At 71.4% G+C, this 54,444-nt stretch carries 56 protein-coding genes (2 of these 56 only partly in view); 21 read left to right on the top strand and 35 right to left on the bottom strand.

Annotated elements, in window-relative coordinates:
* From CBM981_RS02540 to CBM981_RS02525, 3 genes are all read right to left on the bottom strand, one after another.
* Positions 1 to 211, bottom strand: the beginning of a protein-coding gene (locus CBM981_RS02540; protein ID WP_087067128.1) for a DUF4922 domain-containing protein. Its footprint begins 617 nt before the window's first position; 211 of the gene's 828 nt are visible here — the first part of the coding sequence; it begins with the start codon at positions 209 to 211; its stop codon lies off the left edge, out of view.
* The gene (locus CBM981_RS02535; protein WP_369801664.1) at positions 201 to 1,142 is read right to left on the bottom strand and encodes a SpoIID/LytB domain-containing protein; all 942 of its coding nucleotides are present in this window, start codon (positions 1,140 to 1,142) and stop codon (positions 201 to 203) included. Before CBM981_RS02535 ends, CBM981_RS02540 begins: the two co-directional genes overlap by 11 nt.
* A gap of 632 nt (positions 1,143 to 1,774) precedes the next feature.
* Complete coding sequence (locus CBM981_RS02525) at positions 1,775 to 2,716, bottom strand: NAD(P)H-dependent glycerol-3-phosphate dehydrogenase (RefSeq protein WP_087067126.1); 942 nt, start codon at positions 2,714 to 2,716, stop codon at positions 1,775 to 1,777.
* Between the two features lie 62 nt (positions 2,717 to 2,778).
* On the opposite strand from CBM981_RS02525, the gene CBM981_RS02520 reads away from it, so the two are divergent.
* Positions 2,779 to 3,522 (top strand): SDR family NAD(P)-dependent oxidoreductase, encoded by a 744-nt coding sequence (locus CBM981_RS02520; protein WP_087067125.1) that lies wholly within the window; start codon positions 2,779 to 2,781, stop codon positions 3,520 to 3,522.
* A 24-nt stretch (positions 3,523 to 3,546) separates the two neighbouring features.
* Here the strand turns inward: CBM981_RS02520 and CBM981_RS02515 are convergent, their stop codons facing one another.
* Positions 3,547 to 3,951 carry a DUF2237 family protein gene (locus CBM981_RS02515; RefSeq protein WP_225867491.1) on the bottom strand — a complete coding sequence of 135 codons (405 nt, stop codon included), beginning with the start codon at positions 3,949 to 3,951 and terminating at the stop codon, positions 3,547 to 3,549.
* 132 nt (positions 3,952 to 4,083) lie between these two features.
* Between CBM981_RS02515 and CBM981_RS02510 the strand changes: the two genes are divergently transcribed.
* On the top strand, positions 4,084 to 4,311 hold the full coding sequence (locus CBM981_RS02510) for a hypothetical protein (RefSeq protein WP_087067124.1): 228 nt from the start codon (positions 4,084 to 4,086) through the stop codon (positions 4,309 to 4,311).
* A gap of 23 nt (positions 4,312 to 4,334) precedes the next feature.
* Here CBM981_RS02510 and CBM981_RS02505 read toward each other — a convergent pair whose 3' ends face one another.
* From CBM981_RS02505 to CBM981_RS02495, 3 genes are all read right to left on the bottom strand, one after another.
* Positions 4,335 to 4,607 (bottom strand): DUF4090 family protein, encoded by a 273-nt coding sequence (locus tag CBM981_RS02505; RefSeq protein ID WP_087067123.1) that lies wholly within the window; start codon positions 4,605 to 4,607, stop codon positions 4,335 to 4,337.
* Positions 4,608 to 4,669: 62 nt separating this feature from the next.
* The gene (metH, locus tag CBM981_RS02500; RefSeq protein WP_225867490.1) at positions 4,670 to 8,371 is read right to left on the bottom strand and encodes a methionine synthase; all 3,702 of its coding nucleotides are present in this window, start codon (positions 8,369 to 8,371) and stop codon (positions 4,670 to 4,672) included.
* A gap of 10 nt (positions 8,372 to 8,381) precedes the next feature.
* Positions 8,382 to 9,299 (bottom strand): branched-chain amino acid transaminase, encoded by a 918-nt coding sequence (locus tag CBM981_RS02495; protein WP_087067122.1) that lies wholly within the window; start codon positions 9,297 to 9,299, stop codon positions 8,382 to 8,384.
* Positions 9,300 to 9,366: 67 nt separating this feature from the next.
* On the opposite strand from CBM981_RS02495, the gene cobN reads away from it, so the two are divergent.
* Positions 9,367 to 13,098 carry a cobaltochelatase subunit CobN gene (cobN, locus tag CBM981_RS02490; protein WP_087067121.1) on the top strand — a complete coding sequence of 1,244 codons (3,732 nt, stop codon included), beginning with the start codon at positions 9,367 to 9,369 and terminating at the stop codon, positions 13,096 to 13,098.
* A gap of 9 nt (positions 13,099 to 13,107) precedes the next feature.
* Here the strand turns inward: cobN and CBM981_RS02485 are convergent, their stop codons facing one another.
* From CBM981_RS02485 to hemJ, 3 genes are read right to left on the bottom strand one after another with little or no spacing between them, the layout of a single operon-like run.
* Complete coding sequence (locus CBM981_RS02485) at positions 13,108 to 13,650, bottom strand: hypothetical protein (protein ID WP_087067120.1); 543 nt, start codon at positions 13,648 to 13,650, stop codon at positions 13,108 to 13,110.
* A 30-nt stretch (positions 13,651 to 13,680) separates the two neighbouring features.
* A complete protein-coding gene (locus CBM981_RS02480; RefSeq protein ID WP_087067119.1) occupies positions 13,681 to 14,352 on the bottom strand; it encodes a PHP domain-containing protein in 672 nt (223 codons plus the stop codon).
* A gap of 5 nt (positions 14,353 to 14,357) precedes the next feature.
* A complete protein-coding gene (gene hemJ, locus CBM981_RS02475) occupies positions 14,358 to 14,963 on the bottom strand; it encodes a protoporphyrinogen oxidase HemJ (protein ID WP_225867489.1) in 606 nt (201 codons plus the stop codon).
* A gap of 62 nt (positions 14,964 to 15,025) precedes the next feature.
* On the opposite strand from hemJ, the gene CBM981_RS02470 reads away from it, so the two are divergent.
* Positions 15,026 to 15,433: a DCC1-like thiol-disulfide oxidoreductase family protein gene (locus CBM981_RS02470; protein WP_087067118.1), complete on the top strand. Its 408-nt coding sequence runs from the start codon at positions 15,026 to 15,028 to the stop codon at positions 15,431 to 15,433.
* Here CBM981_RS02470 and CBM981_RS02465 read toward each other — a convergent pair.
* The gene (locus CBM981_RS02465) at positions 15,418 to 15,729 is read right to left on the bottom strand and encodes a hypothetical protein (RefSeq protein WP_087067117.1); all 312 of its coding nucleotides are present in this window, start codon (positions 15,727 to 15,729) and stop codon (positions 15,418 to 15,420) included. The genes CBM981_RS02470 and CBM981_RS02465 overlap by 16 nt on opposite strands.
* 75 nt (positions 15,730 to 15,804) lie before the next feature.
* Here CBM981_RS02465 and CBM981_RS02460 point away from each other — a divergent pair, with 75 nt between their 5' ends.
* On the top strand, positions 15,805 to 16,062 hold the full coding sequence (locus tag CBM981_RS02460) for a chlorophyll a/b-binding protein (RefSeq protein WP_087067116.1): 258 nt from the start codon (positions 15,805 to 15,807) through the stop codon (positions 16,060 to 16,062).
* A gap of 60 nt (positions 16,063 to 16,122) precedes the next feature.
* Here CBM981_RS02460 and CBM981_RS02455 read toward each other — a convergent pair whose 3' ends face one another.
* The 3 genes from CBM981_RS02455 to CBM981_RS02445 all read right to left on the bottom strand — a co-directional run bounded on the left by CBM981_RS02455 (position 16,123) and on the right by CBM981_RS02445 (position 17,220).
* Positions 16,123 to 16,380, bottom strand: a complete 258-nt coding sequence (locus tag CBM981_RS02455; protein WP_225867488.1) for a hypothetical protein — start codon at positions 16,378 to 16,380, stop codon at positions 16,123 to 16,125.
* A 65-nt stretch (positions 16,381 to 16,445) separates the two neighbouring features.
* Complete coding sequence (locus CBM981_RS02450) at positions 16,446 to 16,895, bottom strand: hypothetical protein (RefSeq protein WP_172820796.1); 450 nt, start codon at positions 16,893 to 16,895, stop codon at positions 16,446 to 16,448.
* A gap of 61 nt (positions 16,896 to 16,956) precedes the next feature.
* Positions 16,957 to 17,220, bottom strand: coding sequence for a Glypican (locus CBM981_RS02445; RefSeq protein WP_225867487.1), 264 nt, complete (start codon positions 17,218 to 17,220; stop codon positions 16,957 to 16,959).
* Between the two features lie 226 nt (positions 17,221 to 17,446).
* Between CBM981_RS02445 and CBM981_RS02440 the strand changes: the two genes are divergently transcribed.
* The 4 genes from CBM981_RS02440 (at position 17,447) to CBM981_RS02425 (ending at position 20,881) form a co-directional block, all read left to right on the top strand.
* Positions 17,447 to 17,722 (top strand): hypothetical protein, encoded by a 276-nt coding sequence (locus CBM981_RS02440; RefSeq protein WP_157665309.1) that lies wholly within the window; start codon positions 17,447 to 17,449, stop codon positions 17,720 to 17,722.
* 61 nt (positions 17,723 to 17,783) lie between these two features.
* A complete protein-coding gene (locus CBM981_RS02435) occupies positions 17,784 to 18,740 on the top strand; it encodes a patatin family protein (protein WP_087069127.1) in 957 nt (318 codons plus the stop codon).
* The gene (locus CBM981_RS02430; RefSeq protein WP_087067114.1) at positions 18,740 to 19,936 is read left to right on the top strand and encodes a hypothetical protein; all 1,197 of its coding nucleotides are present in this window, start codon (positions 18,740 to 18,742) and stop codon (positions 19,934 to 19,936) included. The genes CBM981_RS02435 and CBM981_RS02430 overlap by 1 nt, the downstream gene beginning before the upstream one ends.
* Positions 19,937 to 19,939: 3 nt before the next feature.
* On the top strand, positions 19,940 to 20,881 hold the full coding sequence (locus CBM981_RS02425; RefSeq protein ID WP_087067113.1) for a mechanosensitive ion channel family protein: 942 nt from the start codon (positions 19,940 to 19,942) through the stop codon (positions 20,879 to 20,881).
* A 36-nt stretch (positions 20,882 to 20,917) separates the two neighbouring features.
* Here CBM981_RS02425 and CBM981_RS02420 read toward each other — a convergent pair whose 3' ends face one another.
* From CBM981_RS02420 to CBM981_RS02395, 6 genes are all read right to left on the bottom strand, one after another.
* Positions 20,918 to 21,280 (bottom strand): DUF1830 domain-containing protein, encoded by a 363-nt coding sequence (locus CBM981_RS02420; RefSeq protein WP_087067112.1) that lies wholly within the window; start codon positions 21,278 to 21,280, stop codon positions 20,918 to 20,920.
* A 119-nt stretch (positions 21,281 to 21,399) separates the two neighbouring features.
* Positions 21,400 to 22,377: an MBL fold metallo-hydrolase gene (locus CBM981_RS02415; RefSeq protein ID WP_225867486.1), complete on the bottom strand. Its 978-nt coding sequence runs from the start codon at positions 22,375 to 22,377 to the stop codon at positions 21,400 to 21,402.
* 49 nt (positions 22,378 to 22,426) lie between these two features.
* Entirely contained in the window at positions 22,427 to 22,852 is a 426-nt protein-coding gene (locus tag CBM981_RS02410) for a cupin domain-containing protein (protein WP_087067110.1), read from the bottom strand.
* Positions 22,853 to 23,015: 163 nt separating this feature from the next.
* Positions 23,016 to 23,465 carry a tellurite resistance TerB family protein gene (locus tag CBM981_RS02405; RefSeq protein WP_087067109.1) on the bottom strand — a complete coding sequence of 150 codons (450 nt, stop codon included), beginning with the start codon at positions 23,463 to 23,465 and terminating at the stop codon, positions 23,016 to 23,018.
* Between the two features lie 183 nt (positions 23,466 to 23,648).
* Positions 23,649 to 24,728 (bottom strand): transporter substrate-binding domain-containing protein, encoded by a 1,080-nt coding sequence (locus CBM981_RS02400; protein ID WP_225867485.1) that lies wholly within the window; start codon positions 24,726 to 24,728, stop codon positions 23,649 to 23,651.
* Between the two features lie 95 nt (positions 24,729 to 24,823).
* Complete coding sequence (locus tag CBM981_RS02395; protein WP_087067108.1) at positions 24,824 to 26,464, bottom strand: AarF/ABC1/UbiB kinase family protein; 1,641 nt, start codon at positions 26,462 to 26,464, stop codon at positions 24,824 to 24,826.
* Between the two features lie 87 nt (positions 26,465 to 26,551).
* Here CBM981_RS02395 and CBM981_RS02390 point away from each other — a divergent pair, with 87 nt between their 5' ends.
* The 3 genes from CBM981_RS02390 to msrA all read left to right on the top strand — a co-directional run bounded on the left by CBM981_RS02390 (position 26,552) and on the right by msrA (position 28,697).
* Entirely contained in the window at positions 26,552 to 27,457 is a 906-nt protein-coding gene (locus CBM981_RS02390) for a GNAT family N-acetyltransferase (RefSeq protein ID WP_087067107.1), read from the top strand.
* A 144-nt stretch (positions 27,458 to 27,601) separates the two neighbouring features.
* Positions 27,602 to 27,955 carry a hypothetical protein gene (locus CBM981_RS02385; RefSeq protein ID WP_087067106.1) on the top strand — a complete coding sequence of 118 codons (354 nt, stop codon included), beginning with the start codon at positions 27,602 to 27,604 and terminating at the stop codon, positions 27,953 to 27,955.
* Positions 27,956 to 27,980: 25 nt separating this feature from the next.
* Complete coding sequence (gene msrA / locus CBM981_RS02380; RefSeq protein WP_087067105.1) at positions 27,981 to 28,697, top strand: peptide-methionine (S)-S-oxide reductase MsrA; 717 nt, start codon at positions 27,981 to 27,983, stop codon at positions 28,695 to 28,697.
* A 12-nt stretch (positions 28,698 to 28,709) separates the two neighbouring features.
* Here msrA and CBM981_RS02375 read toward each other — a convergent pair whose 3' ends face one another.
* From CBM981_RS02375 to CBM981_RS02360, 4 genes are all read right to left on the bottom strand, one after another.
* Positions 28,710 to 30,251 carry a cryptochrome/photolyase family protein gene (locus CBM981_RS02375; protein WP_087067104.1) on the bottom strand — a complete coding sequence of 514 codons (1,542 nt, stop codon included), beginning with the start codon at positions 30,249 to 30,251 and terminating at the stop codon, positions 28,710 to 28,712.
* Complete coding sequence (locus tag CBM981_RS02370) at positions 30,248 to 30,556, bottom strand: hypothetical protein (protein ID WP_087069125.1); 309 nt, start codon at positions 30,554 to 30,556, stop codon at positions 30,248 to 30,250. Before CBM981_RS02370 ends, CBM981_RS02375 begins: the two co-directional genes overlap by 4 nt.
* Before the next feature lie 62 nt (positions 30,557 to 30,618).
* Entirely contained in the window at positions 30,619 to 32,622 is a 2,004-nt protein-coding gene (gene uvrC, locus CBM981_RS02365) for an excinuclease ABC subunit UvrC (RefSeq protein WP_087067103.1), read from the bottom strand.
* Positions 32,623 to 32,662: 40 nt separating this feature from the next.
* On the bottom strand, positions 32,663 to 33,154 hold the full coding sequence (locus tag CBM981_RS02360; RefSeq protein WP_087067102.1) for a flavin reductase family protein: 492 nt from the start codon (positions 33,152 to 33,154) through the stop codon (positions 32,663 to 32,665).
* A 100-nt stretch (positions 33,155 to 33,254) separates the two neighbouring features.
* On the opposite strand from CBM981_RS02360, the gene coaD reads away from it, so the two are divergent.
* Positions 33,255 to 33,758 carry a pantetheine-phosphate adenylyltransferase gene (coaD, locus tag CBM981_RS02355; RefSeq protein ID WP_087067101.1) on the top strand — a complete coding sequence of 168 codons (504 nt, stop codon included), beginning with the start codon at positions 33,255 to 33,257 and terminating at the stop codon, positions 33,756 to 33,758.
* On the top strand, positions 33,751 to 34,638 hold the full coding sequence (locus tag CBM981_RS02350; protein ID WP_087067100.1) for a hypothetical protein: 888 nt from the start codon (positions 33,751 to 33,753) through the stop codon (positions 34,636 to 34,638). The genes coaD and CBM981_RS02350 overlap by 8 nt, the downstream gene beginning before the upstream one ends.
* 222 nt (positions 34,639 to 34,860) lie before the next feature.
* Here CBM981_RS02350 and CBM981_RS02345 read toward each other — a convergent pair whose 3' ends face one another.
* The 6 genes from CBM981_RS02345 to dapF form a co-directional block, all read right to left on the bottom strand.
* On the bottom strand, positions 34,861 to 35,547 hold the full coding sequence (locus tag CBM981_RS02345; protein ID WP_087067099.1) for a hypothetical protein: 687 nt from the start codon (positions 35,545 to 35,547) through the stop codon (positions 34,861 to 34,863).
* 73 nt (positions 35,548 to 35,620) lie between these two features.
* On the bottom strand, positions 35,621 to 36,943 hold the full coding sequence (gene dacB, locus CBM981_RS02340) for a D-alanyl-D-alanine carboxypeptidase/D-alanyl-D-alanine-endopeptidase (RefSeq protein WP_087067098.1): 1,323 nt from the start codon (positions 36,941 to 36,943) through the stop codon (positions 35,621 to 35,623).
* Between the two features lie 2 nt (positions 36,944 to 36,945).
* The gene (locus tag CBM981_RS02335) at positions 36,946 to 37,476 is read right to left on the bottom strand and encodes a DUF4330 domain-containing protein (RefSeq protein ID WP_087067097.1); all 531 of its coding nucleotides are present in this window, start codon (positions 37,474 to 37,476) and stop codon (positions 36,946 to 36,948) included.
* A 71-nt stretch (positions 37,477 to 37,547) separates the two neighbouring features.
* On the bottom strand, positions 37,548 to 38,240 hold the full coding sequence (locus tag CBM981_RS02330; RefSeq protein WP_087067096.1) for a DUF1995 family protein: 693 nt from the start codon (positions 38,238 to 38,240) through the stop codon (positions 37,548 to 37,550).
* Between the two features lie 25 nt (positions 38,241 to 38,265).
* Complete coding sequence (locus CBM981_RS02325; RefSeq protein ID WP_225867484.1) at positions 38,266 to 39,522, bottom strand: cysteine desulfurase family protein; 1,257 nt, start codon at positions 39,520 to 39,522, stop codon at positions 38,266 to 38,268.
* Entirely contained in the window at positions 39,515 to 40,657 is a 1,143-nt protein-coding gene (dapF, locus tag CBM981_RS02320) for a diaminopimelate epimerase (RefSeq protein WP_087067095.1), read from the bottom strand. Before dapF ends, CBM981_RS02325 begins: the two co-directional genes overlap by 8 nt.
* Before the next feature lie 32 nt (positions 40,658 to 40,689).
* Here dapF and CBM981_RS02315 point away from each other — a divergent pair, with 32 nt between their 5' ends.
* The 3 genes from CBM981_RS02315 to CBM981_RS02305 are packed head-to-tail and all read left to right on the top strand — an operon-like array spanning position 40,690 to position 44,078.
* Positions 40,690 to 40,941, top strand: coding sequence for a hypothetical protein (locus tag CBM981_RS02315; RefSeq protein WP_087067094.1), 252 nt, complete (start codon positions 40,690 to 40,692; stop codon positions 40,939 to 40,941).
* Between the two features lie 24 nt (positions 40,942 to 40,965).
* Entirely contained in the window at positions 40,966 to 43,629 is a 2,664-nt protein-coding gene (leuS, locus tag CBM981_RS02310; RefSeq protein ID WP_369801663.1) for a leucine--tRNA ligase, read from the top strand.
* A complete protein-coding gene (locus CBM981_RS02305; RefSeq protein ID WP_087067092.1) occupies positions 43,626 to 44,078 on the top strand; it encodes an EamA family transporter in 453 nt (150 codons plus the stop codon). The genes leuS and CBM981_RS02305 overlap by 4 nt, the downstream gene beginning before the upstream one ends.
* On the opposite strand, the gene CBM981_RS02300 is transcribed toward CBM981_RS02305, so the two are convergent.
* Positions 44,061 to 44,963 carry a PfkB family carbohydrate kinase gene (locus CBM981_RS02300; protein ID WP_087067091.1) on the bottom strand — a complete coding sequence of 301 codons (903 nt, stop codon included), beginning with the start codon at positions 44,961 to 44,963 and terminating at the stop codon, positions 44,061 to 44,063. The genes CBM981_RS02305 and CBM981_RS02300 overlap by 18 nt on opposite strands.
* A gap of 65 nt (positions 44,964 to 45,028) precedes the next feature.
* On the opposite strand from CBM981_RS02300, the gene CBM981_RS02295 reads away from it, so the two are divergent.
* Genes CBM981_RS02295 through CBM981_RS02285 form a run of 3 tightly spaced genes read left to right on the top strand, consistent with a single transcriptional unit; the run spans position 45,029 to position 51,703 of the window.
* A complete protein-coding gene (locus CBM981_RS02295; RefSeq protein WP_087067090.1) occupies positions 45,029 to 46,231 on the top strand; it encodes an exonuclease SbcCD subunit D in 1,203 nt (400 codons plus the stop codon).
* Positions 46,232 to 46,244: 13 nt separating this feature from the next.
* Positions 46,245 to 49,286 carry an AAA family ATPase gene (locus CBM981_RS02290; protein WP_087067089.1) on the top strand — a complete coding sequence of 1,014 codons (3,042 nt, stop codon included), beginning with the start codon at positions 46,245 to 46,247 and terminating at the stop codon, positions 49,284 to 49,286.
* On the top strand, positions 49,283 to 51,703 hold the full coding sequence (locus CBM981_RS02285) for a type II CAAX prenyl endopeptidase Rce1 family protein (RefSeq protein ID WP_087067088.1): 2,421 nt from the start codon (positions 49,283 to 49,285) through the stop codon (positions 51,701 to 51,703). Before CBM981_RS02290 ends, CBM981_RS02285 begins: the two co-directional genes overlap by 4 nt.
* Positions 51,704 to 51,719: 16 nt before the next feature.
* Here CBM981_RS02285 and CBM981_RS02280 read toward each other — a convergent pair whose 3' ends face one another.
* The 4 genes from CBM981_RS02280 to CBM981_RS02265 all read right to left on the bottom strand — a co-directional run bounded on the left by CBM981_RS02280 (position 51,720) and on the right by CBM981_RS02265 (position 54,150).
* Positions 51,720 to 52,319, bottom strand: a complete 600-nt coding sequence (locus CBM981_RS02280; protein WP_172820795.1) for a hypothetical protein — start codon at positions 52,317 to 52,319, stop codon at positions 51,720 to 51,722.
* A gap of 76 nt (positions 52,320 to 52,395) precedes the next feature.
* On the bottom strand, positions 52,396 to 53,439 hold the full coding sequence (locus tag CBM981_RS02275) for an SDR family oxidoreductase (protein ID WP_087067086.1): 1,044 nt from the start codon (positions 53,437 to 53,439) through the stop codon (positions 52,396 to 52,398).
* Positions 53,391 to 53,909, bottom strand: a complete 519-nt coding sequence (locus tag CBM981_RS02270; RefSeq protein ID WP_087067085.1) for a hypothetical protein — start codon at positions 53,907 to 53,909, stop codon at positions 53,391 to 53,393. Before CBM981_RS02270 ends, CBM981_RS02275 begins: the two co-directional genes overlap by 49 nt.
* Before the next feature lie 43 nt (positions 53,910 to 53,952).
* A complete protein-coding gene (locus tag CBM981_RS02265) occupies positions 53,953 to 54,150 on the bottom strand; it encodes a hypothetical protein (RefSeq protein WP_157665308.1) in 198 nt (65 codons plus the stop codon).
* A gap of 146 nt (positions 54,151 to 54,296) precedes the next feature.
* Between CBM981_RS02265 and CBM981_RS02260 the strand changes: the two genes are divergently transcribed.
* On the top strand, positions 54,297 to 54,444 hold the 5' portion of the coding sequence (locus tag CBM981_RS02260; protein ID WP_087067083.1) for a DUF427 domain-containing protein. The gene runs 131 nt beyond the window's last position; 148 of the gene's 279 nt are visible here — the first part of the coding sequence; its start codon is at positions 54,297 to 54,299; its stop codon lies beyond the right edge, outside the window.

Here is a 54,444-nt window from a genome sequence, read left to right as displayed (position 1 = left end):
GTTCGAGGGCCGGCTCCCAGGGAAGGAAGGGGTTGGGCCGGGGGCCTCCGCCCCGCAGATGCTTGGGGGTACGGCTCAGGAGCCGTCGCAGCACGAACGGATGCAGCCTGGGGTCGTCCACCAGCTCCGTGCGCAGGGGCACCAGATCACCACTGGCCCGGGCGGCTTCCGACAGCTCCAGGGCTCCCTGCCAGAGACGTTCAGCCCGCACCGGCCTTGAGCCGCGCCAGGGAGGCGCCCTGGTAGTACTGGCCCAGGATCTGGTTGTAGCGGTACCCCTGCTGGGCCAGGTCCTGGGCTCCGTGCTGGCTCATGCTGGCGCCGAGGTGTCCGTGGGCCTCCAGGCTGATCTGCCGGTTGGCGGCATAGAGACTCTCCACGATCGCCCCCTGGTAGCTGAGGATCAGCCCGGCCGTGGAGACGGTGGCCTGGCGCGTGCGCTCCGAAACGCTGGTGAGGCCGCGGTAGGCCTGCCAGCGGGTGGTGTCGCCCAGGTGCCAGTGGCGGTTGGCCGGCCGGGCCATGTGGGCCAGGGCGTAGGAGCGGGCTGCCACCGCCTGGGCACGCAGGGCCTCCATCGACCAGCTGCTGGGCATCTCCGCGCCGACCACCGAGCTGATGTAGGTCTCGAGGCCCACGTGATTGACCAGGCGCAGTGCTCCCCCCTCCTGAATCAGCCGGATCCGGCCGGCATAGGGCTGGCCATCCACCAGCAGCGCCGGGCCCGTGGTCTGCAACCAGGCTTCCGGCACCTGCGCCAGTCCCCCGGCCAGTGCAACCGGGTCTCCGGCCCCCCCCTGCTGCAGCAGCTGGCCGTCACGGGTGAGCAGCTGCCAGGGGCCCTGGGCGGACAGCCGCGGGCTCGAGCCCGCCCGCAGCAGGGCCACCCTGATCTCCAGGTCGATCGGTGCAGCGGCCTCTGGCACGGCCAGTCCCAGGGACGGTGCCTGGGGGGCGGAGGCCGGATCGACCCGCCGGGCTTCCAGATGGCGCAACTGGTCGGCCGCCGCCACCGTGTCCCTGGGGGGAGGGGGCACGGCCATCAGGGTGTCGAGCAGTGCCCCCTGCACGGCGTCCTGGTTGCGGGGGGCCAGGGTCTGGGCAGCGAAGCCGGTGGCCACGGCCACCAGCGCCATCGGCATGGCCAGCAGGAACTGACGGGTGAAGGGGCTGCGCAGCCTCAGGCCCAGAGGCGATCCCAGCCAGGCCCAGTCGGGGCGTCGGAGTCGAGATGCAGATGTCCGTCCCACAGCAGATGGCCCGTTCCGGTCAGGCGGATCATGCCTGAAACCGCGTGTTCGCACACCATCCCACCGGGACGCGGCGACCACTGCCAGCCCGCCAGGCAGGTGCTTCTGAAGCGCTGGAGCCACCTGGGGGCCACCAGGGCATGGGCCGACCCGGTCACCGGATCCTCGTCGATGCCCGGTCCCGGAGCCAGAACACGCAGCTGATGGCGGCAGCGGCGCTGCGGCCAAGGGAGCGTCCGCCGGCAGAAGCACCACGCAGCCTCCGAGCGGGGATGTCCAGTGGCCCGCCGCCCTGGTGGAGAGGAGCGGGGTGAGCCCCGCGCTGGGCAGCACAATCGCGCCGGCCTTCCCGCCGCCGCTCCCCAGCAATGTGGCAGCGATCACGCCGCAGGGACTCCCGAAGTCCAGCAGGGCCGCCAGGGTGCCGTGGCCGCAGAGGGGCACCTCACCGGTGGGGGTGAATCAGCGCTGGCCCCACCGGCCGCGCCGGGCCGTGAACGCTTCGATGCGCACCGCCGGCACGTTCATGGCTGCGGCAGTGGCGGGGTGTGCTGCTCCGGTCTGAGCTCCCTCTCCATCAGGCCCCAGGCGGCATCCACGGGGCTGAGACGTCCGTCGAGCAGGGCCACCACCTGGGCACAGATCGGCAGCCTCCAGCCATGGCGCTGCGCCAGCACCAGGGCGGCCCTGGAGGTGCGCAGCCCCTCCACCGTGGCACCGATGCTGCGTTCCGCCTCGGCAGGGGAATGGCCCTGGGCCAGCAGGCGCCCGCAGCGGTAGTTGCGACTCAGTTCGCTGGTGGCGGTGGCCAGCAGATCTCCAAGCCCGGCCAGCCCATAGAGGGTGGCGGACAGTCCACCCAGCCCCTCCACCACCACACCGATCTCCGCCAGGCCGCGGGTGAGGAGGGAGGCCCGGGCGTTGGCCCCCAGGGCGAGGCCATCGGCGATCCCAGCCGCCAGGGCCATCACGTTCTTCAGGGCCCCCGCTGCCTCGGTGCCCAGGGGGTCGCTGTTGGTGTAGAGGCGCAGATTGCTGCCACTGAGGGCCCGCTGCAGACGCAGCGCAGCGGCGGCGTCCTCGCTGGCCAGCACGCTGGCTGCCGGCAGCCCCTGGCGAAGTTCGGCGGCCAGATTCGGCCCGCTGAGCACCACCAGGGGGATTCCCTCAGGCAGATGGCGTCGCCAGAGCTGGCAGGGGGTGGCCAGCAGGTCGAGGTCGATGCCCTTGGTGCAGCTGAGCAGGGGAGTTCCGCGGCACCAGGCCGGACCCAGACGCTGGGCCAGGCTTTCCACCCCGGCCATGGCGACGGCGACGGCCACCACGTCGACCCCGTGGATCAGGGCATCGGGGGAGGCTCCGTCCCGCCGCGACCAGCTGCGAACGGTATGGCCCTGGCGCTGCCACAGCTCCGCCAGCGTCTGCCCCCAGGCCCCGCGGCCGAGCACGGCAATGCGAAGGGGCATGGTCGGAACCGGACGGACCAGGGATCGGCCTTGCCATCATGCCCCCGCCTGAACCTCCCCCCATGACCGCGACGCACCCTCCCCTGTCCAGCTGGCAGGGAAGGGCCCTAGTGGTGGGCAGCGGTGGCATCGGTGCTGGGCTGCTGCGGGCCCTGAGCACACGGGCTCCCGCGCTGGAGCTGGTGGCCACGACGCGGCGGCAGCCACCCCCCGGCGAGGAGGTGCGCTGGCTCAGGCTGGATGTGACCTGCGACACCAGTCTTGACAGGCTGGGCCGTGAGCTGGCCCAGGGGCCCCCTCTGCGGCTGGTGATCAACACCGTGGGGCTGCTGCACGGGCCGGAGCTTCAACCCGAAAAGCGGCTGGCCCAGCTGCGCCGCAGCGCCCTGGAGCGCAGTTTCGCCGTGAATGCCTTTGCCCCTGTGCTGCTGGCGCAGGCGCTGGAGGCCGCCCTCTCCCGCCAGAGCCCCTTCCACTTCGCCAGCCTCTCGGCCCGGGTGGGCAGCATCGGCGACAACGGCCTGGGGGGCTGGTACAGCTACCGGGCGGCCAAGGCGGCCCAGAACCAGTTGCTTCGCACCCTGGCCCTGGAGTGGCGCCGCCGTTATCCCCTGGCCTGCGTCAGCCTGCTGCATCCCGGCACCACGGCCACGGCCCTCTCGGCACCGTTCCAGGCCAACGTGCCTGCCGGCAGTCTGTTCAGCCCCGGGCGGGCCGCCCATCACCTTCTGGATGTGCTCGAGGGCCTGGGACCCGAGCAGAGCGGCGGCTTCTGGGCCTGGAATGGCGAGAGGATCCCCTGGTAGGCCCGGCAAGGGCTGGCATCCGGCTCAGGCCTGGTGCTGGCGGAGCAGGTCCAGGGGGATCACCTCCAGGGTGCTGGCTTCGGTGGCCTGCAGCCGCACCGGTGGGGCCATGCCGTCTTCGTAGGCCTCCAGCCAGCGCGGCGCGCACACGCACCAGTGGTCGCCGGGCCTGAGCCCGGGGAACCCGAACTGGGGTGCCGGGGTGCTGAGGTCGTTGCCCTGGGCACGGCTGTAGGTGAGGAAGGCCTCGTTCACCACGCAACACACGGTGTGACGACCGAGGTCGGCGCCGTTGGTGCGGCAGGTACCGTCCCGGAACCAGCCGGTCAGCGGCTCGCAGCTGCACGATTCCAGGGGCTCACCCAGCACGTTGAGGGCCTGGGTCGGAGCCTGACTGGTCTGGGTCACGTCGTCCACATGCGCGGCCACCACAGTCTGGCGAATGTGACGGACTGCGCGTCATCCCCCTGAAGTTGGCCCAGGTGGTTGACGGAATCCGGGGGGGAGGCGTTAAAGGTCGTTGACCGCGTTCCACCCGTCGTTCGACGCGCCAACCCCTCCATGAGCTGGGAATTCACCGAAGACGCGGCCTTCCTGGCCCTCTGTGATGCTTACAAGGAAAGCGGTGAACCGTCTGCCGTGGAGTTCCTGGCCCACGGGGAAGGAGCCTTTCACTACCAGGAGCTCACCCAGAACGCCGCCGGCGAGGGCCTTGATCTGAGCGACTCCTCCGATCTGGAGGAGTTCCAGCAGGACGTGATCGATGCGCTCGAGGAGATGTGCAGCTGACACGCAGCTGAGATGAACCGGGCTCAGCCGTAGAAGAAGGCGATCTCCCTGGGCTTGAGGCCCTCCCAGCCCGCGGCCTTCAGGCGTGCATCCAGGGTCTGCTGGTCCAGGTGCTTCGATCCGGTCTTCACCACCCTGTTGCGCATGGATTTGGTCACGCCGGAACGGGCCCGGTGGCTCTCCAGCTCCATCACCTCGTTGTAGAGGGCCAGCATGGGCTCCGGGATCGGTGAGCCGTCCAGGTCCACACCGGCTCTGATCGCGGCATCCACACCATCAGGTCCAGCGATCACCATGGGGCTCCGGGCGGCAGCGATCACCACGCTAGGCCCCGCAGAACCTGATTCCGTCCCCCGATTCAGGCGCTGAAGTAGCGCGCCTTGCTGTGCAGGGCCACCAGGGCTGTGGTGCTCTGCTCCGGCTCCAGCTGGTCGCTGGCATCCATCCGCAGGCCGATGCGCTCGGCACCGAGCCAGGTGAGCTGCTGGCGCGAGTCGGCCACGTTGGGGCAGGCGGGGTAGCCGAAGGAGTAGCGGCTGCCGCGGTAGCGCTGGGCCAGCACATCGCGCAGGGCCGCGGGCTCCTGGTCGCCGAAACCCAGTTCCCGCCGGATGCGGGCATGGGTCCATTCGGCCAGGGCCTCGGCCATCTGCACCGCCAGACCGTGGAAGTAGAGGTAGTCGGTGTACTGGTCGGCGGCGAAGAGCTGTTGGGCGAAGCGGGTGGCCTGCTCGCCCATGGTCACCGCCTGCATCGGCATCACATCGGTGGGCAGCGGCTCGCCCTCAGCGCCGGTGGCCAGGTCGCGGTAGAAGTCGGCGATGCAGTAGCGGTTGCCGGCCCGCTGCCGGGGCAGAACGAAGCGGCCCAGCGGCTTCTGCCGCCGCTCCGGGTCGAACACCACCACGGCGTTGCCCTCGCGGCCGCAGGGGAAGTAGCCGTAGGCCACCCGCGGCGTGAGCAGCCCCTCGGCCAGGCAGCGGCGCATCCACCCCTGCAGCACGGGCTCGGCCTTCTCGGCCAGCATCGCCTCATAGGCCTCCCGGCTCTGCTGCTGGCTCTTGCGCAGCTGCCACTGGCCGGCGAAGAGGGCGTTGCGATCGAGGTAGGTGAACACCTCCTCCAGTGGGATCTCGGCCTCGGTGAGCACCCGGCTGCCCCAGAAGGGCGGCTCCAGCGCCGGTTCCTCGGGCACGGCCTCGGAGCGGTGGTCGCTGGCCGGAAGCGGTTCGGCCGACTGCGGCGGCCCGTCCGCCGGGACCGATGGGTCGGAGGCGTCATCGTCGCCGGCGGCCGTGGGGCGGCTCTGGCCCAGCTCCAGGCCCTCGGGGACGCCGTGGACGAAGCCCTGCAGGTCGTCCCAGCCCTCGGCGGCCTTGGCCTCCATCAGGGCGTCCATGAAGCGCAGGTCGGCGAAGGCGTCACGGCCGTACACCACCTGGCCCCGGTAGGCGGCGCGGCAGTCGCCGTGCACGAAGCGGGGGGTGAGGGCCGCACCGCCGAGGATCACCGGCACCGTGATGCCGGCCTCGTTGAAGGCCTCCAGGTTGTCCTTCATGAAGGCGGTGGACTTCACCAGCAGCCCGCTCATGGCGATGCAGTCGGCCTGGTGCTGCTGCTGGGCCTCGATGATCGCCTCGCAGCTCTGTTTGATGCCGAGGTTGATCACCTCATAGCCGTTGTTGGTGAGGATGATGTCCACGAGATTCTTGCCGATGTCGTGCACATCGCCCTTCACGGTGGCGATCAGGAACTTGCCCTTGCTGCTGCTCTCCCCTTCCACGCGCTCCATGTGGGGTTCGAGCCTGGCCACCGCCGCCTTCATCGTTTCGGCGCTCTGCAGCACGAAGGGCAGCTGCATCTGCCCGGAGCCGAACAGCTCTCCCACCACCTTCATGCCATCCAGCAGGAAGGTGTTGATGATGTGCAGGGCCGGATAGCGCTGCAGGGCCTCCTCCAGGGCCGTTTCCAGGCCAATGCGTTCGCCGTCGATGATGTGCTGCCTGAGCCGCTCCTCCACCGGCAGATCGGCCAGGGAGGGGCCCGAGGCGCGCGCCTCCTTGGCACTCACGCCCTCGAACAGGGTGGTGAGGGCCGTGAGCGGGTCATAGGTGCAGATGGCCCCGGGCTGCTCACTCTCGAAGCGGCGCCGGTCGTAGATCAGATCCCGGCAGATCTGCTGGTGGTCCTCGCTGATCTTGGCCAGCGGCAGGATCTTGGCGGGGCTCACGATCGCCGCGTCCATGCCCGCCTGGCAGCAGTCGTGCAGGAACACCGAATTGAGCACGATGCGGGCCGCCGGTGAGAGGCCGAAGCTCACATTGCTCACCCCGAGCACCACGTGGACCCCCGGCAGATTCTCCCGGATCAGCCGGATCGCCTCCACCGTGGCGAGGCCGTTTTCCCGGTCTTCCTCGATGCCGGTGGAGATGGGCAGGGCCAGGGGGTCGTAGAAGATCTCGTGGGCCGGGATGCCGAACTCCACGGCATCGCGGTAGGCGCGCTGGGCGATGGCGAACTTGCGCTCCGCCGTGCGGGCCATGCCCTCCTCATCGATGGTGCCCACCACCACACCAGCCCCGTAGGCCCGGGCCAGCTCCAGCACCTTGAAGAAGCGCTCGTCGCCGTCTTCGTAGTTGGTGGAGTTGAGGATGCACTTGCCGCCGGCCACCTTGAGGCCGGCCTCCATCTTCTGCCACTCGGTGGAATCGAGCATCAGCGGCAGGTTCACGTTGGTCACGAGCCGGCTCACCAGCTCGTGCATGTCGCGCTCACCGTCGCGCCCGACGTAGTCGACATTCACATCGAGCACGTGGGCGTTCTCCTTCACCTGGCCGCGTGCAATCGCCACCAGGCCGTCCCAGTCGTCTTCGGCGAGCAGTTCCCGCACCTTCTTCGAACCGCTGGCATTGAGCCGCTCGCCGATGATCAGGAAGGAATTGTCCTGGTGGTAAGGCGTGGTGCCGTAGATCGAGGCTGCCGCAGGTTCCACCTGCAGCAGGGGGCGCGCCTGCCGGGTTTCGGGGGTGCGCACCGGACGGGGGGCCGGCTCCAGCTCCGCCGCCAACTCCGCCAGGGCACCGATGTGGGCCGACGTGGTGCCGCAGCAGCCGCCGATCACCTGCACGCCGAGATCTTCGACGAAGTGCATCAGCTGCATCTTCATCTCCAGCGGCGTGAGCCGGTAGTGGGCCACGCCGCCGATGTTCTCGGGCAGGCCGGCATTGGGGATGCAGCTCACCACAAACGGACTGTGCTCGCTCAGATACCGGATGTGCTCCTTCATCTGCTCCGGCCCGGTGGCGCAGTTGAGGCCGAGCACATCGATCGGGAACGGCTCCAGGATCGCCACCACGGCGGCGATGTCCGAGCCCACCAGCATCGTGCCGGTGGTCTCCATGGTCACGCTCACCATCAGCGGCCGGCGCTGGCCGGTGGCGCTGAAGGCCGCTTCGATCCCCTGCAGCGCCGCCTTGATCTGCAGCACGTCCTGGCAGGTCTCCACGATGAAGAGGTCCACATCGCCGGCCAGCAGCCCCTCGGCCTGCTCCTGGAAGGAGGCCTTCATCGCGTCGAAGTCCACATGGCCCAGGGTGGGCAGCTTGGTGGTGGGCCCCATGGAGCCGGCCACGAACCGCGGCTTCTCCGGTGTGCTGTAGGCGTCGGCCATCTGCCGGGCCAGCTCGGCGGCCCGCCTGTTGAGCGCGAAGGCCTGGTCGGCGATGTCATATTCGGCCAGCACCAGGGAGGTGGCGCCGAAGGTGTCGGTCTCGATCACATCGGCGCCCACCTCCAGGAACTGGCGGTGCACCGCCTGCACGGCGTCGGGACGGGTGACCACCAGGTATTCGTTGCAGCCCTCCAGGGCGGCACCACCGAAGTCCTCGGCGGTGAGGTTCATCTGCTGCAGGGATGTGCCCGTGGCCCCGTCGAACACCAGCACCGGGCGCTCGGGCGCGTGCAGGCGCTCGAGGAATCCCACCCGTTGGAGACAGGTTCCGGAATGGCCGGGGGCGGGCCTGGACGGCGTGGGCGTGCTGAGGGGCTGGGTGGTGGTCATCGGGGCGGGTTCAGCTGTCGATGCGGATCCGCGTCACCCAGTGGTCATAGGCGTGATCGCGGCCTTCCGTGATCAGGGTGAGGCGTTCGCGCAGCCGTTCCATCACGGGACGCTCCGCCGGCAGGTCGGTGGTCTCCACCCGGCGCACCGGCGTCACCTTGGCGGCGGTGCCGCTGAGGAACACCTCGTCGGCGATGAACAGCTCGCTCTTGTCCACGGCCCGCTCGATCACCTCCAGGCCCATGGTCCGGGCCAGCTCGATCACGCTGGCCCGGGTGATGCCCTCGAGGATGTCCTGATCCACGCCGGGGGTGATCAGCTGGCCGTCGCGCACGATGAAGAGATTCATGCCGCTGGCCTCGCTCACCTTGCCGCGGCTGTTCATCAGGATCGCCTCCTCGAAGCCGCTCTTCACCGCCTCGGTCTTGGCCAGGGAGCTGGTGATGTAGGCGCCGCTGATCTTGCCGCGCAGGGGCAGGGAGCGGTCTTCCTGGCGGGTCCAGGAGCTGATGCGGCAGCTCACCCCGTCCGGCGAGAGGTAGTCGCCGAGTTCGAGGCCGTAGATGAGGAAGTTGGTCTCGATGTTGTGCAGGCGCGGGGCGATGCCCAGGTCGCTGGTGTACACGAAGGGCCGCAGATACACCGGACAGGTGGGCTGGTTCGCCACCAGGAAGGCCTGGATCGCCGCGTGGATGGTGTCCTCCGGCAGGTCGGTGAGCAGCAGGCGGGCGCTCTGGCTGAGCCTTCGGGCGTGGCGGTCGGCCCGGAACAGCAGGATCTCCTTGGGGTCAGCAGGATTGGGCAGGGCCCGCATGCCCCCGAAAGCGCCGGTGCCGTAGTGCAGGGCATGGGTCGCCACCGAGAGGGTGGCGTCCTCGAAGCGCACGACCTTGCCATCGAACCAGGCGTAGGGCAGGAACTGGTGCATGGGGGCGTGGGAATCGGCGAAGCCTGGCGTGCCCCGATCTTCTCACTGCAGCCAGCAGGATGGGGGGATGCACAGGCTGGCGGCACTACCGGGGGGATCGGACCAGGCAGACAGGGGGGCCTACGTGGAGCAGCCACCGGCACCGGTGCTGCTGCTCACCAGCGCCGACACCGACCTGGTGAGCGTGGACCGGGTGCTGAGCGAGGACCCCGGCCTGCTGGAGGTGGAGTTGCGGGGCCTCAACCTGGCCGCCCTGGCCCATCCGGCCGTGATCGACCACTACATCGTCACCACGGTGCGGCAGGCCCGGCTGGTGGTGGTGCGGCTGCTCGGGGGCCGCGGGCACTGGAGCTACGGACTGGATCAGCTGGCCTTGTGGGCGCAGCAGGAGGGCCGGGCTCTGGTGGTGCTGGCCGGTACCCCGGAGGATGAGGAGGTGCTGGCCCGCTGCGGCACGGCGGATCCGGCCCTGGCCCTGGCCCTGGGCCGCTGCCTGCGGGAGGGCGGCAGCGCCAATGTGCGGGCGGCGCTGGCTGCCCTGGGGCAGCTTCTGCGGGGAGAGGACGCGCCGCCGCCTGCCGTGCAGCCGCTCCCGGATCCGGCCCCCCATGACTGGCGCCAGGAGCCCGGCCCCCGGGTGGGGGTGATCGCCTACCGCGCCCTGCTGCAGGCCGGCGATCTGGCCCTGATGGAGGCCGCCCTGGGGGCATTGCGGGGCCGGGGGCTGTGCCCGCGGGCGCTCTGGGTGAGCGGCCTGCGGGATCCGGCCGTGCAGCGGGGTGTGGCCGACCTGCTGCGGCGGGAGGGGGTGGCGGCGGTGCTCTGCAGCACTTCGTTCGCCTCGGTGCAGTTCGAGGAGGCCGGGCTGGGGGCGCCCCTGTGGGAGGCCCTGGATGTGCCGGTGCTGCAGCTGCTCTGCAGCAGCCAACCCCGAACGGCGTGGGAAGCCAGCAGCATCGGCCTGGCCCCCACCGATCTCACCCTGCAGGTGGCCCTGCCGGAACTGGATGGGCGCATCACCACCCGGGTGGGGGCCTTCAAGCAGACGCGCCAGGCCAGTGATCGCCTCGCCTCGGCGCTGCAGGGCTATGACCCCGATGCCGAGCGGCTCGACTGGATCGCGGAGCTCACGGCCCGCTGGGTGGCGCTGGGGCGCACGCCGGCCCCGCGGCGGCGCGTGGCCCTGGTGCTGGCCAACTACCCCGTGCGCAACAGCCGTCTGGCCAATGGGGTCGGACTGGACACGCCGGCCTCCACGGCCCTGATGCTGCACTGGCTGCAGCAGGCCGGCTACGACCTGGGGCCGGGAGAGCTCCCGGCCGATGGCGATGCCCTGATCGCCCTGCTGCTGGCGGGCCAGACCAACGACCCGGAGAGCGGCCACCGGCCCGCCGTGGATCACCTGGACCTCGGCACCTACCGCGCCTGGTACGCCAGCCTGCCCCTGGAGGGCCAGCAGCGCCTGGAGGCGGTGTGGGGGCCGCCCGAGCGGGATGGGGGGCTGGTGCCGGGCCGTGGCGGAACGCCGGCCTTCCCGGTCCGGGGCCTGCGGTTCAACCATCTGGTGGTGCTGATCCAGCCCGAGCGGGGCTACGACCGCGACCCGAGCCTCAGCTACCACAGCCCCGATCTGCCGCCCACCCACGCCTACCTGGCCCAGTACCTGTGGCTGCGCCGGAGCTTCGGCGCCCAGGTGGTGGTGCACGTGGGCAAGCACGGCAACCTCGAATGGCTGCCGGGCAAGGGTCTGGGCCTCTCGGATCAGTGCTACCCGGAGTGGGCCCTGGGGCCCATGCCCCACCTCTACCCCTTCATCGTGAACGACCCCGGCGAGGGCTCCCAGGCCAAGCGCCGCAGCCAGGCGGTGATCCTCGATCACCTCACCCCGCCGCTGGGACGGGCCGGTCTGCACGGAGATCTGCAGCGCCTGGAGGGGCTGCTCGATGAGTACTGGGAGGCCTGCCAGCTCGGCAGCGCCCGGGCCGAGGGCCTGCGCAGCACCCTGCGGGAGCGGCTCCAGGCCCTGGAGCTTCCCCTGGCGGCGGTTGACGCCGACCTCGATGCCCGCCTGGATGCCGCCGACGGCTATCTGTGCGAGCTCAAGGAGGCCCAGATCCGCCTGGGGCTCCACACCTACGGCCGCCTGCCGCAGGCCGAGCGGCTGGCGGAACTGCTGCTCTGCCTGGCCCGGCCACCCCAGGCCGGGGTGGCGGGTCTGACGCAGGCCCTCGCCCGCGACCGGGGGCTGGGCTTCGATCCCTGGAGTGATGCCGAGGAACAGCCGCTGGACGCCCATGACCGGGAGCGCCTCAAGGCCGGCGCTGACCTGGCCGCCGGTGTGCTGCGCACGGCGGGCGATGGCGCCGCCCTGCTGGAGCAGCAGGCCCTGCAACTCTGCCGCCAGGCCCTGAGCCCGGGGGGCATGCAGCCGGGCGCGCACGGCCCAGCCACGCGGGCCAGCCTGCAACACCTGCAGCAGCAGCTGGTGCCCCGCCTGCTGGGCTGCGGTACGGCGGAACAGCAGGCCTTCCTGCGGGGGCTGGAGGGCCGCCGCATCGCCGCCGGCCCCGCCGGTGCCCCCACCCGGGGCCGGCCCGATCTGCTGCCCACCGGCCGCAATTTCTATGCGGTGGACCTGCGGGGGCTGCCCACCGAGGCCGCCTGGGACCTGGGCCGCCGCAGCGCCGAGCTGCTGCTGGAGCTCCATCTGCAGGAGGAGGGGGAACACCTGCGCCAGCTCGCCCTTTCGGTATGGGGCACCAGCACGATGCGCAACGGCGGCGAGGACATCGCCCAGGCCCTGGCCCTGCTGGGGGTGCGGCCGGTGTGGGATGGGCCAACGCGCCGGATGGTGGATCTGGAACTGATCCCGCTCAGCCTGCTGGGCCGGCCCCGGGTGGATGTGACCCTGCGCATCTCCGGCCTGTTCCGCGATGCCTTCCCCCAGCTGGTGGGCTGGATGCACCGGGCCACCGCCCTGGTGGCCGGCCTGGAGGAGGACGACGCCGACAACCCCCTGGCGGCGGCCGCACGGCGGGAAGGGCACTGCGCCCGCGTCTACGGATCGGCACCCGGCGCCTACGGGGCCGGCCTGCAGGGCCTGATCGACAGCGGCCAGTGGGAGGAGCGGCGGGATCTGGGCGAGGCCTTCCTGACCTGGAGCAGCTGGCGCTACGCCCCCGACGGCGACGGCCAAGGAAGCGCAGCCGCCATCGAGGCGCGCGCGGATCGGGCAGGACTGGAGCAGCGGCTGCGCAGCGTGCAGGTGGTGCTGCACAACCAGGACAACCGCGAGCACGACCTGCTCGACTCCGACGATTACTACCAGTTCCAGGGGGGCCTGAGCGCGGCGGCCGAACGGCTGCAGGGCCGGCGGCCCGCCCTTTGGTTCGGCGACCACTCCCGCAGCAGCCGGCCGCGGCTGCACCGGATCGAGAAGGAGTTCGACAAGGTGCTCCGCAGCCGGGTGCTCAACCCCCGCTGGATCCGGGCGATGCAGGAGCACGGCTACAAGGGCGGCTTCGAGATGGCCGCCACCCTCGACTACCTGTTCGCCTACGACGCCAGCACCGGCCGCATGCCGGCCTGGAGCTACGGCGCCGTGTGGGAACACTGGCTGGCTGATCCCGAGGTGCGGGGGTTCCTGGAGCGTCGCAACCCATGGGCACTGCGCGACATGGGCGAACGGCTGCTGGAGGCCCACCACCGCGGCCTCTGGAGCAGGGCCGGCGCCGAGCAGATCAGCCACCTGGAGAAGCTGGTGCTCGACACCGAAAGTCTGATCGAACAGCAGCCCTGAGCCGCCGGCTCAGCTGTTGAGCTCCTTCACCATCTGGCGGAAGGGATCGATGGCCCCGGGCTTGGCGGTGCTCTGCTGGGTGATCTGGGGCTGGGAGGTCTGGCCCGCAGCGGCCTGCTCCTGTTCCTTCTTGAGGGCGGCGGGGCCACCGGGCACATTCACGCCCAGGGCGGAACCGCGCTTGCGCTGCTCCAGCTGCGCTGGGGACATCTGCTGGGCAAAGGTCTTCTTCACCGGCTTGGGGATGCCGCCGGTGAGGTTCACATCCGCCTCGCCACGGCTGGCGCCGGGCAGGCCATCCGACATCTTCTCGAGCTTGGCCTCCATGGACGACACCTCGGCCACCATCTCCTTGTTGCCGGGGTTGTCGGCCGTGCCGGGGAAGGTGTGGCGGATCGTGTTCGACCGCTTCATCAGGTTCACATCGCCGAGGCTGCTGGCGGCATCGGCATCCAGGAAGACGGCCTCCGTCTTCTTGCGGGGCTGGGGCTTGGCGGCGGGGGCGCTGCTGGCGCCGGAGCCGGAGGAGAACAGGCGATCAAACAGACCCATCGACGGCCAAGGGGAAAGCGTCAGCAAACCCTAGCGGCCGCGGAGGTTCACCCCATGGGTATCCGTACCACAACTCATCAAAAGGCGACGTTGCTCCAGATCCCTGGCGATCGCCTCGCACACCAGCGGCGTGGGCGACCAGACCGCCTGGAGGTCGTAGTCGTACCAGGCCTCGGCTCCGTCGAAGCCGAGGTCGGCGGCCGCCGCCAGCAGCTGGGGGAAGGGGCGGCGGTAACGGGCCGGATGGGCCAGCAGAGCCAGACCTCCGGCGGCATGGATGGCCTGCACCACCGCCCCGGCCCGCAGGGCCGGCCCCACCACGGCCCTGCCCTGCAGGTAGGGGTCCAGGGACGGGTGCTCCGCTGCGAAACCGAGGGCCAGCACATGCACCAGACACCCCTCCAGCAGACAGCTGATCTCCACACCCCGCCACAGGGTCGGAACCGCCTGCCCCCACGCCGAGGCGGCCTCGAACACCGCGGCGATCGGCGCATGGGCCTGCAGGGCGTGGTGATCGGTCACGGCGAGGTGATCGAGACCGATCGCCAGAGCCTGATGGGCCAGGGCCTCCGGGGTGAGGCTGCCATCGCTGCAGACCGTGTGGCAGTGGAAGTTGAACCGGGTGGGACAACTGGCCGGTTCCACCTCCGCCAGCACGGCGGCCAGGGGATGGGAAGCCCGGGGGGAGACGGAGACGGCCATCGGCCTCAGGCTTCGGCGGCCAGCCGCTCGGCCCGCAGCCGGCGCCAGCGCGCGTAGAACTGGATCGAGGCGGCCATGAACACCACCAGGGCCACCACGAACCAGGTGGCCGCGCCCGTGGGGAACTGGTTCTTGAACACCACCAGCATCACCACGATCACCAGCAGCAGGGTGGGAAGTTCATTGAGGGCCCGCAGCTGGCGGCCGCTCCAGCCGCAGCGGCCTTGCTGCAGCTGCCCCATCAGGCGGTAGCAGAAGGCGTGATAGGCCAGCAGCGCCGCCACGAAGGCGAGCTTGGCGTGCATCCAGCCCTGGTGCAGCCAGGCGGGGTTCACGCTCAGCAGGCCCACGGCGCACACCACGGCCACCACCATCCCGGGGGTGGTGATGATGTTGGCCAGGCGGCGCTCCATCAGGCTGTACTGGTGCTGAAAGGCCACCTTCAGCGCCGGTTCCAGCTCCTCGGCCTCGCGGTGGTAGATGAACAGGCGCACCAGGTAGAACAGGCCCGCGAACCACACCACCACGCCCACGATGTGCAGCGTCTTGAACCACAGATAGGCCTCGGCAGGCCAGCTGAAGGCGAACACCGTGTTCAGGCGGGGGGCCACAGGCTAGAAGCCCAACGGGGATGGGCTGCCCCGGCCAGGATGGACGACCACGATGGACCGGGATGACAGCAGGCGACGCCCCACAACCCGCCCCGCTGCTGGTCTTCGACGGAGGCTGCGTGTTCTGCCGTCAGTTCGCCCTTCTCAGTGAACTGAAGGGCGGCATCCCCGATCTGGAGATCCGCGATGGCCGGGCCGACACGGAGCTGAGACGGGCGCTGGCGGCGCGGGGCTACCACCTGCGCGATGGCGCCATGGTGGTGCAGGGGAACCGGGTGTGGCACGGCGCAGACGCCATCGCCTGGATCAGCGCCCGCATGCAGCCCAGTGCAGCCCTGCTGCGGGTGCTGAAGGCGCTGATGGCGGAGCGCAGGCGGGCGGAGCAGCTCTACCCCCTCCTGCTGCTGGCGCGGCGGGCGGCCCTGGCCTGGCGGCGGCTCCCGGTCGACCCGGATCAGGCCTCCTGCTGAGCACGGAGACTGGCCCGGGCCGCCTCCACCGCAGTGACCACGGCCAGCAGCAGGAACCCCGCCAGGCCGATCAGCTGCTGGCGCTGCAGCTGATCGGGCAGGAGGGTGGGATCCCCGTCCTGACCCTGGAGGATGCCCAGGGCGAACCAGAGCGTGGCCAGCGCCGAGGTGATCCAGTAGGCCCTCCAGCGGCGCTGGTAGATGTAGCCGGTGCCCAGGCCCGGCACCACGTTCAGAAGGGCCGCCAGCCAGGCGCTGCCGCTGGCCACGACCTGCCGCTTGCTGAGGGGATCCATGGCACGGGAAGGCAGTGGACCCATGCCTAGCGCAGGCGGGGCTTCTCTAGGGTTCGCCGTGCAGCGCAGCCAGCCATGAAGCCGACATCCGCCCCCAGCCCCAGCCAAGGCGCCGGCAGCTCCGGCGACGGCTATCTGTACGAGCCCGTGGAGCGCTTCGGTGAAGGCCTCTCCAGCGAGCGGCCCTGGAACACGGCCGCCCTCGCGGCGGTGGAGCGCCTCAACGGCCGGGCGGCCATGCTCGGTTTCCTGGCCGCGGTGGTGGGTGAGGAACTCACCGGGAAGGGGATCCTGGGGCAGCTCGCCGCCATGGTGGGCTGGCTCCTGGGCTGAAAGCCGCCGGGGGGCTGTGCACGGGGCAGGAGTGCAAGGGGCAGCGCCCAGGGGCAGCGTTCAGGGCAGGAAGCCGAGATCCTCGAGCTGGGGCACCAGCCAGCCCGGGATGCCGTCCTGATCCCAGCGCCAGAAATCTCCGCGGCCCAGATACACCGCCTCACCGGCACGGTAGGCCTGGGCAATCAGGGCAAGATCCAGGGCCTGAAGCGCATCTTCCCGGCTGACGCGCCGCAGCCGATCGGCCGCGGCGCCCTCGGTCTGGCGTCGGCGACCCAACCGGAAACGAACCAGGCCAGCTGCCACGATTCCCGTCATCGCGTCACCCGCACCGGAACAAGCCCCGAAGACGCACGAGCGTAGGGGGTAAAGTCGTGGGAGGGTCAGCGGAACGGGCCGTTGTACACCACCCGCTCCACATCCCGGCCGTCGGGAGAGATGCGCAGTTCGGTTTCCTGGCTGGGCTGCTCATCCCGCTCCTCCCAGCCGGGGGGGCCTCCGGCGAAACGGAACAGGAAGCCATCGTCGTCCTGGCGGAGCAGACAGGGGTTGGTGGGCGCCGCCGTGGCGAACATGCACTGGGCTGGGCGGTAGCGCTGCAGGCCACCGTTGAGCCTGACGGCGTAGGTGCGGGCCACGTTGATGGCGCGCACGGCTTCGATCGGCACCCGGTCCTGGGCCTGCACCGGCGCCAGGCCCGCTCCGGAGTACAGGACGGTGAGGCCCAGAGAGCCGATGACAACCCCGGGCAGAAGGCGGCGGCGGAGCAGCGGAGCTCTGCGGGGGAAGGCCCTGGAGACCAGGGCCTGGAGGGATGGGGCGATGGAGGCCATGGCGTTCGGAGAATCACGTGCTGCTCTCCTGCCCTAGCGCCGGAGTGCGGCCTCGGCCGCCCTAGCGCTGGAAGCGGCGGTCGGTTTCCAGCCAGCGCTCGAAGGCCGCCAGGGCTTCGACGGTGGCCCAGAGCGAAAGACCGACCACAACGACACCGCCCACCGCCAGCACGGAGGCCAGCACCAGGGGGATGGCGGCCATCAGCACCAGCGGGATCACCACCAGGGCTCCGACGGCAGCCAGCCCCAGAACGGGAGCCACCAGGGCCGAGGGCGGGCCCTGGCGCTGCAGGCCGGCGCGGTGGAGGGGGTCGGAGCTTGCCATGGCGCGGCCGGACGGGCGGAGGCCACCATTCTGGGCCCGGAGACCTGGGGTTCCGTAGCCGGGGAACCGAACCCTGGCAGGGGCGGCCCAACGGGGCCACCACTGGAACGGGTGCGTGGCCCTCCCGGGTGTTCTGTGGTCCCACCGCAGCTTCTGGGCCGTCCTGCGGATGCCCATGGGGCAGCGGACCACCGGTTCAGGGCCGAGCGGGCCGGGTCGCGTTCTGGTGGCTGGCTTCCTGACGGCTTGGCTGGTGGGCTGGGGCGCCGGAGAGAGCTCCGCCCTGTGGGTGTTGTGGAGGGCCCTGCACGGCGGGGAGGGGCCGCAGGCCCTGGTGATGGCCGTGGTGGTGTGGACGAGCCTGTGGACCCTGGGCGGTGTCCTGGCGGCGGCGATGCTGCTGCGCTGCCTGGGGGCCGAGGATCGGCTGGAACGGCAGGGGGAGCACCAGCTGGTGGTGCGGCGCTGGATCCCACCGGATCCCCCGGGCCATCGGGACTAGGCTTTCCTGAGCGCAACGGCCCGTGGCGGAAGGAGCCCGTGGCGTGAACGGAGGCTGCAGCGTGAAGCAGGTTGGACTGGCCCTCGGCAGCGGTGGTGCCCGGGGTTGGGCTCACATCGGCGTGATCCGAGCCCTGCAGGAGGAGGGCATCGGGATCAGCGGCATCGCCGGCGCCAGCATCGGCGCCCTTGTGGGGGCGATCCACTGCGCGGGGGAACTGGACGATCTTGAGGATTTCGTGCGGGATCTGTGCTGGCGCGACCTGCTCACCTACTTCGACATGGTGTTCCCCAGCAGCGGCCTGCTCGACGGCAACCGCGTGTACGAGCTGCTGTCGGAGCACATGCAGGCGATGCGGATCGAGGACGCGGCGATCCCGTTCTGCTGCGTGGCCACCGACCTCATCCGCGGCGAGGAGGTGCAGCTGCGCTCCGGCTGCATGGTGGATGCGGTGCGGGCCAGCATCGCGGTGCCGGGCATCTTCACCCCGTTCTGCGATGGGGACCGCTTCCTGGGGGATGGCGGCATCGTCAATCCGGTGCCGGTGGACGTGGCCCGCGATCTCGGGGCCGAGCTGGTGCTTGCGGTGAACCTGAACCGCAGGCGCGTAAGCGGCGGGCGGGCGGAATCGGCCCAGCCCTCCGCGGTGGGCCAGGCCAACAGCCAGGAGGCGATGGAACCGGTGCGGAGTGCAGAGGCCAGCCACCGGCGCGAGACCTTTCTGCGCCGGCTGCAGCAGCGTTTCGAGAGCCTCCAGGACACCCTCAACGACAAGGTGGACCAGTGGCTTGACGCGGAGGACCCCGCTCCGAACATCTTCGAGGTGATCGGCACGTCGCTCAACGTGATGGAGCAGCAGGTGACCCGTGGTCGACTGCAGGTGCACGTGCCCGATCTGCTGGTGGAGCCGCCCCTGCAGGACGTCGCCATCTTTGATTTCCATCAGGCCGGCCGGATCATCGAGCTGGGGCACCGGGCGATGCGGGACCAGCTGCCGGCGCTGCGGGAGCTGCTCTGATGGATCTGCCAGCCCTGGACAGGGTGCCGCTGCTGCGGGATCTGCAGCAGTGTCTGCAGGTGTGGTCAGGGCGCCGCAGCCAGGCGGGGTTCAGCGAAGACCCGCTGGAGCCGCTGCCCCCAGGACAGATCGAGGCGCTGCGGCGGCGGGTGGGCGAGCTGGAGGTGCCCGCGCCGCTGGAGAGTGGTGTGGGGGCGGCCCTGCGGGAGGCGGTGCAGGCCTGGCGCGCCGACCCCCAGGCCCCGAACGTGCTGATCGTTCTCAGCCGCCCGGTGGAGCCCATGGACCCGGTGATCGAGGCGGTGCTGGCCGACTGGCAGGACGGCGAGATCCCCTGCCGCACCCTCCTGCCCTGCCGCCGCCGGCCGGCCGACCCGGCGGCGGTGCCACGCATGCTCACCGGTGCGCTCGAGATGCCGCCGCTGGGATCGGCGGCGTCGACGGAACCGCGGCTGCTGAGCCTGCCCAACCTCGACCAGTGCTTCCTGCGCTGCATCGACGGCTGGAGCGGCATCGAGCGGCTGCGGCAGGTGATCCTGGAGCAGCGCGAGCGCTTCTGGCTGCTGGGCTGCAACCGCTGGGCCTGGAAATTCCTCGACCATGTGAGCCAGTTCAGCTCCTACTTCCCCGACGCCACCCCCCTGCCGCCCCTGGATGGCGAGGCCCTGCGGCAGTGGCTGGCGCCGCTGGTGAAGGACCTGGGGCTGGACTCCCCTGAAGCGGAAGGCCAGCCAGACCCCCCCAGCGACGCCGACGGCCCGGGGGGTGACGGGGGCGGCAACGGCGAAGCCGAAAGGGCGGATCACTGGGACCTGCTGGCGGATCTGGCAGGGGGCAGCCACCGGATCGGTGCCGAGCTCTGGCTGGCCAGCCTGCGCCGCAGGCCGACCAAGGAAGGGACCGGGGAGGGGCCGGGGGAGCTGGTGGCCACCCGGCCGTTTCTGCCGGAGCTGCCGGCCCTCACCGATGAAGACCGCTACCTCCTGCACAGCCTGCTGATCCACGGCTCCCAGCGCCGCAGCCACCTGGCCTATGGCCTGGGGATGCCCAGTCACCGGCTCCAACCCCGCATCCAGTGGCTCCTGGCCGAGGGCGTGCTTCAGGACACGGCGGGGGAGCTGGGGGTGCGGGCCTGCCATTACCCGAGCGTGCTGCGGCAGCTGGCAGACAACAACTTCTTCACCGGCGAGATCTGAGCGATGCGGCCCCCAACCCCTTGTCACAGGCTGGGCCCCGGGGCGGTGCCGCCCGCGGGCGTGCTGGCCGCTCTGGCGGCGCTGGCTGCGCTGATCCCCCTGCTGCTGGCCCCGGCGGCCCGGGCCGAATCGGCGCAGCAGCGCATCCTGGCCGAGGTCACCCTCTCCAAGGCGATCAGCGCGGCCTTCGCGGTGCTGCTGGCCTACGGCGCCGTGTTCCTGATCGAGCGGCTCACCGTGTGGCTGTCGGAGCAGGTGGCCCGCCGCTACCGGCTGCTGATCAAGCAGTCGGTGCCCTTCCTGAAGGGGCTGGTGCTGATCGCCACGGTGTCCTACCTGCTCGACCAGTTCCTCAACCTCACCCAGAACAATCTGCTGGCCGTCACCGGCACCCTGGCGGTGGCCCTGGGCTTCGCGTTCAAGGACTACGTGAGCTCGATCATCGCCGGGGTGGTCTCCCTGTTCGAGGCCTCCTACCGGGTGGGTGACCGGGTGAGCATCGGCCAGCACTACGGCGAGGTGGTGGGCTACGGCCTGCGCAGCCTGCAGCTGGTGACCCCGGACGACAACACGATCACCATTCCCCACAACCTGGTGTGGACGGATCCGATCGCCAATGCGAACAGCGGCAAGCTCGAGGCCCAGGTGTCCACGGATGTGTACTTCGACCACCGGGTGGATGTGGACCTGGTGGTGGACATCCTCTACCAAGCGGCCTACAGCAGCCAGTACACCCAGCTGCGGCTGCCGGTGCAGGTGGTGATGGAGGAACACCCGTGGGGCACGCAGTTCAAGCTGCGCTCCTATCCGATGGATGCCCGCGACGAATTCACCTACCGCACCGATCTGCTGATGCGGGCCAAGCGGGCCTTCGCCCAGCATGGCCTCTCCTACCCCAACACGGCCCTGTCGCTGCTCGATCAGCAGGGGGAAGGCAAGGGCTGAAGCGGCAGCTTATGCAGCGGCAACGCCTCACCCCGGCTAGGCCGAGAGGCCATGGCGGAGGCGCCGCTCCAGCTGGGTGAGGCGATGGCGGTTCTCCTCCGTGGGCTCCCGGCTGTAGCGATGGCGGAAGTCCTGCAGCATGGCCGCCATGCTGGCGGGCAGCAGCGGATGGTCATCCTCCGGCTCCAAGCCAAGCCGCAGGCTCGCGGCTGTGAGGGTTTCCAGCAGGAGCGGCTCCTGGTCGGAGGGGCCGTAGATCAGCACCTCTGCGCCGGGCGGGGCCAGGAAGGTGAGCAGTTCGAACGGAAAGATCACCCGTTCCAGCACCACCCCCTCCTCCACGCTGCAGCACAGAATCACCAGGTGGGAGCGCTCGTTCCGGTAGCCGCAGTCGAGCATGACCAGAATCCTCCGCTGGGGTTCCACTCTTGGGGAGGGAACCCCGGCAGAACAGTCGCGCCCGCCACCGAACCGGTGGGATTAGGTAGGTACACCCAGCCGGGCCCCACAGCCCTGGTTCAGATCCCTTCCCAGATCACCGCGATCCAGCGGTCGGCCTTGAACAGGCCCTGGCCCCAGCGCTCCTCCAGATCGGCCAGGGGGGCCGCCGCCACCACGGCCTCCACGCTCAAACCCTGCTGCTTCAGGGCCGAGAGCCGCTGCTGAGCCGTGGCCAGCATGGTGCGGAAGGCCTGCAGCTCGGCCTTGCTGCCCACAGGGCCATGGCCCGGGATGATGCGGGTGTCGTCGGCCGCCAGCTCGAGCACCTGGTCCACCCCGGCGATCGCGCCGGCCAGGGTGCCGCCGTTGGGGATGTCGATGAAGGGATACATGCCGTTGAACCACACATCACCGGTGTGGATCACGTTCGCCTGGCGGAACTGCACCACCACGTCGCCATCGGTGTGGGCGGAGGGGAGGTGGCGCAAGGCGATCGTCTCGCCGTTGAACTGGAGCTGGAGGGAGCTGTCGAAGCCGATCACCGGCAGCGCCTCGGGCGGTGCCGGCGGCGTCACCAGGGTGAAGGCCGGGATGGTGGAACCCTCGGCCAGCCGGCGCCGCACGCTGGTGTGGGCCACGATCCGGGCGCCGCTGCGGGCAAAGCCGGCATTGCCGTCGGTGTGGTCGAAGTGGAAGTGGGTGTTGATCAGCCAGGCCGGATCGCCGCCCCCCAGGGCCTTCACCGCCCCGCGGACCGGCGTGGCCAGGCGGGCAAATTTGCTGTCCACCAGCAGGGTGCCCTCCGGGCCGGTGAACACGGCGATGTTGCCCCCCTCACCGCCGATCACGGACACCCCCCCCTGCACGGGGGAGGCCAGGAGCGGGGTGGGGGCCTCAGGCGGCGGGGCCGTGCTGCCGGGCAGCTGGCCCAGCAGGCCCACGGCCACGGCCACCACCAGGGCCAGCAGCAGACGGGGAATGACGGCCGAGATCTGGAGATGGGGGAGCGGGGACGGCAGACGGCCGGTGGAGCCACCGGTGAAGCGGTGGGGCAAGGATCTCGGCGCGGGTGCGCCCATTCTCACCACCGGCCGGTGCCGGAACTCAGGCGGCAGCGCGCCCGGTGAGCGCGTGCCACTGCTGCTGCAGCGCGGCCGGCAGCCGCCGGGGCCGGTAATCCCGCCCATCACTGGGGCCATGGCGAACCACCGCATTCACCAGCAGGGCCGGGGTGCGGCCACGGTTGATGGCGCCGTGGGGCACCCCCGGCGGAATGCGCACCCAGGCGGCCTCGTCCTCCCGCAGGGGGATGGAGCGGAGGCGGCCGTCCTGCACCACCACCAGGTCGATGCTGCCGCGCAGCACCATCAGCTGATCGGTCTGGCGGCGGTGACAGAAGAGTTCGCCGCCGGAGCAGGGGCTGATCTCGGCGATCAGGGTTTCGTCACAGGGCTGGGGGTCGGAGAAGTAGGCGTGGCCGGAGTGACTGCCGGCGAACGGCAGGATCTCCACCTGGCGGGAAAGGCCCATGGGAGTGGAATGCGCTGGAAACTCAGTGCGTGAAGTTTCACAACCATCCGACAGGTTCAGGCGTAGCCCCTGGTACCGGATCCACTCGCCAGTGGGCCACGGTCACGGTTCCCGCACGCGCGCGCCAGCCCCGGGTGAACGGGGGCTGGCGCGGTGGGGCATTTCAGTTCAGGTCGGCGTGCAGCAGGTCCATCACGGAATGCACCGGGATCGTCACCGCATCCCCGAGGTCCAGCGTGGCGGCCAGGTTGCTGAGGATGTTGCGCTCATCGTCCTCGAGCGGACCGTCCGAACGCATGATCTCGGCCGCCACCGCATAGGCCGTGGCCCGTTGGTTGGGGCTCAGGGCCTCGGCGGCCATCACCATCAGGTGCTGGGGCCCCTGGCGCCGCAGGATCGCCATCAGCCCGTCCAGCAGGGCCACGGTCTGCTCGGGGGCGTAATCGCGGTAGGGATGCCGGTAGTCGAGCGAGTGGCGCAGGGCCCTTGAGCCCGCCATGGTCAGCACGCCGTCCCAGGACACGGCGGAGAGGGCCACCGCCACGAAGGCGCGGGCCGGATCGAGGGGCTCATCGTTACCCAGCCGGGCTGGCGAGGAGAGGGTGGAGGTCATGAACGCAGGTCCGTAGGGCAGGCCACAGGGGGGCCGTGGTTGGTTCCACCCAACGTCCGTGGCTTCCGCCCTGGCGGTAGCGAGCACGACCGTTGGCGCGAAATAGCGAGGAATACTCACCTGGAGCCGCACCAGCCCACCCGACGTTGCCGCTGCCTCCGCCGCCGAGCTGGTGCGCGAGGGTCAGTCCAGCCAGGCCTGCTGAATCGCCTCGATCCGGCCCGAGCGGCTCAGCCGCAGCAGGCTCACGTCCAGGGGCCGCTCCAGGGCACTGCCGGTGGGGAACACAAAGCCGTAGGTCTCCTGGGCCAGGCTGAAGCGGGCCACCCGCATCGGCAGATCCGGATGGGTGCGCAGGTGGTAGCGCAGGGCCGGTGCGTCGTAGATCACCGCCTCCACCTCCCCCACGGCCAGCTGGTCCACCGCCGCCTCCAGGCTGGGCTGGGCACTGAGGCGGGCGCCGCTGCGCCGGCCCCACTTCTCGCTGGTGGTGCCGGCCACCACGGCCACCGGGCGCCGGCGCAGATCCTCCACGTCGCGGATGCCGCCGGCCGGCACCTGGGCCAGGGACACGGTGAAGGCCGAGGCCAGGCCGGCCGTGATCGACGAGACGGCCAGCAGGGTGATGATCATCCACACCCCGGTGATCACGCGGCCGCTGCGGGTGACCGGCGAGCGGTCGCCGTAGCCCACCGTGGTGAGGGTCACGATGGCGAACCACATGCCGTTGCCCACCCCGTGCAGGTAGGCGGGTGGAAACTGCTCCGGGTTGCGCCGCCGCTCCGCCAGCCAGATCAGGTTGCCCACCACGAACAGGGCCAGCAGCAGCACCCCCACCGAGGAGAGGGCCGCCATGCCGAAGAAGGGGCGGATGCGGGTCCAGAGACCGGCATCGCGCAGCGGCAGGAGCACGCCCACCTTGCCGAAGAAGTAGGGCTGGGTGAACTCGATGTCCCCCTGGGCCAGCCGCTCGGGCGTGATGCTGATCGGGCCGATCGCCAGGTCGAGCTCACCGCGGGCCACGCCGTCCAGGTTGGCCTGGGTGCTGGCCTGAGGGATCAGGTCGAAGGCGAACCCGTGCTCGCTGGCCACCTCCCGCCACACATCGGCGCTGATGCCGCCGATGCCGCCCGGCTGTTTCACCAGGAAGGGCTCGCTGCCGCTGATCCCCACCCGCAGCCGGGCCGCGGCGGCCATGGGAAGAAGCAGCGCCGCCAGGGCCACAGGGACCGTGCAGCGCACCAGACAGCGAAGGCTCTGCATCAGGGCTTCGGCGGCTTGCAGGGGCGACCCTAGGGGTCGCGCCGGCCCATCGAGTCCATGGCCTCGGGGTGTCCTAGGGGCGGCCTTGGAGCGGCCTAGCGGCGGCCGGAGCGCATCAGGGACACCACCAGCCACACCCCCAGCACGTTGGCGGCCACGAACAGGGCCTGGCTCACCTGGCGCAGCAGTTGCAGCTCCGACTGGGTGGCCATCACCGTGGCGCTCAGCAGCAGGGAGGCCACCAGGATCGCCAGGGCGATGCGGCGCGAGAGCACATCCAGGTTGCCCAGCAGCTGCTCCAGCCCCTGCAGCTGGAAGGTGAACACCAGCTCGTCGCCACTGAAGCGCTGCAGCAGCCCGCTCAGCTGGCGGGGGGAGTCGAGCAGCAGGGTGCGCAGATCGAGGCCGAACTGCATCACCCGCTGCTGGGGCAGCAGCAGGGCCCGCGCCATCAACCGGCTCACCAGGGGCTTCATCGCCTCGGTGAAGCTGAAGCCGGGATTGAGATCCCGGCCCACGCCCTCGAGGTTGGTGATCGCCTTCACGAACAGGCCCAGGTTGCCGGGCACCTGCAGGCCGGCGCGGTTGGCGATCTGCAGCAGATCGGCCAGGAAGCGGGCGAAGTTGAGCTCGTGCAGCGGCTTGGCGAAGTTGGAGCGGATCAGCTGATCGAGCTGGCGCCGCAGCCGGCGGCGGTCGGCCGTGGCCTTCAGGGGCGGGGCCAGCTGCACCAGCAGATCGGTGGCCCTGGCCGGATCCTCATTGATCAGGGCCAGCACCAGATCCAGCACCAGGGTGCGGGTGCGGGGATCGAAGCTGCCCACCATGCCCAGATCGAGCAGGGTGATGGTGCCGTCGGCCGCCACCATCAGGTTGCCGGGATGGGGATCCGCGTCGAAGAACCCCTCCACGAAGAACTGCTCCACGAAGGCGCCGAGCAGGTTGTTGGTGGCTCCCTCCAGACCGTCGGGACAGGCCTGGAGGGCCGCGCGGCCGGCCTCGCTGAGGATCGGGTCGCCGTCGAGCCACTCCAGCACCAGCACCGCCGGGCCCGAGAGCTCGGCGTACACCGCCGGCACCCGCAGGCTGCCGTTGCCCACGAAGCTGGAGCGGCGCAGCACCTCCGCCAGCCGCTCGGTGTGGCTGGCCTCGCTGCGGAAGTCGATCTCACCCTCGAGGGCGCCGATCAGCTGATCCGCCAGGCCGGGCAGGTCGTAGCTGGCCCCGAGGGGCGTCTGGGCGGCCAGAGCTGCGATCTGGCGCAGCAGCTGACCGTCCTCCTCCACCTGCCGGTCGATGCCGGGCCGCAGCACCTTCACCGCCACGGCCGTGGCGTCGGGCAGGGTGGCGCGGTGCACCTGGCCGATGCTGCCCGCCGCCACCGGCGTGGTGTCGAAGCGGGCGAAGACCTGGTCCAGCGGGGCGTCCAGCTGGTGCAGCAGGATCGACTCCACCGCGGGCCAGGGGGCGGGCGGCACGTCGCTCTGCAGCCGGGCCAGGGCCCGGATGTAGGCCTGGGGGAGCAGGTCGGGCCGGGTGCTGAGCAGCTGGCCCACCTTCACGAACACCGGGCCCAGCTCGGTGAGCACCCGGCAGAGCACCTCCGGCGCCGGCAGGCTGGGCTGGGCGGCGCGGGCCGTGCCGAGCTGGGCACTGAGCAGGCTCAACAGGTAATCCCACTGGTGCTGGGACACCACCCGCACGATCTCGAGGGCGCGGGAGGAGCCGCTGAGCATGCGGGGGTGGGCCGTGGGGGCCCATGCTGACGCGCCGCGGCGGGGCCGGGGCCACCAGGCCAAGCTGGGGATCACCGGGAGGCCGCCATGGGCAGCAGGGCCGAGACATCGGGAGCCGTGGCGGGCCAGGGTCTGATCCGAACGCTCAGCCGCAGGGACATCCCCCAGGTGGTGGCCTGGGCGCGGGCGGAGGGCTTCTGCCCGGGGGAGGGGGATGTGGCCATCTACCGCCACACCGACCGCCAGGGCGTGTGGGTGAAGGAGCTCAACCACCAGCTGATCGGCTGCATCGCCGGTGTGCGCTACAACGCCGAATACGGCTTCGTGGGGATGTTCCTGGTGGATCCCGCCCAGCGGGGCCGGGGCCATGGCCTGAGTCTGTGGCGGACCGCCATGGACCACCTCGCCGACCTGCCCTGCGTGGGGCTGGAGGCGGCCCTCGGGCGGGTGGAGGACTACCGCCGCTGGGGATTCGAGCCGGCCTCCCCCACCCAGCGCTGGCAGCTGGTGGCCAGCGGCGAGGAGCTGGCGGGGCCAGGGCGGGACGGACTGGAGCTGGTGCAGGGGGAGCAGCTGCCGCAGCGGGCGGTGCAGGCCTACGACGCCCAGCGGGAGCCGAGCCCGCGCCCCCACTTCCTGGCCGACTGGCTGGGCCATCCGGCCGGCACGGTGCTGGCCCTGATCGATGCTGGCGGCCAGTGCCATGGCTTCGGCCGCATCCGCCCCTGCCTGCTGCGCCGCGGCAGCGGCTGGCGGATCGGTCCGCTGCTGGCCGACGACCCCGCGCTGGCCGAACGGCTGCTGCGGGGGATGCTGGCCCGCCATCCCGGCGTGGTGCTGATCGATGTGCCCGGCGCCAACCGCGGGGGCGACGGGCTGATGGAGCGCCTGGGGTTCCACCGCACCGACACGATGCTGCGGATGTACCGCGGCCGCCCTCCCGCGGTGGGACTGGACGAGGTGTTCGGCCTGGCCTGCCTGGAGCTGGGCTGAGGGCCGCCTGGCGGGGGGCAGTGATGGGAATGGGGGATGGGGTAACGATCCCCCTGCGGGGGAGTGCACCCGAACACAACCGCCTTAAAATGAGTCTCACAGAGACGCAAGGGGCCCGGTTGCGGCCCCGCAGGAGTTCCCGCCATGACCCACCCCACTGCCACCCCGCTTCGGGCCCCGCCACGGGCGCGGGACCACGATGCCCGCGAGCTGCTCTACCGCTGCACGCTCGCCACGGCCTCCCATCCGGAAAGCTGTGAGCAGCACGCCCATCACTGGGATGCCGTGGATGCCTACTTCACCTGCCTGATGGCCTGCGACCTTCTCGACCACGCCTGCTCCAGCACCTGCGTGGACGATCTGCGCGGGGCTGATCCGGGTGCAGCCGAGCCGGATGAGGCCGAACTGGATGACGCCGAGCCATGCCTGCCAGTCCCCGGGCTGGCTGGAGGCACTGCCCGTGCCAGCGGCCCATCCGCCACGGCGGCTCGCCGGTAGAACGTTCAGACAACCTGGTCGCTCCATGGCACGCCCACCCCAGGCCCCGCCCCCCAGGCGGTGGCATCTGCTGATCCCCCTGGCGGGGGCGCTGGGGGGACTGCTGGCGCTGCCGTTGCTGCTCGGCCGGCGGCTGCCGCTGCCGATCGGGGCCGCCCAGGCCACCGAACTGCCCGATCCGGCCCAGGCCCCCGGCCGCAGGGCCGGGCCCGCCCAGGTGGCGGTGCTGGCCGGCGGCTGCTTCTGGGGGATGGAGGCGATCTTCGAGGAGATCCGGGGCGTGCAGCGGGTGGACACGGGCTATGCCGGGGGCTCGGCCAGCTCCGCCACCTACGACCAGGTGAGCCGCGGCAGCACCGGCCATGCCGAGGGCATCCGCATCACCTACGACCCCGGCCAGGTGAGCTACGGCGAACTGCTGAAGGTGTTCTTCGCGGTGGCCCACGACCCCACCGAGGTGAACCGGCAGGGACCCGATGTGGGAGCGCAGTACCGCTCGGCGATCTTCACGGCGGATCCGGCGCTCCAGCGCCTGGCCCGCGCCTACATCCGCCAGCTCGATGGGGCCGGGGTGTTCCCCCGACCGATCGCCACCCAGGTGGAGGCGAGCGACCGCTTCTTCCCGGCCGAGGCCTACCACCAGGATTTCGTGCAGCGCAACCCGGCCCATCCCTATGTGGTGGTGCACGACCTGCCCAAGCTGGCCACCTTCCGGGCCACCTTTCCGGAACTGCTGCGCTAGCTCAGGGCTGCGCTAGCTCGCACCGCCGGCAGCCTCCAGGTGCTGCGCCGCGGTGGAGCGGATGGCCTCCAGCTCCGGGGCGGCCAGCTTCTCCAGCTGCTTCATCACGAGCGCCATGCGGGGATTGCGGCGCAGCAGCGGCTCGTGGCGGGCCAGGAAATCCCAGTAAAGGGCATTGAAAGGGCAGGCATCGGGCCCGGTGCGCTGCTTCGCGTCGTAGCGGCAGCCCTTGCAGTAGGTGCTCATCCGGTTGATGTAATTGCCGCTGGCGGCATACGGCTTGCTGGCCAGCAGGCCGCCGTCGGCGAACAGGCCCATGCCGAGCACGTTGGTCTGCATCACCCAGTCGTGGCCGTCGATGAACATCCGGTGGAACCAGGCGGTGAGGGCCTGGGGATCGAGGCCGGCGATCAGGCCGTAGTTGGCCAGCAGCATCAGGCGCTGGATGTGGTGCGCGTAGCCGCTGGCCGCCAGTTCGGCGAAGACGGTGTCCAGACAGTGGAGGCCGCTGCCACCGAGCGCCTCGAACCAGGGGGGCAGCGGGCGGTGGTGCTGGAAGTGGTTGCGGGCCGGGTAGGTGGGGCCGAACCAGTGGTAGAGGCCGTGGGTGTACTCCCGCCAGCCGAGGATCTGACGGATCACCCCCTCCAGGCTGGCCAGGGGGGTGCCCCGCTCCAGACCGGCCTGCTCCAGCCGGCGGATCACCTCCAGCGGATGCAGCAGGCCCAGGTTCAGATAGGGCGACAGCAGCGCATGCCAGAGGGTGGGCTGGCCGCCCACCATGGCGTCCTGGTATGGACCGAAGCCATCCAGGCGGGTGCAGATGAAGTGCTCCAGCACCTCCAGGGCCTGGCTCCGGGTGACCGCCCAGGCGAAGGGGCGGGCCTCGCCGGGAAGGGCGGGGATGGCCTCCACCGCGGCGATCACCTCCTCGGTGATGCCATCCGGAATGAAGCACAGGGGCTCGGGACCCTGGAGTCCCTTCGGGGGAGCCTTGCGGTTGGCCTGGTCGTAGTTCCACTGGCCCCCGAGGGGCTCGCCATCGGCGTCGAGGAGCACCCCGAAGCGGCGGCGGCCTTCCCGGTAGAAGAGCTCCATCCGCAACTGCTTGTAGCGGCCGGCCCAGGCGGCGAAGTCGTCCGGGCTCCACAGGAACGCGTTGGAGGGGTGCCACACCAGCCGCGGCGTGGAGGGCGAGACGCGCTGCAGCCGCTCGTGCAGGGCCACCACGGCGGTGCGGAACGGCCGGTCGGCCGGCTCCATCAGATGGAGTTCGGTGATGCCGTGCTCGGCGATCCAGGAGCCCAGGGCCTGCTCGAACGTGTCGCAGCAGACGTAATCGACCAACCAGCCGGCAGCGCGAAGTTCGGCGGCGAAATGGCGCATCGCGCTCCACACCAGCACCAGCTTCTGGCGATGAAAACGGCGCTGGGCCAGCACCGAGCGGCTTTCCACCAGCAGCACCCGCACCTCGGCCCTGCTGCCGGCGTGGGCGGCAAGGGCGCTCTGCCGGTCACGGAGCTGATCCCCAAGAATCCAGAGTCCGGTCGTCATGGGCGGAGGTTCATGGCCACCGCGGGGGCTTCCCCCGCCAGGCGGCAGGCACGGCGCGCCACGGCGGCCGCATAGCCCCGCTCCACGGGGCCTGCCGCCGGGCTGAGATGGCCGTCGCGGCAGTCCACCACCAGGCGCTCATGGCGGCCCTGCTGGTCGTTCACCCGCAGACGCAGCTGCCAGTGGTGCTTGGCACTTCGGGTGATCTCCTCGGCGCACACGGGGCCCACGCAGAGGCCTGGAGCGGCGGCGGCAGGCACGGCCGCCCCCAGCACCGCGGTCAGCGACGCCAGCAGCAGGGGCAGTCCCCACAGCAGCAGGGAGCGGCGGGCGCGCCACCAGGTGCTGACCAGCCGTGGGGTGAACGTCAACCGGCCAGCTCCAGGGGCTGTTCATTCTCCCGTTCGGAGTGGCGGCCGGGCGGAGCCTCAAGCTCCTGGTCCGGATGGAAGTAGTCCCACACCTGGCGCGCCAGGGCTGGCCCCATGCCGGGCGCCTCCGCGATCTGGGCGGGGCTGGCCAGCTGGATCGCATCGATCGAGCGGAAGTGGGCCAGCAGATCCTTGACGCGCTTGGGCCCGAGGCCGGGGATGTCGGAGAGGCGGGAACGCTTCATCCGCTCACCCCGCTGCTGGCGGTGGAAGCTCACGGCGAAGCGGTGCGCCTCATCCCGCAGCCGCCGGAGCAGCTGCACCCCCAGCTGCTCCGGCTCACTCTCCAGCGGCTGGCCTGCCCCGGGCACGAACACCTCCTCCCGCTGCTTGGCCAGGGAGCACACCACGAGGTCCTCGTGCAGATCGAGCTCGCGCAGGGCCTCCATCACGGCCGAGAGCTGGCCCTTGCCCCCATCGATCATCACCAGGTCGGGCCAGTCGTTGAGCCCTTCGGTGTGGAGGGCGGTGCCGGCCTGGCGGCGCAGCTCCCGCAGGTCGGCGCCGGCGGCCTTGGCCTGGGCCCAGCGGCGGAAGCGGCGGCGCATGATCTCCGCCATGGCCATGAAGTCGTCGGAATGGCCGGCGCGGATCGAGCTGCTCTGGATCCGGTATTTGCGGTAGTGCTGCTTGGCGGGCAGGCCGTCGACGAACACCACCTGGGAGGCCACCGCGTCGCTGCCCTGGATGTGGCTGATGTCGTACCCCTCGATGCGACGGGGTGGGGCGGTGAGCTCCAGCAGCTGGGCCAGGTCTTCGGTGGCGAGCAGGTTCTGCTCACTGGCCCGCTGGGCCCGCTGCAGCTCGTAGCTGGCGTTGCGCACCACCAGCTCGATCATCTCGGCCTTCTGCTGCCGCTGCGGCACCGCCAGCCGCACCTTGCGGCCCCGCTGCTCGCCCAGCCAGGCCTCGATCAGGTCCTGCTGGGGCAGGGGATGCTGCAGCAGCAGCTCCGGGGGAATCTCCACAGGCTCCACCTGGCTGTAGTGCTCCTCCACCACCCGCTGCAGGATCTGGCCCAGGTCCTGCTGATCCGCCGGCAGCTCCGGCACCTCCGCCATGTAGCCGAGGCGCCCCACCAGCTTGCCAGCCCGCATCTGGAACAGCTGCACCGCCGCCAGCCGCTCATCGGCCGCCAGGGCAATCACATCGCGGCTCACCGAGCTGTCGCCCGTGCTCATCTTCTGGTCGGCCGTGAGGGTGCCGATGCCCTGCAGCTGGTCGCGCACCCGGGCGGCGCTCTCGAAGTCGAGCCGCTCGGCATAGCGCTCCATCTGGGCACCCAGCAGCTCCAGCAGCTCCTCGTTGCGGCCCTGGAACACCATCGCCACCTGGCGCAGGGTGCGGTGGTAGTCCTCCGAGCTGATCTTCTGCTGACACACCCCGGGGCAGCGGCCGATGTCGTAGTTGAGACAGGTGCGGTCGCGGTAGAGGGGCTGGGGCCGCTGGCGCAGCGGGAACACCCGCTTCACCACCGCCAGGGTGCGGCGCAGCAGGCCCACATCAACATAGGGGCCGTAGAAGCGGTCGAGGGGCGAGCGGAAGCGGCGCCGGCGGGTGATGAAGATGCGCGGATAGGCCTCGCTCCAGGTGATGCAGAGGTAGGGGTACTTCTTGTCGTCCTTCAGCAGCACGTTGAAGTGCGGCTGATGGTGCTTGATCAGGTTGGATTCCAGCGCCAGCGCCTCGGCTTCGCTGTCGGTGACGATGAACTCGAGCTCACACACCTGCCGCACCATCAGGGCGATGCGGGGGCTGTGGCCGTGGCCCCGGCCGCTCTGGAAGTAACTGCGCACCCGGTTGCGCAGCACCTTCGCCTTGCCGATGTAGAGGATGCGGTCGGCGGCGTCGCGCATCAGGTAGCAGCCGGGCTCCGCGGGCAGCTCGCGGAGCCGTTCGCGCAGCCGGTCGGGTTGCTGCAGCAGGGGAAGGGCCGTCAACGCAACAGGGAGGCGGGCGGGGCGGAACCGGACGCTGGGGTCAACCGCCGTACTGCCAGCCGGTGCTGCCGAGCTCGAGGGCGGCGCCGTCCCTGTGCAGGGTGGCGGCCTTCACTTCGCCCACGAACACGGTGTGATCGCCATGGGCCACCTGGCCCACCAGCTCGCACTCCACAGCGCCGAGGGCGTTCTCCAGCACCGGCAGGCCGAGCTGGCCCAGCTGGAAGGGGGCGGCGTCGAAGCGGCCGCCCACCCCCTTCTGGGGCTTGAAGAACACGGCGGCCAGGTCCTTCTGGTCGGCGCCGAGCACGTTGAGCGAGAACCTGCCGGTGCGCTGGATCATGCCGTTGCTGGTGCTGTCGGCCCGCACGGCCATCACCACCAGGGGCGGCTCGAAGGAGCCCTGGGTCACCCAGCTGGCGGTGAAGCCGTTCACCTCGTCGCCCTCGGCGACGCCGCAGATGAACACGCCATGGGGGATCTTGCGCAGCAGGGTCTTCTTGGCTTCGGCGTTGAGCGTGGAGGCGGCCATGGCGGGCAGGGGCCCCGAGGGGGCACCGGGAACTGAACCGACTCTAGGAACGCGCCCCTGCCCGTCCGGTCCGGCCCCGGGGCTCCATAGGCTGGGGCCCATGCGCGCCCTCTATCCCGGCAGCTTCGATCCGCTCACCCTGGGCCACCTCGACCTCATCGAGCGGGCGAGCCGCCTGTTCGACGGCGTGGTGGTGGCGGTGCTGCAGAACCCGAGCAAGCAGCCGGCCTTCCCGCTCGAGCAGCGGCTGGAGCAGATCCGTTGTGCCACCAGCCATCTGCAGGGGGTGGAGGTGGGCAGCTTCGACGGCCTCACGGTGGACTGTGCCCGCCGCTGCGGCGCCCAGGTGATCCTGCGGGGCCTGCGGGCCCTGAGCGACTTCGAGTTCGAACTGCAGATCGCCCACACCAACCAGAGCCTGGAGGCCCGGGTGGAGACCCTGTTCCTCGCCACCGCTGTCCACCACAGCTTTCTGAGCAGTTCGGTGGTGAAGGAGGTGGCCCGATTCGGCGGGGATGTGCAGCACATGGTGCCGCCTGGAGTGGCACAAGACCTGGCGAAGCTTTTTAATCGGGCGGAATCCAGGACGTCCGGCCATGGCTGAAGCCCATATCACCGTGCTTGATCAGATCGACCAGATCGAGGATCTCCTGCTGGATGGCACCCGGGTGCCGTTCAGCGGCGGCAGGCTGGTGAATGAGCAGGACGCCATCGAGGTCATCGACGCCGTGCGCGAGGCCCTGCCTGCCCAGCTGGGCCAGGCCGTGGAACTGCTCCGCCAGCGTGAGGAGTTCATCGCCCAGGCCCGCAAGCAGGCCGAGGAGATCCTGGCCACCGGCAAGCGGGAGCGGGAGCAGCTGATCAGCTCCGCCTCGATCCGGCAGGAAGCCGAAAAGCAGGCGGCCGAGATGCGGGAGCAGACGCGTCAGCAGTGCGAGCAGCTGCTGATGCAGGGCCGCCAGCAGGCGGCGGCCGCAGAGCAGGAGCAACAGGCCCGCCTGGCCCAGCTCGAGCACCAGTTCGCCAGCCGGCGCCAGCAGCTGGAGCAGGAGGCGGCCGAGCGCAACCGGCTGCTGCTGGAGCAGCACGAGCGCAACCGCCAGCAGGCGATGGCCGAGCTGGAGCAGATCCGCCAGGAGGGGCTGCGGGTGCAGCGCGAGAGCCAGGCCGAAGCCGAGCGGCTCCACAACGACGCCCTGCAGTTCCGCCAGCAGACCCAGCAGCAGTGCGATGCCCTGGTGGCCCGCAGCCGCAAGGAGGCGGCGGCCGTGAGTGAAGGGGCCAACCGCTACGCCGAGCAGGTGCTGGGCGAGCTGGAGGGCCGGCTCAAGGAGCTGGGGCAGGTGGTGGTGGCAGGCCGGCGCGAGCTGGTGCGGCTGCAGGTGCCCGAGCAGGGTGAGGTGGTGCCCGTGGCCGTGGAGCAGCCCACGCCCACCACCCGCCGCCGCCGCACTCCGGCGGCCCTGCGCCAGCTGGCGGGCTGACGCCCCAGCTCCGATCCTGGGCAGGGGCAGGCAGGAGCCGGGCCTGGAGGCCGATTCAGACGAGCCGCATGGACCAGGCGGCGGCGCTGGTCTGGCGGGAGGGAACGATCGGCGTGGACCTGATCGTCGTCCTGAAGCTCAGGGCGAGGGAGAGGCCCGCAGGGGAAGGGCAGAGCGGTGGACGCAGCCGCAGCCGCTGACGTCGCCGGAGGCGGCCAGGCTTCACAGCACGGCTGAAAAGCTGGCCTTCCCTTTGTCGTCAACCATGAGGATGCCGGTTTCAAAGTCGAAAAGCTTGCCCTTCCTGGTGCCGCCGATCTTCTCGAAGCCCGCAACCGCCATCACGACCCCGGCCGAGGAGATCGTGCCGCCAGCAGCATCAATCCAATACGTCCCCTCGCCGAGCAGCACCCTGTCTCTCCTGCCGGCCCCGCCATCGAAGCGACCCGTGCCAAAGCCCTTGAGGGTGTCGTTGGACGTCCCGAGGTCGACCAGTCCTTGGCCACTGAATCCGCCCTTGAGCGCATTCACCACGTCGCGGCCCCGGCCGGTGCTGATCACGCCATCGTTGAAGATTCCATGGAGACCACCCTCGCCGGTGATCACATCCTTGGCGCGACCGGTGACGAGGGTTCCGAGGTTCCTGATGCCGCAGTCAGCAGCGATGCCGGTGACTGTGTCTTTGCCGTTGCCGGTATCCAGGCGGCTTCCGGGCATGAGCTGGATGCCGATCGCCTCCAGGCTGAGGCTCTGGGGGACCTGGGAGCCTTCACCCACACTTTCACCCACAACGGTGTCTTTGCCCGCTTGCGTGTTGACATCACCCAGCACGTCCCAGCCTGTGGGCGCCCCGGAGTTTCGGGCGACATCGCGGCCGCTGGAGAAGAGATCACTCCGCAGTTCAGCCATGGGGATCAGAGTCGCTCGTTGAACCCCGGGGCTTGAAGCCAAGGCGTCCAGATGGCGAGGAAAAGCCGCGCCCTCACCCGGGGCACAGCTGGGTCTGCTGAGCCTGGCGCAGCACCTGGCCGATCGTGGTGTTGGGCTGATAGGCCCCGTTGCTGATGGCACTCACGTAGCGGGGGCCAGCGGAGGTGAGCAGCACGCCGCTGATCGAGCGCACCCCGGTGAGGGTGCCGGTCTTGCCATAGAACTGGCCCTGCAGGGGGGTGCCCACGTAGAGCCGCCGCAGGGTGCCCCGCTGGCCCGCCACCGCCATCGAGGCCAGGTAGTTGCGGCCGTAGGGGTGCTGGTCCATGCGCAGCAACAGGGCGGCCAGCAGACGGCTGGTGAGCCGGTTGGCGCGGTCGAGCCCGCTGCCGTCCGCCACCCGCACCCCCTGCATCGGCAGACCCTGCTGGCCCAGCCACTGGGTGGTGCGTTGCTGGGCCTGTGCCAGGTTCCAGCTGTCGGCAGCCTGGCGCATAAGCACTTCCGCGGTGAAGTTGTGGCTCTCGGTGTTCGCCAGGCTGAGCAGGTTGTGCATCGGAGCCGAGGGCTCCTGGTGCAGCAGCACCGCGTCGGGCGGCAGGGGGGTGGTGGCCGGCACCAGGCTCACCTGCACCGCGCCGCCCTGCTGGCTCACCGACTTCTGCAGCAGGGCCTGCAGCCGCGAGGGCGGATTCATCACCGCGTCGTTGATCGCATTGCTCGTCACCGCCAGGCGGGTGATCGGCGCGCCGTAGGCGTAATAGCGGTCGCCGGGATGCCAGCCCTGGGGCCACCAGGCCTGCTTCGGCTCCTCGGCGATCTGCAGCCGCACCACTCCGCTGGGCTCCCCGGTGGAGCCACCGGAGCCGAGCGCCAGCTTGGTGAGCCGCTGCAGCTGCGGCAGGGCCAGATCCGGATCCCCTTCCCCGGTGAGGCGGTAGCTGCCATCGGGCAGGCGCCAGAGGCGGGTGGCCAGGCGGTAGTCGGGGCCGAGCCGGTCCAGGGCGAAGGCCGTGCTGAGCAGCTTCTGGTTCGAGGCCGGCACCCGCGGACGCATGCCGTTCACATCCGCCAGCAGCCGGCCGCGGGAATCCGCGATGGTGATGCTCCAGACGCCGGCTTCTGCCCCCAGCACCGCCTGCACCCGCTGCTGCAGGGCCGGGCAGCTCAGCTGACTCTGCAGCTGGGGCAGGCCGATGGCCGGCGGAGCCGGTGGGAGGCTGGCGAGCGGGGCCGGCTCCAGTTGCAGCGTGGTGATCGCCGGGCGCTGCTGCGCCAGTGCCGCTCCGTCCAGCAGGGGCAGGCTGAGCGGCACAAGCGCCAGGAGGCCGATGCGGCGCGCGCCGGGACGGCGCTGGCAGGCTGGGATGGGCATGGTCAACTCCCCTGAACGGTGATGCCGGTGACGGTGCCGTTGACGCGGTAGCCCTCCCCCTCGATCTCGATCGGGGCCCCCACCTTCACGGTCTGGTTGCCGAACACCACACCGCCGCTGGCGCGCCGGCCCTGGGCCTTGAGAACGAAGCGGGCATCGAGATTGCTGAAGTCGCGGCCGCTGGGGTCGGCGGCGGTGACCACCGAGCCATCGGGCTGCACGGCCACCAGCCGGCGCTGCAACTGCTGGATCCGCTCGATGCCCACGCTGCCGTGGGGCTGGTTGCGGATCACGATCGCCACCTTGCCCTCCGCTCGGGCCGCCTCGATCAGGCCGGTGGGATCGGCCACCGGAATGCCGCGCACATCCACCATCACCGTGACGGGAACCACGCCACCGGTGGCCTGGGCCACGGCACTGGAGAGCTTCGGACTCCAGACCACCCCCCCGGCAGCCAGCAGCACAGCGGCCAGGGCACCGGCATCCACCAGGCTCCAGCGGCGGGTCTTGGCGGCAGGGGGCTGGCTGGTCATCGGCGCTGGCAACGTCGGCCGCACTGTACGGGCGTTGTCACGGCCGCACCATGGACCCCTGAACAGAAGCCTCAGTTGCGCAGGCCCTCGAGGAAGGCATCGATCGCCTGCAGATTGCCGGCCAGGCCCGGCCCTGCCTCACCGGCCAGGGCGGCCGCCCGCTGTTCCCCATCCGGCTTCTGCTCGAAATCGGCCACGAAGCGGTGGCCGTCAGGATCGCGGCGGTAGAACTGCCAGGGTTCCGGATAGGCGCGGCGCAGGGCTCCCTCCGCCAGAGGGATCAGGGCATAGGCGCTCTGCCAGTCGGCCAGGAAGCCACGGCGGCGCTCCCGGGCGACACTGCCGATGCCCACGGCGGCGTCTTCCAGGCTGCCGTTCAGCATCAGCACCAGGCCGCGGTGGAGGGCACACACCTGTTCCACCGCGTCGTAGTCGGCAGGGGTGGGACCCACCAGCACCAGCAGGCCCTGGCTGCCGCCATCGGCCTGCTGCAACCGCATCTGGTCCCGCAGGCTGCCCAGCAGCGGCGCCGAATCCGGGGCATCGCGCTTGGCCAGGGCCGTGGCACCGGCGTCCGGCAGGAGCATCCGCACCTCGGGGCGGGATGGACGCAACGCCTCCAGCAGCCGCAGCGCCAGCGGCAGGATCCGCAGCCCCTCGAAGCGGAATTCCGCCGTCCACAGGCCCCTGTCGCCGGAGCCCAGGGCAGCCTGGATCGCCGTGAGTGCTTCGGCCTCGGCACGGCGCAGATCGGCGGGGAGCATGGCGTTCCCTTGGGAAGGCCCGACCCTACCCAGCGGCCTGGTCCGGCTGAGCCGTTGCCACCGCCCCGGCCTCGAGATCGTCCATGGCACGCTCGAGGAGGCCGGCCACGCCCCCCAGCGCCGCTGGCTCGAGCCAGGGCCCGAGGCTCAGCCGTATCCCGCTGGCGGCCTCCTCCCGTGGGTATCCCATGGCGGTGAGCACCGCGCTGGGCGCGGCGCCGCCGGTGGCGGCACCCACGCCGCTGCTGCAGGCGGATCCGCTGCTGATGGCTACGCCCTGGCGCCAGAGGGCCTGCACCAGTCGGCGGCCGGACAGGGGCCGGCCATGCCGGTCGCTGACCAGGAGGCTGATGTGGTGGGGCAGGCGCTGGCCCGGTGAGCCGAGAGGATCCACGCCGCTCAGCCGCAGGCCGGGACGCTGCAGCAGCTGGCGCAGCAGGCTGTCCCGCAGCGGCCCCAGGGGATCCTCGCCGCCCCGGTCCCGCAGACGCTCCACCGCCAGCTCCAGAGCCGCAGCGAAGCCGGCGACCAGGGCCACGGGCTCGGTGCCGCCACGGCGGCCGCCCTCCTGGCCACCGCCGGGCAGAAGCGGCGCGAACGGCAACCCCGGCCGCACCAGCAGGGCCCCCACGCCGCGGGGGCCCTGGAGCTTGTGGGCCGCACAGCTGAGCAGATCCACCGGCAGCTCATCGAAGGCCACGGGCCGATGCCCGACCACCTGCACCGCATCCACATGCAGGATCACCCCGGCCCGGCGGCAGAGGGAGCCGATCGCCTGGAGGGGCTGAACCGTGCCCACCTCACTCTGGCCCCAGATCACCGAGACGAGACGGGTGGGAGGCGCCAGCAGGGCCTCGAAGCTCTCCAGATCCAGCAGTCCCGCTGTGTCCACCGGCGCCTCGACGATCCGCCAGCCGCGCTGGGCCAGCACCGCCGCCGCCGCCAGGGTGGCGGGGTGCTCCACCGCCGTGATCAGCAGCCGGCCCACCGGCAGCAGCGCCGCCGCACCCAGGAGCGCGGTGTGAATCGCTTCGGTGCCACCCGAGGTGAACACCAGAGCGGCGGGATCACAGCCGAGGCAGCGTGCCGCAAGCCGTCGTGCCCGTTCGAGGGCTTCGGCGGCCTGGAGGCCGAAGCCATGCAGGCTGGAGGGATTGGCCCAGGCCTCCCGCTGCACCGCCGCCATGACGTCGAGCACCTCGGGAGCCGGGGGCGCCGTGGCACAGGCATCGAGGTAGAGAGGAAGGGCGCTGGGCACGGCCGCCCGGCGCTGTTCAGCCACCGAGGCTGGAAGGCCGCTCGGCACGGGAACGGATGCGGTTCTCCAGCGAGTTGGTGGCGAGGTTGACCAGATCGTCGAGGGAGCTGGAGCTGAGCAGCGCCTCCACGCGGGCACGGGCAGCGGCGGAAGGGCAGTCGTCGGGGCGGATGCAGCCCCGCACGCAGGCCGTGGCGCAGTCCACACCGGCCACCCCCTCGGAGACGCGCTGCTCGGCGTTCGCCGGTGCGTCCACCGCTTGGAGGACCTCCGCGTCCGGCGCTTCGGGGCCCTCGGGATCCCACAGGGAAGGGGCGATGACGGCATCGAACACGGCCTCAGCAGGCCCGGTCATCCACACGTGGCCGTCGGCGGGCTCCCAGGCGATCTGCAGGGGACCGCCGGGGAGGTCCACCCGAGCGGATCGCTCCGCCAGGCCCAGGGCATGGCACACCACCAGGGTGGCGCAGGCGCCGGTGCCGCAGGCCAGGGTCGGGCCGGCCCCCCGTTCCCACACCCGCATCACCAGGTGGTCGGGAGACAGCACCTGCACGAAATGCACATTGGTGCGGGCCGGAAAGGCGGGATGCACTTCCAGGGCGGCCCCGAAGCGCTCCAGGTCCACCGCCTCCAGATCCGACACGGGGATCACCACATGGGGATTGCCCATGCCCGCGGCTCCCACCCTGAAGCTCTCCCCGTCGGCCTCGAGGGTGCCCTGGGGGATGCCCGCCTCGCCCGGCTCCAGGGTGGTGGGCACAGCGGCAGGGTCCAGGAAGGGCGGCCCCATGTCCACGCGCACCGTGCCGTCGCTCTGGAGTTCCGGCACGATGCGGCCGGCCAGGGTCTCGATCTGCCAGCGCCGGCCGGGCAGATCCCCATCGCTGTCCGCCAGGAAGCGGGCCAGACAGCGGATGCCGTTGCCGCACATCTCCGGCTCGCTGCCGTCGGCGTTGAAGATGCGCATGCGCAGCTCGCCGCCTTCCCGGGGCGGGGCAGCCACGATCACCCCGTCGGCGCCGATGCCGAACCGGCGGTCACACAGCCGCTGGATGCGTCCGGGGGTGAGATCGAAGCAGTCGTCGCTGCTGGAGGCTTCCCGGCCATCAAGCATCAGGAAATCATTCCCCAGACCTTGATATTTGCTGTACTGCAGCACGATGGAACATCTCTCAGCCTGCTGCCGATCCTATGCAGAGCTTTCTCGAGCGCCGGCCCATCTCGCTGGACACGTCGCAGCCGAGCGTGCGCCATGTTCAGGACCTGATCCGCCGCAAGCAACCGGTGGCGATCCTGATCGGGGGCGGCACCGAGCTCGAAGGGGTGATCCGCTGGCAGGATGTGTACTGCATCGGCCTGCACCCCGGAGAGGATCCGGCGGCCGACCTTCCCCTGATGCTGATCAACCGGGAGCAGGTGGCGGTGATCCGCAGCCTCACCTGAACGGGCCTGTGGCACCATCAGCTGTTGGGTTCCAGGCCTGACGTGAGCGAGAGCAGCCGCTACCAACCGCAGGCGATCGAGGAACGCTGGCAGGAGCACTGGGAACGGGGGCAGCTGCACCGCACACCCGATCCCGGCGACGCCCCCGGCGAGCCGTTCGTGGCCCTCTCGATGTTCCCCTACCCATCGGGGAACCTGCACATGGGCCACGTGCGCAATTACGTGATCACCGACGTGATCGCCCGGGTGCAGCGCATGCGGGGCCGGGCCGTGCTGCATCCGATGGGCTGGGACGCCTTCGGGCTGCCGGCCGAGAACGCGGCGATCGAGCGGGGGGTGGACCCGGGCGCCTGGACCGACCGCAACATCGCCAGCATGCGGCAGCAGCTGCAGCGCCTGGGGCTGTCGATCGACTGGGACCGGGAGCTGGCCACCTGCCACGCCGACTACTACCGCTGGACCCAGTGGCTGTTCCTGCAGTTTCTCGAGGCCGGCCTGGCGTACCAGAAGGACGCCACCGTGAACTGGGATCCGGTGGACCAGACCGTGCTGGCCAACGAACAGGTGGACAGCGAAGGCCGCTCCTGGCGTTCCGGGGCCCTGGTGGAAAAGCGCCAGCTGCGTCAGTGGTTCCTGAGGATCACCGCCTACGCCGACCAGCTGCTGGACGACCTGCCGGCGTTGGAGGGCTGGCCGGAGCGGGTGCACACGATGCAGGCCAACTGGATCGGCCGCAGCAGCGGCGCCGAACTCCACTTCGCCGTGGTGAACGACGAGGGGCACGACACCGGCGAGCACATCCCCGTGTTCACCACCAGGCCCGACACCCTGTTCGGCGCCAGCTACCTCGTTCTGGCGCCGGACCATCCTCTGGTGGCGACGCTCACCAGCGCCGAGCAGCAGCTGGCGGTGGAGGCGTTCTGCGATCTGGTGAGCCGCCAGAGCGAGCAGGAGCGCACCGCCGACGACAAACCCAAGCGGGGCGTGCCGATCGGAGCCCGGGTGCGCAACCCGGCCAATGGCGAGCTCATCCCCCTGTGGATCGCCGACTACGTACTGGCCGACTACGGCACCGGTGCCGTGATGGGGGTTCCGGCCCACGACCAGCGGGACTTCGTCTTCGCCCGCCAGTACGAACTGCCGGTGCGGCAGGTGATCATTCCCGCCGGCAGCGATGAGCACGCCTACGAGGGCGGAGCCTGGACCGATCCCGGCATTCTCATCCACTCCGGCCCGTTCGACGGACTCACCAGCGCCGAGGCCAAACAGGCCATCACCCGGGCCGCCGAGGAGCAGGGCTGGGGCGAAGCCAAGGTGCAGTTCCGCCTGCGCGACTGGCTCATCTCCCGCCAGCGCTACTGGGGCTGCCCCATTCCGGTGATCCACTGCGACAGCTGCGGCGTGGTGCCGGTGCCGGCCGATCAGCTGCCGGTGGAACTGCCGCGGAACGTGGCCTTCAGCGGCAGGGGGGGCTCCCCCCTGGCCCAGCTGGAGAGCTGGTGGCAGGTGCCGTGTCCAAGCTGCGGCCAGTCGGCCCGGCGGGAGACCGACACCATGGACACCTTCATGTGTTCCAGCTGGTATTTCCTGCGCTACAGCGACCCCCACAACACCAGCCTGCCGTTCAACCGCGCGGCGGTGGATTCCTGGTTGCCGGTGGATCAGTACGTGGGCGGGATCGAGCACGCGATCCTGCATCTGCTCTACGCCCGCTTCTTCACCAAGGTGCTGCGCGACCGGGGCCTGCTCGGTTTCGGCGAACCCTTCAGCCGCCTGCTCACCCAGGGGATGGTGCAGGGCATCACCTACCGGAATCCCGTGAGCGGCAGGTATGTGGCTCCGGCCGACGTGGCCGATCCCACCGATCCCCGGGATCCGATCAGCGGCGAGGTGCTCGACACCTTCTACGAAAAGATGTCGAAGTCGAAGTACAACGGGGTGGATCCGGCCGTGGTGATCGATCGCTACGGCGCCGACACGGCCCGGATGTTCATCCTGTTCAAGGCCCCACCGGAAAAGGATCTGGAGTGGGACGACGCCGATGTGGAAGGGCAGTTCCGCTTCCTGCAGCGGATCTGGAGGCTGGTGGATGGGGCCCTGGCCCGTGGTCTGACGCTGGCCCCTGCTGAACAGGGCGGCGGGGGGTCCGGAACTCTCCCCACGGCCGATCTGAGCCCAGCTGAGCGGGAGCTGCGCCGTGCCGTGCACACCGCCATCGCCGCCGTGAGCGAAGACCTGGACGGTGACTTTCAGTTCAACACCGCCGTGTCGGAACTGATGAAGCTCAGCAACGCCATGGCCGAGCACCTGGAGGCCAGCTCCGAGCCGGTGGCCCGTGAAGCCCTGCGCACCCTGGTGCTGCTGCTGGCTCCCTTTGCCCCGCACCTGGCCGAGGAGCTCTGGAGCCAGCTGCATGGCCGGGAGGCCGGCGAGGCAACCATCCCCGGCAGTGTGCATCGGCAGGGCTGGCCAGAGCTCGATCCGGAGGCGCTGGTGCGCGACACCATCCCCCTGGTGATCCAGGTGAAGGGCAAGGTGCGGGGCTCCCTCGAGGTGCCGGCCGATGCCGACAAGGCCGCGCTCGAGGCGATCGCCCTGGCCAGCGACATCGCCGCCAAGTGGCTGGAGGGCAAGCCTCCCAGCCGGGTGATCGTGGTGCCGGGCAAGCTCGTGAACCTGGTGCCATGAGCCCGGGCGCCTCCGGGCTGCTGCAGAGCTGGCAGGTCTGGGCCGGCCTCGCCGCCGTGAGTGCCGCCCTCACCTCCCTGTTCGCCAAGCTGGGGCTGCAGGGGCTGCAGCCCGATGTGGCCACCTTTCTGCGCACCCTCGTGGTGGTGCTCTGCCTGGCGGTGGTGCTGGCGGCCAGCGGCCAGCTCCAGGGGCTGGCGCTGGGCAGCCTGCCGCGGGCCAGCCTGCTGGCCTTGGCCCTCTCGGGGCTGGCCACGGCCGCCTCCTGGCTCTGTTACTTCCGTGCCCTGCAGCTGGGGCCGGTGGCCCGGGTGGCGCCGATCGACAAGTTGAGCGTGGTGCTGGTGGCCCTGCTGGGGGTGCTCGTGCTGGGCGAGCAGCTGGGCTGGCGCAGCTGGCTGGGGGTGGCCCTGATCGCCCTCGGGGGCGTCCTAGTCGCCCTGCCCTGAGAGTGCCCCGGCAGCCGTGCGGCGCAGCTGGGTGGCGTACGGACCGTGCCCATCCAGACAGGCATTGCCGCAATGGCAGCCGAGGCTGATGGCCATCGCGTCGGTCCAACCGGCAGCCAGGCCGGCCGTGACCCCAGCGGCGAAGGAATCGCCGGCCCCGTAGGCATCGCGCACGGGGCGCTGCCGTGCCGGAGCCTCGAAGCGGCCGAGGGGCCAGGCCTCGCCCCCGTCGCCGCCGGCGGTGGCGATGCGCAGCCGCGGTGGAGGCTGCAGCGCCTCCGGCGGCAGCTGCTCGGCCGGATCGAGTCCACTGCCGACCAGGGCATCGAGCCGCACTCCGGCCTGCTGCAGCACCGGCAACCGCAGCCTTGGCGTGGCCGCCAGCACCCGCGCCGAACGGCAGCGCCGCAGGGCAGGTGCATCGGCGGCGGTCACGAACACGCCATCCCAGCTGCCGAGCCGGTGCCAGGGCAGGGGATCGGCGGCCGCGGGGTTGAGGCGCTCGCCGATCACCGTGATGGTGCGTTCGCCGCTGCGGTCGCTGTAGGTGATGCCCCGGCGGGTGGGCTGCTCGCGCCAGGCCACGTGCAGCTCCAGGCCGAGCGCCTCCAGCTCCGCGGCGGCCCGCTCGCCGGTGGCGTCCCGGCCCAGGGCAGTGAAGAACGGCACCGGGCGGCCGGTGAGACGGGCCAGCTGCACCGCCACCACGGCGCCGCCACCGGCGGGGAGATCGAGGGCGGCAGCGCAGGAGAGGATCTCGCCGGCCGTGGGCAGATGGTCGACCTCCAGGAAGGTGACCACCTCCACATGGCCCACCACCCCCAGCTGCAGAGGGGGCAGGGGCGGCAGCGCCGCCAGGGGGCAGGGGGAGAGGCTGGAGGCCATGGGCGCTGGGAGCCGGGCTGGGAGCCGGGCTGGGAGCCGACCTGAACAGCGGCTGCCCTCCCACAATGACGGGCAGCGATGGGCCCCTGGTGCGACTGCTGCACACCTCCGACTGGCACCTGGGCCGCAGCTTCCACGGCCATGACCTCCTGAGCCATCAGGCGGAGGCCATGGATCGCCTGGTGGAGCTCAGCCGCGAGGCGGCCGTGGACCTGGTGGTGATCGCCGGTGACCTCTACGACCGGGCCATCCCGCCGGCCGAGGCGGTGCGGCTGTTCACCGACACCGTGGCCCGGCTGCGGCAGGGCGGAGCGGCCGTGGTGGCGATCGCCGGCAACCACGACTCCCATGTGCGCGTGTCGGTGTACGACGAGCTCCTGTCGGCCCTGGACGTGACGATCCGGGGCCGCTGGCAGCGGTCCGATCAACCGGTGCTGGTGACACCCCGGCAGGGGGGGCAGCCCGTGGCGGTGTACCCCCTCCCCTACCTGGAACCCCTCCTGGACGGCCCCGAACTGCTGAGGCTGGGGAAGCCGGAGGCCGAGGGTCAGCGCCTGCGCCATCCGGAGGTCACCGCCCTGGCGGTGGAGCGGATCCGGGCCGATCTGGCGCGGCGGGCCGGCACCCGCTCGGTGCTGGTGGCCCATGCCTTCGTGGCCGGCGGCAGCAGCTCGGAATCGGAACGGGACCTCTCGGTGGGCAACGCCGAGGCCGTGCCCGTGGGCGCCTTCGCCGGCTTCGACTACGTGGCCCTCGGCCATCTGCACGGCTCCCAGCAGCTGGACGGCCCCCGCCTCGCCTACAGCGGCACCCCCCTGGCCTACTCCTTCTCCGAGCAGCATCACGTGAAGTCGGTGCGGCTGGTGGAGCTGGCGGAGGAGGGAACGCCCCGGGTGGAGGTGGTGCCCCTGGGGGTCGGCCGCGCGCTGCGCAGCCTCAGCGGGGAGCTGGAAGCCCTGCTGGCCGATCCCCGGCTCGAGGACGCCAGGGGCGCCTGGGTGCGGGCCGAGCTCACCGACCCGCTGCTGCCACCCCAGGCGATGGCCCGCCTGCGGCAGCGCTTTCCCCATGTGGTGGAACTGCGGCACCGCCGGCCCGAAGGCGACGCCGTCGGACCGAGCGAACGCAGCCAGCGGATCCGCAGCGCCCAGGGGCCCGAGCAGCGGTTGCTCGCCTTCTTCGCCGATCAGCAGGGCCGGCCGCCCCGGCCGGAGGAAGCGCGGTTGCTGCAGCAGGCCCTGGCCGCCGCCGGCCGGCGGGCGGACTGAAGCAAAGCGAACCATGCGCCCCCACCTGCTGGAGATGGAAGCCTTCGGTCCCTACGCGGACCCGGTGACGATCTGCTTCGACACCCTCTGCCGCGACGGCCTGTTCCTGATCCACGGCAGCACCGGTGCCGGCAAGACCTACCTGCTCGATGCCCTCTGCTTCGCGCTCTACGGCGAGGTGAGTGGCGAACGCAGCCTCAAGGGGCTGCGCTCCGATCACGCCCCGCCCCAGTCCCTGCCGCAGGTGAGCCTGGAGTTCTCGGCGGCGGGCGGCCGCTGGCGGGTGGAACGCCAAGCCGCCTGCGAGGTGGCGAAGAGTCGGGGCCAGGGCACCACCAGCAAGGGGGCCAAGGCCGCTCTGTGGCGGCTGCAGGGCGGGGAGCCGCAGCCGCTGGCCTCCGGCGTGCAGGAGGTGGGGCGGGAGGTGGCGCGGCTGGTGGGCCTCGATGCCGCCCAGTTCCGCCAGGTGATCCTCCTGCCCCAGGGGCGCTTCGCCGAGGTGCTGCGCGCCCGGGACGAAGACCGGGAGGCCCTGCTCAAGACCCTGTTCGACACTTCGCTCTATGAACGGGCCATGGGCTGGCTGGCGGGACAGGCCAAGACGGCCGAGGAGGGGCTGCGGGAGCGGCAGCGGCAGCAGCGCCACCTGCTGGAGCAGATCGCCGCAGCCTGGGAACCCTGGCAGCGGGAGCGGCAGGCCGCCGAGGAGCCGTCAACGGAGCTGCCTTTCGAGCTCCTCCCCGAGCATCTCCCCACGGTGCAGGGTGCGATGGGGGCCTTGGAGCGCGAGGCCGCCCTGAGCCTGGATCGGGCCGAGGCACGGTTTCTGCAGGCCCAGGCGGGCCTGGCCGAGCTCCGGGGCTGGGCCGAGCTCTGGGACCGCCGCCACCGCGCCCAGGCACGGCTGCAGGAGCTGACCCAGCAGCATGGGGCCATGGCCGCGCTCCAGGCGCGGCTGGCGCTGGCGGAACGGGCCGAGACGCTGCGCTCCAGCGTGCTGTCCGAAGCCGAGGCCCGCCAGCGACGGGAGGAGGCGGAGGCCCGGTGCGGCCAGCAGCTGGAGCGGCTGCGGCGCCTGCGGGATGCCGCCTCGCAGGCCCCCGATGCGGTGATGGCGCTCAGCCCGCTGGAGCTGCCCGAACCCCCGCAGCTCACCGCAGCGCTGAACGCTCTGGCCGTGCGGCAGGGAGAACTGGAACAGCTGCTCACGCTCGCCGCGGAGCGGCGGCAGGCGCAGCGGGAGGTGGAGCAGGCCCAGCAGGCCCGTCAAGAAGCCACCGACCGCATCGCCCGCGGCCAGGCGCTGCTGGCCCAGGAACAGGCGCGGCTCGATGGCCTGCAGCAGCCCCTGCTGCAGGCCCGCAGCGCCCGTGACGGGCTCCATGGCCTGGAGCTGGCCGCTGGGCAGGCCGCTCGCCTCACCACGGCCCTCCAGCAGCGGCAGGAGGCGGACCGGCAGCTGCAGAAGGCCAGCGCGGCGGTGCTGGCGGCCGAGGCCGCCCAGCAGCAGGCCAGGGGCCACCAGCTGGATCTGCGCGAACGCCAGCTGCAGGGGATGGCGGCCCGGCTGGCCGCGGATCTCCAGGCGGGCGAGCCGTGCCCGGTGTGTGGGTCGCGGCACCATCCCCAGCCGGCGCCAGAGGCTGCCGATGCGGTGGCCGACACGGCCATGGCAGCGGCCGAACGCCAGCTGGAGGAAACCGGCCGGGTCCTGGTGGCCGCCCGCTCCGCCCAGGCACGTGTGCAGGCCCAGCTGGAGGCGCTGGAGGGCCAGCTTCAGGCGGGCGGGATGACTACGCTCGCGGCCGCGAAGGCCGAAGCGGCCAGGGCCGTCGCCGCGCTGGAGGCGGCCCGCAGGCAGGCCGGCGCCCTGGACGCCCTGGAGGCCGAACGGCAGCAGGCGGAGCAGCGGCTGCAGCACTACCGGGAGAGGCTGCAGCAGCGGGAGAACGAACTGATCAGCTGTCGCCAGGGGCTGGCGCAGCAGGAAAAGGGCCTGGCCGACCTGACCCGGCGGATCCATGCCGGGCTGGGGGGAGACCACGACCCTGCCGCGTTGCTCCAGCGGATCCAGGGCCTGATGCGCTCCCTCGAGAGCCTGATCGACGCCGCCCGGGAGCGCGCCCTCGCCCTCAGCCGCGAGGCGGAGGCGCAGCGCCGTCTGGCCGGCGATCTGGCCGGCGCGGGGTTCAGCGATCCCCAGGCGCTGCTGCAGGCGCTGGTCCCCGAAGCCGAGCGGCTGGGCTGGAGCCGCACCCTGCAGCAGTACACGGCGGATCAGGCCCTGGCCCAGGGCGTCCTGGCCGAGCTGGCCGGCCAGGAGCTGCCGGAGAAGCGGCCGGATCTGCCGGCCGCCGAGACCCTGCTCGCGGCGGCGGATGCGGCCCGTCGCGACGCTCTGGCCCGCTTCACCCGCGCCGAAACCGCCCTCACGGCGATCACCGGGCTGATCGAACGCCACGGATCGGGTGCAGCGGCACTGGCCGCCCAGCAGCGGCAGGCCGATCTGGTGCAGGGCGTGGCCGCCCGCTGCCTGGGGCAGAGCGATCCCCACATCTCGCTGCAGCGCTGGGTGCTCTCGGCCTACCTGGAGGAGATCTGCGGCTACGCCAACCAGCGCCTCAGCCAGATGACGGCCGGTCGCTACGAGCTGCGCCTCTCGGACGGCTCGGGCCAGCGCCGCGGCAGCAAGGCGGGGCTGGGCCTGCGGGTGCTGGATGCCTACACCGGCGAGGAGCGGGAGGTGTCGAGCCTCTCGGGAGGCGAAACCTTCCAGGCCTCCCTCGCCCTGGCCCTGGGGGTGGCGGATACGGTGCAGGCCCACAGCGGCGGCGTGGTGCTGGAGGCGTTGTTCATCGACGAGGGCTTCGGCAGCCTCGATCCCGACAGCCTGCACCTGGCCATGGACGAGCTGGACCGCCTGCGGGAGGGCGGTCGCATGATCGGCCTGATCAGCCATGTGGCGGCGCTGCGCGAGCGGATCCGCACCGGTCTCGAGGTGGTGGCCAGCGAGCGGGGATCGCGGGTGGTGGTGGGCACCCTGGAGGCCGCGTGAGGGCGAGGGCCTCCTGGTTCCAGCGGCGCCGCAGCAGTCTGCTGGCGGGTGCCCTGGCCCTGCTGCTGCTGCTGACGCAGGCTCTGCCCCAGGGTGTGGCGCAGGGGCTGGAGGAGGGGCTGAGCACGGGCCTGGCGCTGCCCCGCGGCACACCCACCCGGCCACTGCCCCAGAGCAGCGAGGAGCTGGCGAGCCGCTCTCCCTTCAGCCAGCCGGCCTCCTACCCCCTCGATCAGCGGCCGGATCCGGCGCTCTACCGGCCCCACGCCAGCTGGATCGGCCGGCTGATCCTGCCCACGGTGGCCGAAACCGTGCGCACCCCGGGCGACTGGGTGTGGGTGGACGTGGAACAGGCCCCTGCGGGTCAGGAGGCCCTGATCGGCCGCAGAGTGCGGCTCACCTGGGCGGAACTGCCCCGCCTGCGGAACCTGGTGGACACGGTGACCACGCCGGTGCGCCTGGGGCAGGCGGCCCGGGAGGCCGCCGCCGCCGCCAATGTGGTGCCAAGCAGGCTGGACGGGCGGCTGGCGGTGGGACCGCTGCAGTCGCTGGCCGGAGCCCGCCCCCGCGACGACATGACCGTGCGGCTCGAGGGGGTGAGCAGCGACGGCGACGGCCTGCGGATCCGCCGTCCCCCGGTGCAGACCACCGGCCGCTGGATGGGCCTGGTCACGGTGCTGGGCGCAGCCGAAGCGAGCGGCGAGCCGCAGCTGTGGCGGGTGCGCCACTACGACGCCGGACGGCACGGCTTTGTCGGCCCGGAGGAGACGATCCGCATCCCCCGGCTGCCGCCCGACCGCTTCGGGCGGGTGATGCTCGATCCGGCCGGCCTGCCCTCCTCGCCGCTGAATGCCGAAGGCTGGCGGATCTTCGGAGCTCCCGCCGCCGATGGCGTGTTCACGGTGCAGGCGCTGCAGCCGCGGGCGCTCACCCGCCTGAATCCGGACCGGGTGGTGCGGGGCACTGCGGCGGGGCTGGGGGCCATCAACCGGGACAACTGGTCGGCCGAGGCCCTGCAGAGGGGCAGCCTGTGGAGCACGGCCCTGGTGCCGGACGGTGGCGCGGGACTGCCCCTCACCAGGGTGGGACAGCGGGCCCTGCTCGTGCACCTGTTCGGCGGCATCGGCGGAGCGGAGGGGGAGCCGACGCCGGGCTGGACCGTGACCGGGCACTTCGCCTTCGGCGAGGCCGAGGTGGTGCGCGATCCCCTCAGCGGCGAGCCGGAGCTCACCCTGCGCTACCACCAGATCTACGCCAACAACCCCAACGGCATCGTGGCCGGCAGCCAGGACTGGAGTGCCTACGCCGGCAGCCTGCAGCGGGGCTGGGTGGGCACCCGTCCCCTCTCCGATCTGCTGGTGCCCCTGGAAGGCTCCCTGCTCGACGCCCTGGCCCTGCAGGCGGAGATCCTGAGCGCCCGCTACCGCAGCGGCGACGGCAGCGGCGTGGCCCTGGTCACTCCGGCCACCTCCTGTGTGCAGGATTCCAGCCAGGCCCTCTGGATCGCCCTCGACGGGCTGCGGCAGCAGCGGCGGCGGGGGTCCTTCGGGGCCGACACCCGTCTGCAGCGCCTGGCCGAGGGCCTCGATGCCCTGCTCACCCCCTTCGGCATGGTGCGCGCCGACTGGCGCCACAACGCGGCGGTGACCCTGAGCGCCGGCACCGGGCGGGACCAGGCCACGCCGATGGGTGAACGGTTCGTGAGCAGCCAGCGGCTTGCGGCGGTGCTGCTGAGCTGGCGATCGATGCTGCCGCGGCGGGCCCACGACGGCATGGCCACGGTGTTCCTGCGGGCCGGACTGCCGCTGTGGATCCTGCGCACCAACCAGATTCCCGGCGCGGATCCCTCCCTGGCTCCGCTGGCCCCCACCACCGTGCTGGGCCGGCTGCCGGTGGTGGGCACCCTGCTGCAGCGGCTGATCGATGCCCTCTTCCCTCCGGTGCTCGGGCCGCCCCTGCTGCAATCGGTGCTGGTGCTGGCGGTGTATGGGGCGCTGGCGCTGGCGCTGGGGTTCCGCAGCGGGTTCCTGCACGGACCCTGGCAGTGGCGCCCGTGGCCGGTGGTGCTGCGCCACGGACTGGCCCTGCTGCTGATGCCGGCCATCGGTGAGGAGCTGCTCTTCCGGGTGCTGCTGCTGCCCCACCCGCTCGAGGGGGTGAGCCCGGCCTCGATGGCGGCCTGGGGCGCCCTGAGCGTGGGCCTGTTCGTGCTGTACCACCCGGTGGCGGCACAGTTCTGGTACCCCCGCGGGCGGGCGGTGTTCCGCGATCCCTGCTTTCTGGTGCAGTGCACCCTGCTGGGCGCCGCCTGTGTGCTGGAGTACGGCCTCACCGGTTCGCTCTGGTCGGCGGCGGGGCTCCACTGGCTGGCGGTGCTGATCTGGCTGGAGCCCCTGGGGGGCCGCCGGGCGCTGTGAGCGAGGCTCCGCCCCGTCAATCCATCGGCACCTCCACGAATTCCACCAGCCCCTCGCGCAGGAGCACCTCGGCGATGGCGGGGCCGGTGGACACCCGCCGGATCCGTTCGGTGACCCGGGCCAGGGCCTGGTGGGGGTCGCTGCCGAGCGGCAGGGTGGCCAGCACATCCGGCAGGGCCAGCTGGCCGATGGCGATCACGGGCTGACCGGCCACCACCCCGGCCTGCAGGAACTGGGTGAGGGTGAGGATTCCCAGCGGCGACGTGGTGCCCGTGGCCAGCGCCAGATTGGTGAGCCGCGTGGCGATCGAGGTGCAGCGGTGCGCCACCGTGCCGGTCCCCACCGCGCCGGTGAGTTCCGCCACCGGGGCCAGCCCGGAGCCCGCCAGGGGAGGCACCGCCATCGGATTCACCACCACGCTGTAGGTGGGGCGGGGGATCAGACCGAGGCCGATCCAGTAGCGGCCGCCGTCCACCACGCAGCTGAAGCCGTACACCGCCTCACCGCTGAGGCGCGCCACGCCGGGTTCCCCGACCTGCGGGGCCGGCATCGCCCCGGCCGGGGCCGGCAGGCCGAGCGCGAAAGCCAGGCCAGCCGCGGCGGTGGCAGCGGCCACCAGGGGGGAGCGGAGGAGCGGGGGGAACGGCGACACGGGCAACACACAGGGCTGGATGGCATGTTGGCCCACCCCGTCAGCGCCGGCGATAGCGGCGGGAGAACGCCGTGGTCAGGCGGCCCGCCGGCCCCTCCGGCAGCCAGCGGGTGAGGCCGGCGATCAGCTGGTTCAGCAGGCCCGGCACCACCACCGTGCGGCGGCCATCCAGGGCGGCCAGGGTGCGACGGGCCAGATCGTCGGCCTGCATCCACATCGCCCCGGGCAGGTTGCGGCGCATCCGCTCCTCCACCCCCAGCACGGCGTGGAACTCGGTGTGGACATAGCCGGGGCACAGGGCGATCACCCGCACGCCGCTCTCCCGGTTCTCCAGGGCCAGCGACTGCGAGAAGCGGATCAGAAAGGCCTTGGAGGCGCCGTAGAGCGCACTGCCGGGAAGGCCTGGAACCAGTCCGGCCAGCGAGGCCACGTTGATGATCCGGCCGCCTCCGGCACTCCGCATCGCGGGCAGCACGCCATGGCAGAGGGCGGCACAGGTGCTCACCATCAGCTGGAGCATGGCCTCCACCCGGCCCCAGGGCACCTGGTGGAACGCCCCCCCGAGCCCGAAGCCGGCATTGTTCACCAGGGTGTGCACCGTGAGATCCCTCTGCAGCAACTGCTCCAGCAGCCGCCAGGCGGCCTCGGGTTCCGCCAGATCGCTGCAGAGGCAGAGCACCTCCACGCCATTGGCACCGCGCAGCTCCTCCGCCAGGGTCTCGAGGCGATCGAGCCGGCGGGCCACCAGCACCAAGGGAACGCCGTTGCGCCCGGCCTCGCTCGCGAGGGCCCGGGCCAGGGCGGCTCCGATGCCGCTGGAGGCACCGGTCACCAGCGTGCACGGGCGTGAGCCGGGTGTGGCGCGCAGCAGTACGGGTTCGTGCTGCCGCTCGAGTCTCTCAGCCAGATGGAGGCAGGCGTCCATCTCCTGCCAGAGCAGCTCCCGGCGCTCGGACGTGACGGCGTAGGAGCGGTGGTGCAGATCCCGCCCCAGGTAGCGGAGGGCCGCTCCGATGCGCTGCCAGTCGTCGTGGCTCAGCCCATGGGCGAACCCGCCGGGCTGGGGGTGGGGATCGGCAGACACGGGGCGGTACCGGCGGCTGCGGCTGACGCTACGGAGGCACTGACGGGCCCGGCCCCCGGGTGCCGCGCCCGCCCGGGCCGGCGCAGCGGCGGCGGCGGCCGGTGGGGCGTGGCGAGGGGTGAAGCCCGCAGGATCCGCCGCAGGGCCCGCCAGCCATCCAGCAGACAGAGCACCGCCGCGAGCAGCAGGAGCAGCAGCTCCCGGGTGGGTGGGGCCCCGGCGCTGACAGCGGGCTGCGGCACAGCGGGCTGCGGGGCGGCCGGCTCCGGGGCGGCCACAGGCAGGTGGACGTCAGGCGGAGCCTGATCCGGGTGCTCGATGACAGGGGCGGCGGCAGGGGAAGGGGACGCCGGCCGCGGCTGGAGGGCGAAGGGCACGTCCAGCGCCACCTGCCAGGGTGCGGGCGGGTGGGCCCGCCAGTAGGGCTCCATGCGGCGGGCGCGCAGCCGTTCGGAGAGGGTGGGAATCATGGGCCGGGGCTCTGGAGGCCGTAGGGAGTCAGGCCGTGGCGATTCAGGCCGTGGCCGCCAGCCGCTGGCGCAGCAGGGGCAGTTCCCGGTCGATCAACAGGCGCGCCTCCTCCAGGTTGGCAGCCTCACCGAGGGACACGCCACTGGCATGGGTGACACGGAACAGGGTGTGGTGTGGGGAGTCGGCGGCCAGATCCACATGGCAGCCGCGGTGGCGCCAGGAGGCTGGGGCTGGGGGCATCTCCATCACGCTCTCCCGTCGGACCCACTGAACTGGAGAGAACCGGCTTTGGCAAGAGCAACAGCACCTAGTGGCCCGCACCGGTCCCCCGGCCCGGGGCCGGCAGGCGCCAGGATGGCCGCCAGGTGCAGAAGCGGAGCAGGCCCATGCAAGCCAGCTGGAACGGGGCGGTGATCGCCAGCAGCGACGACATCGTGATGGTGGAAGGCAACGCCTACTTCCCCCCCGACGCCCTCGATCCGAGCCACGTGCGCCCCTCGGCCCACCGCAGCGTCTGCGGCTGGAAGGGCGAGG

The organism is Cyanobium sp. NIES-981, assembly GCF_900088535.1.
Classification (GTDB): domain Bacteria; phylum Cyanobacteriota; class Cyanobacteriia; order PCC-6307; family Cyanobiaceae; genus NIES-981.
The sequence above is the reverse complement of the archived record's forward strand: the minus strand, read 5'-3'. Positions and strand labels throughout refer to the sequence as shown.

Coding starts and splice junctions, on each gene's coding strand:
- CBM981_RS02535 (WP_369801664.1), bottom strand. CDS start 1,142: ATGCCGATGGCGCTGGTGGCCGTGGCCACCGGCTTCGCTGCCCAGACC.
- CBM981_RS02400 (WP_225867485.1), bottom strand. CDS start 24,728: ATGCAGAGCCTTCGCTGTCTGGTGCGCTGCACGGTCCCTGTGGCCCTG.
- CBM981_RS02315 (WP_087067094.1), top strand. CDS start 40,690: ATGCAGAGCTTTCTCGAGCGCCGGCCCATCTCGCTGGACACGTCGCAG.
- CBM981_RS02470 (WP_087067118.1), top strand. CDS start 15,026: ATGACAGCAGGCGACGCCCCACAACCCGCCCCGCTGCTGGTCTTCGAC.
- CBM981_RS02420 (WP_087067112.1), bottom strand. CDS start 21,280: ATGCTCGACTGCGGCTACCGGAACGAGCGCTCCCACCTGGTGATTCTG.
- dacB (WP_087067098.1), bottom strand. CDS start 36,943: ATGCCCATCCCAGCCTGCCAGCGCCGTCCCGGCGCGCGCCGCATCGGC.
- CBM981_RS02350 (WP_087067100.1), top strand. CDS start 33,751: ATGGCTGAAGCCCATATCACCGTGCTTGATCAGATCGACCAGATCGAG.
- CBM981_RS02385 (WP_087067106.1), top strand. CDS start 27,602: ATGACCCACCCCACTGCCACCCCGCTTCGGGCCCCGCCACGGGCGCGG.
- CBM981_RS02360 (WP_087067102.1), bottom strand. CDS start 33,154: ATGGCCGCCTCCACGCTCAACGCCGAAGCCAAGAAGACCCTGCTGCGC.
- CBM981_RS02270 (WP_087067085.1), bottom strand. CDS start 53,909: ATGATTCCCACCCTCTCCGAACGGCTGCGCGCCCGCCGCATGGAGCCC.
- CBM981_RS02300 (WP_087067091.1), bottom strand. CDS start 44,963: ATGGCCTCCAGCCTCTCCCCCTGCCCCCTGGCGGCGCTGCCGCCCCTG.
- CBM981_RS02445 (WP_225867487.1), bottom strand. CDS start 17,220: ATGGCAAGCTCCGACCCCCTCCACCGCGCCGGCCTGCAGCGCCAGGGC.
- CBM981_RS02510 (WP_087067124.1), top strand. CDS start 4,084: ATGAGCTGGGAATTCACCGAAGACGCGGCCTTCCTGGCCCTCTGTGAT.
- metH (WP_225867490.1), bottom strand. CDS start 8,371: ATGACCACCACCCAGCCCCTCAGCACGCCCACGCCGTCCAGGCCCGCC.
- CBM981_RS02290 (WP_087067089.1), top strand. CDS start 46,245: ATGCGCCCCCACCTGCTGGAGATGGAAGCCTTCGGTCCCTACGCGGAC.
- CBM981_RS02405 (WP_087067109.1), bottom strand. CDS start 23,465: ATGACCTCCACCCTCTCCTCGCCAGCCCGGCTGGGTAACGATGAGCCC.
- CBM981_RS02425 (WP_087067113.1), top strand. CDS start 19,940: ATGCGGCCCCCAACCCCTTGTCACAGGCTGGGCCCCGGGGCGGTGCCG.
- CBM981_RS02345 (WP_087067099.1), bottom strand. CDS start 35,547: ATGGCTGAACTGCGGAGTGATCTCTTCTCCAGCGGCCGCGATGTCGCC.
- CBM981_RS02525 (WP_087067126.1), bottom strand. CDS start 2,716: ATGCCCCTTCGCATTGCCGTGCTCGGCCGCGGGGCCTGGGGGCAGACG.
- CBM981_RS02480 (WP_087067119.1), bottom strand. CDS start 14,352: ATGGCCGTCTCCGTCTCCCCCCGGGCTTCCCATCCCCTGGCCGCCGTG.
- CBM981_RS02460 (WP_087067116.1), top strand. CDS start 15,805: ATGAAGCCGACATCCGCCCCCAGCCCCAGCCAAGGCGCCGGCAGCTCC.
- CBM981_RS02465 (WP_087067117.1), bottom strand. CDS start 15,729: ATGGATCCCCTCAGCAAGCGGCAGGTCGTGGCCAGCGGCAGCGCCTGG.
- CBM981_RS02410 (WP_087067110.1), bottom strand. CDS start 22,852: ATGGGCCTTTCCCGCCAGGTGGAGATCCTGCCGTTCGCCGGCAGTCAC.
- CBM981_RS02485 (WP_087067120.1), bottom strand. CDS start 13,650: ATGGGTCTGTTTGATCGCCTGTTCTCCTCCGGCTCCGGCGCCAGCAGC.
- CBM981_RS02265 (WP_157665308.1), bottom strand. CDS start 54,150: ATGCCCCCAGCCCCAGCCTCCTGGCGCCACCGCGGCTGCCATGTGGAT.
- CBM981_RS02335 (WP_087067097.1), bottom strand. CDS start 37,476: ATGACCAGCCAGCCCCCTGCCGCCAAGACCCGCCGCTGGAGCCTGGTG.
- coaD (WP_087067101.1), top strand. CDS start 33,255: ATGCGCGCCCTCTATCCCGGCAGCTTCGATCCGCTCACCCTGGGCCAC.
- CBM981_RS02375 (WP_087067104.1), bottom strand. CDS start 30,251: ATGACGACCGGACTCTGGATTCTTGGGGATCAGCTCCGTGACCGGCAG.
- CBM981_RS02305 (WP_087067092.1), top strand. CDS start 43,626: ATGAGCCCGGGCGCCTCCGGGCTGCTGCAGAGCTGGCAGGTCTGGGCC.
- CBM981_RS02395 (WP_087067108.1), bottom strand. CDS start 26,464: ATGCTCAGCGGCTCCTCCCGCGCCCTCGAGATCGTGCGGGTGGTGTCC.
- CBM981_RS02495 (WP_087067122.1), bottom strand. CDS start 9,299: ATGCACCAGTTCCTGCCCTACGCCTGGTTCGATGGCAAGGTCGTGCGC.
- msrA (WP_087067105.1), top strand. CDS start 27,981: ATGGCACGCCCACCCCAGGCCCCGCCCCCCAGGCGGTGGCATCTGCTG.
- CBM981_RS02520 (WP_087067125.1), top strand. CDS start 2,779: ATGACCGCGACGCACCCTCCCCTGTCCAGCTGGCAGGGAAGGGCCCTA.
- CBM981_RS02295 (WP_087067090.1), top strand. CDS start 45,029: ATGACGGGCAGCGATGGGCCCCTGGTGCGACTGCTGCACACCTCCGAC.
- CBM981_RS02450 (WP_172820796.1), bottom strand. CDS start 16,895: ATGGCCTCCATCGCCCCATCCCTCCAGGCCCTGGTCTCCAGGGCCTTC.
- CBM981_RS02505 (WP_087067123.1), bottom strand. CDS start 4,607: ATGGTGATCGCTGGACCTGATGGTGTGGATGCCGCGATCAGAGCCGGT.
- CBM981_RS02430 (WP_087067114.1), top strand. CDS start 18,740: ATGGATCTGCCAGCCCTGGACAGGGTGCCGCTGCTGCGGGATCTGCAG.
- CBM981_RS02455 (WP_225867488.1), bottom strand. CDS start 16,380: ATGACGGGAATCGTGGCAGCTGGCCTGGTTCGTTTCCGGTTGGGTCGC.
- CBM981_RS02330 (WP_087067096.1), bottom strand. CDS start 38,240: ATGCTCCCCGCCGATCTGCGCCGTGCCGAGGCCGAAGCACTCACGGCG.
- CBM981_RS02390 (WP_087067107.1), top strand. CDS start 26,552: ATGGGCAGCAGGGCCGAGACATCGGGAGCCGTGGCGGGCCAGGGTCTG.
- cobN (WP_087067121.1), top strand. CDS start 9,367: ATGCACAGGCTGGCGGCACTACCGGGGGGATCGGACCAGGCAGACAGG.